The 57,671-nt window shown below is 65.6% G+C and carries 44 protein-coding genes and 1 pseudogene (2 of these 45 running past the window's edge); 21 read left to right on the top strand and 24 right to left on the bottom strand.

Going from position 1 to position 57,671, the window contains the following annotated elements; translation table 11 throughout:
* Nucleotides 1-743, top strand: partial view of an L-lactate permease gene (locus WC729_RS06500; protein ID WP_372850723.1) — the 3' portion only. Its footprint begins 949 nt before the window's first position; 743 of the gene's 1,692 nt are visible here — the last part of the coding sequence; its start codon lies off the left edge, out of view; it ends in the stop codon at nucleotides 741-743.
* Nucleotides 744-747: 4 nt separating this feature from the next.
* Here WC729_RS06500 and WC729_RS06495 read toward each other — a convergent pair whose 3' ends face one another.
* The 4 genes from WC729_RS06495 to WC729_RS06480 form a co-directional block, all read right to left on the bottom strand.
* Nucleotides 748-2,823 carry a putative bifunctional diguanylate cyclase/phosphodiesterase gene (locus WC729_RS06495; protein WP_372850721.1) on the bottom strand — a complete coding sequence of 692 codons (2,076 nt, stop codon included), beginning with the start codon at nucleotides 2,821-2,823 and terminating at the stop codon, nucleotides 748-750.
* A 140-nt stretch (nucleotides 2,824-2,963) separates the two neighbouring features.
* Nucleotides 2,964-5,048 carry a response regulator gene (locus WC729_RS06490; RefSeq protein WP_372850719.1) on the bottom strand — a complete coding sequence of 695 codons (2,085 nt, stop codon included), beginning with the start codon at nucleotides 5,046-5,048 and terminating at the stop codon, nucleotides 2,964-2,966.
* A gap of 4 nt (nucleotides 5,049-5,052) precedes the next feature.
* Complete coding sequence (locus tag WC729_RS06485; protein WP_372850717.1) at nucleotides 5,053-10,455, bottom strand: HAMP domain-containing protein; 5,403 nt, start codon at nucleotides 10,453-10,455, stop codon at nucleotides 5,053-5,055.
* A 284-nt stretch (nucleotides 10,456-10,739) separates the two neighbouring features.
* Nucleotides 10,740-11,501 carry a DUF899 family protein gene (locus WC729_RS06480; protein WP_372850715.1) on the bottom strand — a complete coding sequence of 254 codons (762 nt, stop codon included), beginning with the start codon at nucleotides 11,499-11,501 and terminating at the stop codon, nucleotides 10,740-10,742.
* Between the two features lie 71 nt (nucleotides 11,502-11,572).
* Between WC729_RS06480 and WC729_RS06475 the strand changes: the two genes are divergently transcribed.
* Entirely contained in the window at nucleotides 11,573-12,043 is a 471-nt protein-coding gene (locus WC729_RS06475) for a hypothetical protein (RefSeq protein WP_372850713.1), read from the top strand.
* Nucleotides 12,044-12,046: 3 nt separating this feature from the next.
* On the opposite strand, the gene WC729_RS06470 is transcribed toward WC729_RS06475, so the two are convergent.
* On the bottom strand, nucleotides 12,047-13,522 hold the full coding sequence (locus WC729_RS06470; RefSeq protein ID WP_372850711.1) for a transglutaminase family protein: 1,476 nt from the start codon (nucleotides 13,520-13,522) through the stop codon (nucleotides 12,047-12,049).
* Between the two features lie 34 nt (nucleotides 13,523-13,556).
* Between WC729_RS06470 and WC729_RS06465 the strand changes: the two genes are divergently transcribed.
* On the top strand, nucleotides 13,557-14,144 hold the full coding sequence (locus tag WC729_RS06465; RefSeq protein WP_372850709.1) for an SOS response-associated peptidase family protein: 588 nt from the start codon (nucleotides 13,557-13,559) through the stop codon (nucleotides 14,142-14,144).
* 115 nt (nucleotides 14,145-14,259) lie between these two features.
* Here WC729_RS06465 and WC729_RS06460 read toward each other — a convergent pair whose 3' ends face one another.
* Nucleotides 14,260-15,045 (bottom strand): helix-turn-helix domain-containing protein, encoded by a 786-nt coding sequence (locus WC729_RS06460; protein WP_372850707.1) that lies wholly within the window; start codon nucleotides 15,043-15,045, stop codon nucleotides 14,260-14,262.
* Nucleotides 15,046-15,167: 122 nt separating this feature from the next.
* Here WC729_RS06460 and WC729_RS06455 point away from each other — a divergent pair, with 122 nt between their 5' ends.
* Entirely contained in the window at nucleotides 15,168-15,560 is a 393-nt protein-coding gene (locus tag WC729_RS06455) for a hypothetical protein (RefSeq protein WP_372850705.1), read from the top strand.
* A gap of 89 nt (nucleotides 15,561-15,649) precedes the next feature.
* Nucleotides 15,650-16,084 carry a ribose-phosphate pyrophosphokinase gene (locus WC729_RS06450; RefSeq protein WP_372850703.1) on the top strand — a complete coding sequence of 145 codons (435 nt, stop codon included), beginning with the start codon at nucleotides 15,650-15,652 and terminating at the stop codon, nucleotides 16,082-16,084.
* On the opposite strand, the gene WC729_RS06445 is transcribed toward WC729_RS06450, so the two are convergent.
* Nucleotides 16,049-16,372, bottom strand: coding sequence for a hypothetical protein (locus WC729_RS06445; RefSeq protein WP_372850701.1), 324 nt, complete (start codon nucleotides 16,370-16,372; stop codon nucleotides 16,049-16,051). The genes WC729_RS06450 and WC729_RS06445 overlap by 36 nt on opposite strands.
* A 190-nt stretch (nucleotides 16,373-16,562) precedes the next feature.
* On the opposite strand from WC729_RS06445, the gene WC729_RS06440 reads away from it, so the two are divergent.
* Nucleotides 16,563-17,261, top strand: coding sequence for a hypothetical protein (locus WC729_RS06440; RefSeq protein ID WP_372850699.1), 699 nt, complete (start codon nucleotides 16,563-16,565; stop codon nucleotides 17,259-17,261).
* Nucleotides 17,262-17,321: 60 nt separating this feature from the next.
* Here WC729_RS06440 and WC729_RS06435 read toward each other — a convergent pair whose 3' ends face one another.
* Nucleotides 17,322-19,262, bottom strand: a complete 1,941-nt coding sequence (locus tag WC729_RS06435; protein ID WP_372850697.1) for a CocE/NonD family hydrolase — start codon at nucleotides 19,260-19,262, stop codon at nucleotides 17,322-17,324.
* A 390-nt stretch (nucleotides 19,263-19,652) separates the two neighbouring features.
* Here WC729_RS06435 and WC729_RS06430 point away from each other — a divergent pair, with 390 nt between their 5' ends.
* The 7 genes and pseudogenes from WC729_RS06430 (at nucleotide 19,653) to WC729_RS06400 (ending at nucleotide 26,358) form a co-directional block, all read left to right on the top strand.
* Complete coding sequence (locus WC729_RS06430) at nucleotides 19,653-21,671, top strand: acyltransferase family protein (protein WP_372850695.1); 2,019 nt, start codon at nucleotides 19,653-19,655, stop codon at nucleotides 21,669-21,671.
* A 115-nt stretch (nucleotides 21,672-21,786) separates the two neighbouring features.
* Nucleotides 21,787-22,932, top strand: coding sequence for a cytochrome P450 (locus WC729_RS06425; RefSeq protein WP_372850693.1), 1,146 nt, complete (start codon nucleotides 21,787-21,789; stop codon nucleotides 22,930-22,932).
* Nucleotides 22,929-23,162 (top strand): hypothetical protein, encoded by a 234-nt coding sequence (locus WC729_RS06420; RefSeq protein WP_372850691.1) that lies wholly within the window; start codon nucleotides 22,929-22,931, stop codon nucleotides 23,160-23,162. The genes WC729_RS06425 and WC729_RS06420 overlap by 4 nt, the downstream gene beginning before the upstream one ends.
* Complete coding sequence (locus WC729_RS06415; protein WP_372850689.1) at nucleotides 23,162-24,007, top strand: phytanoyl-CoA dioxygenase family protein; 846 nt, start codon at nucleotides 23,162-23,164, stop codon at nucleotides 24,005-24,007. Before WC729_RS06420 ends, WC729_RS06415 begins: the two co-directional genes overlap by 1 nt.
* Before the next feature lie 50 nt (nucleotides 24,008-24,057).
* Nucleotides 24,058-24,870 carry an ABC transporter permease gene (locus WC729_RS06410; protein WP_372850687.1) on the top strand — a complete coding sequence of 271 codons (813 nt, stop codon included), beginning with the start codon at nucleotides 24,058-24,060 and terminating at the stop codon, nucleotides 24,868-24,870.
* Between the two features lie 231 nt (nucleotides 24,871-25,101).
* A pseudogene (locus tag WC729_RS06405) lies at nucleotides 25,102-26,154 on the top strand (polysaccharide ABC transporter ATP-binding protein); the annotation flags it as partial.
* 30 nt (nucleotides 26,155-26,184) lie between these two features.
* On the top strand, nucleotides 26,185-26,358 hold the full coding sequence (locus tag WC729_RS06400; protein WP_372850685.1) for a Trm112 family protein: 174 nt from the start codon (nucleotides 26,185-26,187) through the stop codon (nucleotides 26,356-26,358).
* Here WC729_RS06400 and WC729_RS06395 read toward each other — a convergent pair.
* Nucleotides 26,355-27,080: a class I SAM-dependent methyltransferase gene (locus WC729_RS06395; RefSeq protein WP_372850683.1), complete on the bottom strand. Its 726-nt coding sequence runs from the start codon at nucleotides 27,078-27,080 to the stop codon at nucleotides 26,355-26,357. The two genes, WC729_RS06400 and WC729_RS06395, sit on opposite strands and share 4 nt — an antisense overlap.
* A 156-nt stretch (nucleotides 27,081-27,236) precedes the next feature.
* Here WC729_RS06395 and WC729_RS06390 point away from each other — a divergent pair, with 156 nt between their 5' ends.
* Both WC729_RS06390 and WC729_RS06385 read left to right on the top strand, forming a co-directional pair.
* Entirely contained in the window at nucleotides 27,237-28,259 is a 1,023-nt protein-coding gene (locus tag WC729_RS06390) for a hypothetical protein (RefSeq protein WP_372850681.1), read from the top strand.
* A complete protein-coding gene (locus WC729_RS06385) occupies nucleotides 28,256-29,158 on the top strand; it encodes a sulfotransferase (RefSeq protein ID WP_372850679.1) in 903 nt (300 codons plus the stop codon). The genes WC729_RS06390 and WC729_RS06385 overlap by 4 nt, the downstream gene beginning before the upstream one ends.
* Before the next feature lie 39 nt (nucleotides 29,159-29,197).
* Here the strand turns inward: WC729_RS06385 and WC729_RS06380 are convergent, their stop codons facing one another.
* Together WC729_RS06380 and WC729_RS06375 are read right to left on the bottom strand one after the other, a co-directional pair.
* Nucleotides 29,198-30,304 (bottom strand): cupin-like domain-containing protein, encoded by a 1,107-nt coding sequence (locus WC729_RS06380; protein ID WP_372850677.1) that lies wholly within the window; start codon nucleotides 30,302-30,304, stop codon nucleotides 29,198-29,200.
* Nucleotides 30,305-30,335: 31 nt separating this feature from the next.
* Nucleotides 30,336-31,556: a glycosyltransferase family 4 protein gene (locus WC729_RS06375; protein ID WP_372850675.1), complete on the bottom strand. Its 1,221-nt coding sequence runs from the start codon at nucleotides 31,554-31,556 to the stop codon at nucleotides 30,336-30,338.
* Between the two features lie 140 nt (nucleotides 31,557-31,696).
* On the opposite strand from WC729_RS06375, the gene WC729_RS06370 reads away from it, so the two are divergent.
* A complete protein-coding gene (locus WC729_RS06370) occupies nucleotides 31,697-32,692 on the top strand; it encodes a UbiA family prenyltransferase (RefSeq protein WP_372850673.1) in 996 nt (331 codons plus the stop codon).
* Nucleotides 32,693-32,942: 250 nt separating this feature from the next.
* Here WC729_RS06370 and WC729_RS06365 read toward each other — a convergent pair whose 3' ends face one another.
* From WC729_RS06365 to WC729_RS06350, 4 genes are all read right to left on the bottom strand, one after another.
* Entirely contained in the window at nucleotides 32,943-35,147 is a 2,205-nt protein-coding gene (locus WC729_RS06365; RefSeq protein ID WP_372850671.1) for a putative bifunctional diguanylate cyclase/phosphodiesterase, read from the bottom strand.
* Nucleotides 35,148-35,345: 198 nt separating this feature from the next.
* Nucleotides 35,346-36,491 carry an alkaline phosphatase gene (locus tag WC729_RS06360; protein ID WP_372850669.1) on the bottom strand — a complete coding sequence of 382 codons (1,146 nt, stop codon included), beginning with the start codon at nucleotides 36,489-36,491 and terminating at the stop codon, nucleotides 35,346-35,348.
* 50 nt (nucleotides 36,492-36,541) lie between these two features.
* Nucleotides 36,542-37,789, bottom strand: a complete 1,248-nt coding sequence (locus WC729_RS06355) for a sialidase family protein (protein WP_372850667.1) — start codon at nucleotides 37,787-37,789, stop codon at nucleotides 36,542-36,544.
* 112 nt (nucleotides 37,790-37,901) lie between these two features.
* A complete protein-coding gene (locus WC729_RS06350; protein WP_372850665.1) occupies nucleotides 37,902-40,586 on the bottom strand; it encodes a TonB-dependent receptor domain-containing protein in 2,685 nt (894 codons plus the stop codon).
* A gap of 18 nt (nucleotides 40,587-40,604) precedes the next feature.
* On the opposite strand from WC729_RS06350, the gene WC729_RS06345 reads away from it, so the two are divergent.
* Nucleotides 40,605-40,862, top strand: a complete 258-nt coding sequence (locus WC729_RS06345) for a hypothetical protein (protein WP_372850663.1) — start codon at nucleotides 40,605-40,607, stop codon at nucleotides 40,860-40,862.
* 150 nt (nucleotides 40,863-41,012) lie between these two features.
* On the opposite strand, the gene WC729_RS06340 is transcribed toward WC729_RS06345, so the two are convergent.
* Complete coding sequence (locus tag WC729_RS06340) at nucleotides 41,013-42,053, bottom strand: FecR domain-containing protein (RefSeq protein WP_372850661.1); 1,041 nt, start codon at nucleotides 42,051-42,053, stop codon at nucleotides 41,013-41,015.
* A complete protein-coding gene (locus WC729_RS06335) occupies nucleotides 42,031-42,624 on the bottom strand; it encodes an RNA polymerase sigma factor (RefSeq protein WP_372850659.1) in 594 nt (197 codons plus the stop codon). The genes WC729_RS06340 and WC729_RS06335 overlap by 23 nt, the downstream gene beginning before the upstream one ends.
* A 319-nt stretch (nucleotides 42,625-42,943) precedes the next feature.
* On the opposite strand from WC729_RS06335, the gene WC729_RS06330 reads away from it, so the two are divergent.
* Nucleotides 42,944-43,261 carry a hypothetical protein gene (locus WC729_RS06330; protein ID WP_372850657.1) on the top strand — a complete coding sequence of 106 codons (318 nt, stop codon included), beginning with the start codon at nucleotides 42,944-42,946 and terminating at the stop codon, nucleotides 43,259-43,261.
* 709 nt (nucleotides 43,262-43,970) lie between these two features.
* On the opposite strand, the gene WC729_RS06325 is transcribed toward WC729_RS06330, so the two are convergent.
* The 5 genes from WC729_RS06325 to WC729_RS06305 form a co-directional block, all read right to left on the bottom strand.
* Nucleotides 43,971-45,083 carry a metallohydrolase gene (locus WC729_RS06325; RefSeq protein WP_372850655.1) on the bottom strand — a complete coding sequence of 371 codons (1,113 nt, stop codon included), beginning with the start codon at nucleotides 45,081-45,083 and terminating at the stop codon, nucleotides 43,971-43,973.
* 337 nt (nucleotides 45,084-45,420) lie between these two features.
* On the bottom strand, nucleotides 45,421-46,947 hold the full coding sequence (gene treA / locus WC729_RS06320; protein WP_372850653.1) for an alpha,alpha-trehalase TreA: 1,527 nt from the start codon (nucleotides 46,945-46,947) through the stop codon (nucleotides 45,421-45,423).
* Nucleotides 46,944-48,173 carry a sugar MFS transporter gene (locus WC729_RS06315; RefSeq protein WP_372850651.1) on the bottom strand — a complete coding sequence of 410 codons (1,230 nt, stop codon included), beginning with the start codon at nucleotides 48,171-48,173 and terminating at the stop codon, nucleotides 46,944-46,946. Before WC729_RS06315 ends, treA begins: the two co-directional genes overlap by 4 nt.
* Nucleotides 48,170-49,201, bottom strand: coding sequence for an alpha/beta hydrolase (locus WC729_RS06310; protein WP_372850649.1), 1,032 nt, complete (start codon nucleotides 49,199-49,201; stop codon nucleotides 48,170-48,172). The genes WC729_RS06315 and WC729_RS06310 overlap by 4 nt, the downstream gene beginning before the upstream one ends.
* A 91-nt stretch (nucleotides 49,202-49,292) precedes the next feature.
* Nucleotides 49,293-50,330, bottom strand: a complete 1,038-nt coding sequence (locus WC729_RS06305; RefSeq protein WP_372850647.1) for a LacI family DNA-binding transcriptional regulator — start codon at nucleotides 50,328-50,330, stop codon at nucleotides 49,293-49,295.
* 144 nt (nucleotides 50,331-50,474) lie between these two features.
* Here WC729_RS06305 and WC729_RS06300 point away from each other — a divergent pair, with 144 nt between their 5' ends.
* The 3 genes from WC729_RS06300 (at nucleotide 50,475) to WC729_RS06290 (ending at nucleotide 55,950) form a co-directional block, all read left to right on the top strand.
* Entirely contained in the window at nucleotides 50,475-52,922 is a 2,448-nt protein-coding gene (locus WC729_RS06300) for a TonB-dependent receptor (RefSeq protein WP_372850645.1), read from the top strand.
* Between the two features lie 71 nt (nucleotides 52,923-52,993).
* A complete protein-coding gene (locus WC729_RS06295; protein WP_372850643.1) occupies nucleotides 52,994-54,409 on the top strand; it encodes a sulfatase in 1,416 nt (471 codons plus the stop codon).
* Nucleotides 54,406-55,950 (top strand): sulfatase, encoded by a 1,545-nt coding sequence (locus WC729_RS06290; RefSeq protein WP_372850641.1) that lies wholly within the window; start codon nucleotides 54,406-54,408, stop codon nucleotides 55,948-55,950. The genes WC729_RS06295 and WC729_RS06290 overlap by 4 nt, the downstream gene beginning before the upstream one ends.
* Before the next feature lie 400 nt (nucleotides 55,951-56,350).
* On the opposite strand, the gene WC729_RS06285 is transcribed toward WC729_RS06290, so the two are convergent.
* On the bottom strand, nucleotides 56,351-57,223 hold the full coding sequence (locus tag WC729_RS06285; protein ID WP_372850639.1) for an NAD(P)-dependent oxidoreductase: 873 nt from the start codon (nucleotides 57,221-57,223) through the stop codon (nucleotides 56,351-56,353).
* A gap of 47 nt (nucleotides 57,224-57,270) precedes the next feature.
* Nucleotides 57,271-57,671 carry the 3' end of an aldose epimerase family protein gene (locus tag WC729_RS06280; protein WP_372850637.1) on the bottom strand. 748 nt of this gene lie beyond the right edge of the window, so the window shows 401 of its 1,149 coding nt (coding positions 749-1,149); its start codon lies beyond the right edge, outside the window; the stop codon is at nucleotides 57,271-57,273.

Raw genomic sequence — 57,671 nt, 5'->3', positions numbered from 1 at the left:
CCTGGATGCCCTGGCTGATCCTGACGGTGATCGTGTTCCTGTGGGGTGTGCCCGCCGTGAAGGCGACACTCGACGGCATCTTCAAGCTCGCCATTCATGTGCCCGGCCTCGACATGGTCATCATGCGCGTGCCCCCGGTCGTGGCGACCGCCGCAGCCGAGCCGGCGATCTTCAACTTCAACCCGCTCTCGGCGACGGGGTCGGCGATCCTGCTCGCGGGCGTGCTCAGCGGCTTCCTGCTCGGGCTCAACCCGGCCGGCATCGCCAGGAGCTATGGCCGCGCCTTCGTCATGGTCATCCCCTCGCTGCTGACCATCGCCGCGATGCTCGCGCTCGGCAACGTCACCCGCTTCTCGGGGCTCGACGCGACCATGGGCCTGGCCTTCGCCGCGACGGGCGTGATGTATCCCTTCTTCGGCACGATGCTCGGCTGGCTCGGCGTCGCGGTGACCGGATCGGACACTGCCTCCAACGTGCTGTTCGGCGGCCTGCAGAAAGTGACCTCGGAACAGCTCAACCTGTCGCCGACCCTCATGGCCGCGGCGAACAGCGCGGGCGGCGTGATGGGCAAGATGATCGACGCGCAGAGCATCGTCGTTGCCTCCACCGCGACGCAGTGGTTCGGGCAGGAGGGACGGATCCTGCGCTATGTCTTCCTGCACAGCATCGTGCTCGCGTCGCTGGTCGGTGTCGTGGTGATGCTGATGGCCTATGTGCCGCCGTTCACCTTGCTCGTACGGTAAGGCCTCAGGCGGCGTTGCTCTTCCGATCGGGTTCGACCGCCGGCACGTCCAGCGGCCGGTCGGCGAAGGGCGATCGGCCCGTCACCGGCAATGGGTGCGGATAGCCGAGCAGGAAGCCCTGCGCTTCGTCGCAGCCCTCGCGCTGGAGCACCTGGAGCTGCTGCTCGGTCTCGATACCCTCGGCGAGCACCGGGATGGCCAGGCTCTTGCCCAACGCCAGCACGGCGCGGATGATCGCGGTCGCCTGGGGGCTATCCGCCAGCTCCGAGACGAACATCCGGTCGAGCTTGATCTTGTCGAACGGGAAGGCGCGCAGCGTCTCGAGCGAGGAATAGCCGGTGCCGAAATCGTCGAGCGCGACGCCGACGCCCAGAGCCTTGATCTGGCGCAGCACGTGCAGCGCGTGGACCCGGTCGGACATGATCGCCGTCTCGGTCAGCTCGACCTCGAGCCGGCGCGGCGGCAGGCCGGTCTCAAGCATGATCTGGTGGAACAGCCGCGGCAGGTCGGCATGGGCGAGCTGCACCGCCGACACGTTCACCGCGACCTTGGAGTCGTGCTCCCAGCTCACCGCGTCCGTGCAGGCCCGGCGCATGACCCATTCGCCGAGCGACAGGATCAGCCCGTTCTCCTCGGCGATCGGGATGAAGATCTCGGGCGAGATGTTGCCGCGCACCGGATGCTTCCAGCGCACCAGCGCTTCATAGCCGGTCACCGCATGCGTCGTGACCGAGGCCTGGACCTGATAATGGACCTCGAGCAGATTGCCGTCGATCGCGACGCGCAGATCATTGGCCAGCTCGCGCCGTTCGCGGATCGCTTCATCCAGCGCCGCGTCATAGAAGCACGGCGCCACCGCGCCCTCGCTCTTGGCACGGTACATGGCGAGATCGGCATTATTGGTCAGGACATGCGCGTTGGCGGCATCCTGCGGATAGACCGCGACGCCGATGCTCGCGCCGACCCGCGCCTCGAACGCGCCGAGCGAGACCGGCGTGTCGAGCGCAGCCCCGATCCGCGTGGTGAAGCCGACCAGCTGGGCACGGTCGCTGAAGCGGGTGATCGCGACGAACTCGTCGCCGCCCAGCCGCGCGACCATCTCGCCCCGGCTCATCGCACCGCGCAGCCGCTGCGCCAGCGCGACCAGCACATCGTCGCCGGCCTTGTGGCCATGGACGTCGTTGATTTCCTTGAAGCGATTGAGATCGATCGCAACCACGCCGAGCTGGCCGCCGCCGGCGCGCGCGATATCGAGCTGGCGCGCGAGCTGCTCCTGGAAGCTCACCCGGTTGGGCAGCCCGGTCAGGGCATCGTTCATCGCCATGTGGTGGAGACGCTCCATCGCGTCCGACCTTGTCCAGCGGTCGATCAGCGCGGCGAACACGCCGGTCGCGATCACGACCAGCCCGACCAGCGCGGTGGCCAGCCCCAGCGCCTGCATCTGGCCGGGGTCGAGCGGGGTTTCGCTAAGCCGGAGCGGGGTGATTTCCAGCGCTGTCATCGCCACGAAATGCAAGGTCGCGATCGCGGTGACGAGCAGGCCGGTGCCCGTCGCGACCCGGTAGCGGCCGAGTTTCCGGGAGCCGAGTGCGGCCAGCGCTGCGCCGGCGAAGATCACGGAGCACAGCACCGAGGCGGCGACATAGGACCAGCGCCAGGTGACCAGGCCGTCGACGCGATAGGCTGCCATGCCGGTGAAATGCATGGTGGAGATGGCAAGGCCGACCACGCCGCCGCCGAGGGCGGACCGGACCAGGTTCCGCCGCCACGCTGCCAGTGCGAAGCCGATGCCGGTGCCGGCGATGGCGACGATCAGCGAGACGATCGTCAGGACCGGATCGAGGCTGACCGGAACCTCCGCCTTATAGGCGAGCATCGCGACGAAATGGGTGCACCAGATCGTCGCGCCGGCGCCGACCGCGGTCAGGAACAGCCAGCCGAAGCGCTGGCCGCCGGTCGTCGCCTGCGCGCGGCCGAACATCTGGGCGATGGCGAAGGCGCCGGTGCAGCAGACGAATACGGCGAGCAGCACCAGCCATGGGTCATGGTCTCTCGCGATGCACAGGGCGACGTCGATCATCTGACGTGGTTCCGCATAAGGGCCCGGCGCACGCAGGCACCGCAAGATTGCCCTTTATGTATGCAAGCGCGTTAAAAAGCGGTGAAACCGTTTCGGAGATGTTTAAGTCGCGGTTTTCAGGGCCACGCTGTGCCCTGCGCTCAGGCACCATCCGTTATGGTTGCTTCCATCGCGCGCCGGATGGCGTCCTTCATCTGGGCGGGTGAGAAGGGCTTGTTGACGGCGATGACATGTTCGCCCGTCAGGTCGAGCGCGCTGTTGTCGGCATAGCCGGTGATGATGATCGCGGGCAGCGCCGGCCGGATCTGGCGCGCCCGGCGGATCACCTCGGTCCCGGAAACATGCGGCATGGCATAATCGCTGATGATCAGGTCGACCTTGTCGGGATCGCGGTCCAGCAGCTCGAGCACCGCCGGGCCGTCCGCGGCAGCGACCGGCGCGTGGCCCAGGTCCTCGAGCAGCGCCGCAGTGGTCGCCCGCACGCCCTCATGATCGTCGACCAGCAGGATGTTCAGGCTGGTGCCTTCCGCAAGTGCCTGGGCCGGTTCGGCCGGTACCGGCTTCGGCGCGCATGCCGCCGCGCGGGGCAGCCACAGCGCGACCCTGGTGCCCTCGCCCTCGCGGCTGTCGATCCGCACGGTGCCGCCCGACTGGTTGGCGAACCCATAGACCATGCTGAGACCGAGCCCGGTGCCCTTGCCGACATCCTTGGTGGTGAAGAACGGCTCCATGACGCGTTCGAGCATGTCGGGGGCAATGCCGCAGCCGGTATCGCCGACGGTCAGCACGACATAATCGCCCGGCGGCAGATCGAGATCGTCGCGCGCGCCGACTTGCGCATTGCGCGCCGAGATATGGATCGTGCCGCCTTCGGGCATGGCGTCGCGCGCGTTGATCGCGAGATTCATGATCGCCAGTTCGAGCTGGGCTTCGTCGGCATAGGGATGGGCGACGCCGGGTTCGATGTCCCAGGCGATCTCCACCAGCCCGCCGAGCGTGTGCGACAACAGGTTGCTGACCGAATCGGACAGGCAGGTCAGGTCGATCGCCGCCGGCTCCAGCTTCTGCTTGCGCGCAAAGGCGAGCAGGCGGGAGACCAGCTCGCTGCCCTGGCCCGCGGCATGCTGCGTCATTGCCAGGATCTTGCGGTGCTCCTCGGCCAGGGGCACGCGGCGCTCGATCATGCCCAGCCCGCCGATCACCGCGGCGAGCAGATTGTTGAAGTCGTGCGCGATGCCGCCGGTCAGCTTGCCGATCGCATCCATCTTGCGGACATGCAGCAGCTGCGTCTCCAGGTCCTTGCGGTCGGTCACGTCGAGCAGGGTGCCGGCATATTCCATCGGCTTGCCGTCCATGTCGCGCATCAGCACGGCCTGGTCGAGCACATGGCGATAGCGCCCATCGGCATGCTGCCAGCGATATTCCATCGCCAGCGGCGCGCCGTGCGCCCGGCCCCTGAGCGTCGCTTCGACGCGGTCCTTGTCGTCGGGATGGAGCCGGTCGTGCCACAGGGTCGGGGTGCGCCGTACCGCGTCCAGCGGGAACCCGGTCATCGCGGTGAAATCGCCGCTGATCAGCTTCGGCACGCGCGGGTAGACGCCTTCGGTCTCCAGATAGAGCAGGATCGGCAGCGACTGGATGATCGCGCCCTGGCGCTGTTCGGCGAGGCGCAGCTGGCGTTCCGCCTTCAATCGCTGGTCATTGGCCTTGATCGTCGCGTCGAGCAGCGCCTGCTCGGCCTGGGCCTTGCGCCGAATCTCGAGCGTCATCTGGAACAGGTCGACGAACACCGCCACCTTGGATCGCAGCACGATCGGTTCGACCGGCTTGAACACATAATCGACCGCGCCCATCGAATAGCCGCGGATCAGGTGCTCGGTCTCCTTGTTGACGGCGGAGAGGAAGATGATCGGGATGCGCTTGGTCTGCTCGCGGCCGCGCACCATCTGCGCGACCTCATAGCCGTCCATGCCGGGCATATAGACGTCGAGCAGGATCACCGCGAAATCGCCGCGCAGCAATTCGCGCAGTGCCTCCGGCCCCGATTTGGCGACGATCACATCGCCGACATCCTCGAGCACGGTGCGGATCGCGAGCAGGTTATGCTCGTCGTCGTCGACCACCAGGATGCGCGCGCGCGCTGCCGGCTCGGGCACGACCTTCAATAGTGGCGGCGCCTCGGCGACCGTCACGGGCTGTACCGCGAGGGGGAGTTTGCGCGGCATCCGGTCACTCGGCCGCCGTGGCGGTTCGGACGGTCGGGCGGCGCGTCGGCTTGGTCGGCGCCCGATCGCGCGAGCGGGCGACCCAGACGCGGAGCAAGGCCAGCAGCAGCTCGATATCGACTGGCTTGGCGATGTAATCGGAGGCGCCGGCGTCGAGGCATTTCTGGCGGTCGCCCTTCATCGCCTTGGCGGTCACCGCGATCAGCGGGATATCGGCAAGCTCGGGAAGAGCCCGAATGCGCTGCATCGTTTCGTACCCGTCCATCTCGGGCATCATGATGTCGATCAGCGCCAGATCGATGCCCGGCGTCTGTTCGAGAATCAGGATGCCGTCCTTGCCACCCTCGGCGTGCACGACCTCGACGTCGTAGCTCTCCAATACGCTCGTGAGCGAGTAGATGTTCCGGATATCGTCGTCGACGATCAGCATCTTCGATCCCGCCAGTTCCGGCACCTCGGGCAGGCCGGTTACGGCTTCCGCGCCATCGACGATGGTCACGGCCGGCGCCGCCGGCTGGCTGCGCGCGACACGGGCGAGATCGCGGAACACCGCCGACAGCGCCTCGGGCGCGGCCGGTTTCTCGGTCACGCCGAACGCGCCCATGTCCATCGCCATGGCCAGCTTGTCCGCGCCGGAGATGACATGGATCGGCAGGTGCATGGTCTTCGGGTCGTGCCGCAGCAGATCGAGCAGCACGAAGCCGTCGATATCCGACAGGCCGAGATCGAGCGTGATCGCATTGGGCTGGAGCTTCCGCGCCAGTGCCAGGGTGCCGGCACCGGTGGTCGAGACCACACCCTTCAGCCCGGTCTCGCGCGCGATGTCGAGCAGGATCGAGGCGAAGGTCGGATCGTCCTCGATGATCAGCACGAACGGTGAATCGCCGAGCGCATCGCGGTCGTCGGTCACGTCGAGCGGCGCGGGCAGGGCGTTGGGCACGATCGCGCCGCTATTGTCGTAGCGCGCCGTGGTCGTCGCGGCCTGGCCGGTGCCCGAATCCACTGCCTGGAGCGGCACGAACAGGGTGAAGGTCGATCCTTCGCCCGGGGTCGAGCGTACCTTGAGCTCGCCGCCGAGCAGGCGCGCGATCTCGCGGCTGATCGAGAGGCCGAGGCCAGTGCCGCCATATTTGCGGCTGGTCGTGCCGTCGGCCTGCTGGAACGCCTCGAAGATCAGCTTCTGCTTGTCCTGCGGGATGCCGATGCCGGTATCGGTCACCGCGATCTCGATCGCATGGTCGGCGTTGCGCAGCACCGGGTGGTTGCTGCTCCACCCCGCCCGGGCGCTGCCGACCGACAAGGTGACCGATCCTTGCGCGGTGAACTTGAACGCGTTGGACAGCAGGTTGAGCACGACCTGTTGCAGGCGCTTCTCGTCGGTGCGGATCGTGGCGGGCAGGTCGCTGTCGAACTCGACCTTGAACTCCAGGTTCTTGTCGGCGGCGAGCTGGCGGAAGGTCCGTTCCATATGCTGCTTCAGCGCGTGCATCGGCATGTCGCCGACCTCGATCGAGACGGTGCCGGATTCGATCTTCGACAGATCGAGGATGTCGTTGATCAGGTTGAGCAGGTCGGACCCGGCCGAGTTGATCGTGCGCGCGAACTCGGTCTGCTTCTCGTTGAGATTGCCCTGCGGATTGTCTGCCAGCAGCTTCGACAGGATCAGCAGCGAATTGAGCGGCGTGCGCAGCTCGTGCGACATGTTGGCGAGGAATTCGGACTTGTATTTGGAGGTGAGGGCAAGCTGCTCGGCCTTTTCCTCCACCGCACGCCGCGCCATTTCGATCTCGAGATTCTTCGCCTCGACCTGCTTCTTCTCATTCTCGAGCAGCTGCGCTTTCTCCTGCAGCTCCTCGTTGGTCGCGTGCAGCTCTTCCTGCTTGGTCGTCAGCTCGGTCTGGCGCGCCTGCAACTCCTGCGTCAGCAACTGCGACTGTTTCAGCAGCCCCTCGGTGCGCATCGTCGCGGCGATGGTGTTGAGCACGATGCCGACCGATTCCATCAGCTGGTCGAGGAAGGTCTGGTGCGTCTCGTTGAACTCGCTGAACGAGGCGAGCTCGATCACTGCCTTCACTTCGTCCTCGAACAATGCGGGCAGGATGTTGACGTTGGTCGGCGCGGCATGGCCGAGGCCGGAGCCGATCCGGATGAAGTCGGCCGGCATGTTCTGCAGCAGGATCGGGCGCTTGTCCGCCGCGGCCTGGCCGACCAGCCCTTCGCGGAGCCTGAACTCGGACTTCAGCGCACTGCGATTCTCCGCGCCATAGCTTGCGGCCAGTTCCAGCACCGTCTCGTCATTGTCGCGGTTGGTGACGTAGAACACGCCGTACTGCGCGTTCACCAGCGGCGCGAGCTCGGTCATGATCAGGTTGGAGACCGTGGTCAGATCGCGTTCGCCCTGCAGCATGCGCGAGAAGCGGGCGAGGTTGGTCTTCAGCCAATCCTGCTCCGCATTCTTCAGCGTCTGCTCCTTCAAATTGCGGATCATCTCGTTGATGTTGTCCTTCAGCGAGGCCATCTCGCCCGAGGCTTCCACCGCGATCGATCGCGTCAAATCGCCCTTGGTCACCGCGGTCGCCACGTCGGCGATCGATCGCACCTGGTTGGTCAGATTGGCGGCGAGCTGGTTCACGTTGTCGGTCAGGTCGCGCCACAGGCCCGCGGCGCCCGGCACGCGCGCCTGGCCGCCCAGCCGGCCCTCGATGCCGACTTCGCGCGCCATGTTGGTCACCTGGTCGCCGAAGGTGGAGAGCGTCTCGATCATGCCGTTGATCGTGTCGGCGAGCGCCGCGATCTCGCCCTTGGCGTCCACCGCCAGCTTGCGCTTGAGATTGCCCTGCGCCACCGCGGTCACCACGTCGGCGATACCGCGCACCTGGTTGGTCAGGTTGGTCGCCATCAGGTTGACGTTGTCGGTCAGGTCCTTCCACGTGCCGCCCACGCCCGGCACCTGTGCCTGGCCGCCGAGCTTGCCTTCGGTACCCACTTCGCGCGCCACGCGCGTCACTTCCGAGGCGAAACCGTTGAGCTGGTCCACCATGACGTTGATGGTGTTCTTCAGCTCGAGGATCTCGCCCTTCACGTCGACGGTGATCTTCTTCGACAGATCGCCCTTCGCCACGGCGGTGGTCACCTCGGCGATGTTGCGAACCTGGCCGGTTAGATTGTCGGCCATCAAATTAACGTTATCGGTGAGGTCCTTCCAGGTGCCGGCGACGCCGCGCACCTGCGCCTGCCCGCCGAGCTTGCCTTCGGTACCCACCTCGCGCGCCACGCGCGTCACTTCGGAGGCGAAGGAGTTGAGCTGGTCCACCATGGTGTTGATGGTGTCCTTCAGCTCGAAAATCTCGCCCTTCACATCGACGGTGATCTTCTTGGACAGATCGCCCAGCGCCACCGCGGTCGTCACCTCGGCAATGTTGCGCACCTGTCCCGTAAGGTTCGCGGCCAGCTCGTTCACATTGTCGGTCAGGTCCTTCCAGGTCCCGCCGACGCCTTCCACCTTGGCCTGACCGCCAAGCTTGCCTTCCGACCCCACTTCGCGCGCCACGCGCGTCACTTCCGAGGCGAAGGAATTGAGCTGATCGACCATCACGTTGATGGTGTCCTTCAGCTCGAGGATCTCGCCCTTCACGTCGACGGTGATCTTCTTGGAAAGGTCGCCGCGCGCCACGGCGGTGGTCACTTCGGCGATGTTGCGCACCTGGCCGGTGAGGTTGCCCGCCATCAGATTGACGTTGTCGGTCAGGTCCTTCCAGGTGCCGGCCACGCCTTCCACCTGCGCCTGCCCGCCGAGCTTGCCTTCCGATCCCACCTCGCGCGCCACGCGCGTCACTTCGGAGGCGAAGCCGTTAAGCTGATCGACCATCACGTTGATGGTGTCCTTCAGCTCGAGGATCTCACCCTTCACGTCGACGGTGATCTTCTTGGACAGATCGCCGCGCGCCACGGCGGTGGTCACTTCGGCGATGTTGCGGACCTGGCCGGTCAAATTCGCCGCCATCAAATTCACATTGTCGGTCAGATCGGCCCAGGTCCCCGCGACGCCCGGCACCTGCGCCTGGCCACCGAGCTTGCCCTCGGTGCCGACCTCGCGCGCCACGCGCGTCACTTCGGAGGCGAAGCCGTTGAGCTGGTCCACCATGGTGTTGATGGTGTTCTTCAGTTCGAGGATTTCGCCCTTCACGTCGACGGTGATCTTCTTCGACAAATCGCCCGACGCCACGGCGGTGGTCACCTCGGCGATGTTGCGCACCTGGCCGGTGAGGTTGTCGGCCATCAGGTTGACGTTGTCGGTCAGGTCCTTCCATGTGCCGCCCACGCCCGGCACCTGCGCCTGCCCACCCAGCTTGCCCTCGGTGCCGACTTCGCGCGCCACGCGCGTCACTTCGGAGGCGAAGCCGTTGAGCTGATCGACCATCACGTTGATGGTGTTCTTCAGCTCGAGGATCTCGCCTTTCACGTCGACGGTGATCTTCTTCGACAAATCGCCCGACGCCACCGCGGTGGTCACCTCGGCGATATTGCGCACCTGGCCGGTGAGATTGTCGGCCATCAGGTTGACGTTGTCAGTCAGATCCTTCCACGTACCGGCCACGCCTTCCACCCGCGCCTGCCCGCCCAGCTTGCCCTCGGTGCCGACCTCGCGCGCCACGCGCGTCACTTCGGAGGCGAAGCTGTTGAGCTGGTCCACCATGGTATTGATGGTGTTCTTCAGCTCCAGGATCTCGCCCTTCACCTCCACCGTGATCTTCTTGGAAAGGTCGCCCGATGCCACCGCGGTGGTCACCTCGGCGATGTTGCGCACCTGCCCCGTCAGGTTGGTCGCCATCGCGTTGACGTTGTCGGTCAGGTCCTTCCAGGTGCCGGCCACGCCGCGCACGGTGGCCTGTCCGCCCAGCTTGCCCTCGGTGCCCACTTCGCGCGCCACGCGCGTCACTTCGGAGGCGAAGGAAGCGAGCTGCTCGACCATGGTGTTCACCACCTTGCCGATGCGCAGGAATTCGCCGCGCAGCGGACGGCCATCGATCTCGACGGTCATGGATTGTGACAGATCGCCCTTCGCCACCGCGCCGATCACGCGCGCGACCTCGGCGGTCGGCTGGACCATGTCCTCGATCAGCTCATTGACCGACCGGATCGCGCTTTCCCACCCGCCGGTCGCGGCTTTCACGCGCCCGCGCTGCGTGATCTTGCCTTCCTTGCCGACGACGCGTGACAGGCGCTCGAATTCCTCGGTCATCTGCTGGTTCAGCCCGACAACCTCGTTGAACAAGGTGGCAAGCTCGGCATCGGGGCCGTGCAAATCCTCCGGCAGGCGCGTGGTGAAATCGCCGCGGCGGAGCGCACGCAGGGCGGACACGATCTGACGGCGGTCAAGCGACTCGCGAGGGGTCTCGATGTTCAAGCTCAGCTCCCTGACACTCTCCCCACCCCAAGGTTCTCGTTCGGCCCCCCGGCCTCGCGATGCGCAACATACCGCACCGTTTCTCAACAGCTACTGAATTTTTCGAGATGAGCGGAGCCTGAATCGGCGTATGTGAAAGCAAGCCATGCGCATCCGCCAGTAACCGGCCCGCCCCATTCTTGATCCAAGTTAGCGCATTGTGCCGGATCGCCCTGCCGGCAACGCGGCAGGTGGCGGAAATTGGTCGATCGGGGTCGGAAAGACCTTCGATCCTTGCGACAAAATCAGTCGTAGTCGACCTTGGGATACCATTTCGGGTCACGGCCGCCCGGCGTAAGGTCGAGCATGTTCCACAAGGGCGTCATATCGGGCGCGCCGCGCGGATCCTCGCCGGGATCCTTGGTCTCGTCGCCCATCTCCGCGCCCCAGAAATGACGGATGACGCCGTCGCGCTTCGTGAAGACGTTGATGCCGGAGCCGTCACCCCCGTCGAACCAGGTCAGATAGTCGCGGCCATAGGCTTCGCTCGTATCGGTATAGAGCGGCAGGTGCCGCCAGCCGCGCTCCTGCTTGAAGGCGAGCAGCCGTTCGATCGGCGCACGCGCGACCACCGCCACGGCGATGTTGCGCTGCAGATCGGGCGTGCTGGCGTTGAGCGGGCCAAGCAGGGCCGTGCACATCGGGCAGGGCCGTTCGCGCTCGGGCCCGAACATATAGCTGTAGACGACCAGGGTATCATGGTCGCCGAACAACGCGCTGAAACTGACCGGGCCGTTCTCGCCCTCGAACACATAGTCCCGCGGCACTTCGCCGCCCGGCGGCAGGTTGCGGCGATGCTCGGCGACCCGCTCGATCCGCCGGCGCAGCTCGATCTCCTCGGCAAGCAGCGCCGTGCGTGCCCGGCGATAGTCGGCGCTCTCATTGGGGTAGCGGCTGCGGCTCCGCGCCGCGAGCTCGTTCGCGGTCGGCAGGTCTTCGGTCACCGTCGCCATCGTCTCTCTCCCGAGTCCGTCGGCATAATGGCAGAGCTTCCCGCCGAGTTCCACGGCCGCGCGGCCCGGTGTCGACTTGCTGCGGTCGATCGAATAGGATGCGGGACGAATATCGGAGAGGTGCCATGGCCATTTTCCCGAAGATCCAGAGTCCCTGCCCCTACAAGAGCAATCTCGCCGCGATCATGGACGGCGACATGTGCCGCATGTGCAAGCGCCAGGTGTTCGACCTGACCGACATGCGCGACGAGGAGCGGGTGGCCTTCATGCAGGCCTGTGTCGGGGAAGTGTGCGTCTCCTATCGTCTGCCGATCCGTCCGGCGCTGGCTGCAGTGGCGTTCGCTGCCTCGGCGGTCGCCATGCCGATGGCCGTCGCGGCGCAGGACGACAGTTACGACATCGTCGTCGGCGGCGTGCGCGACCTGCACAATGTCAAATATGTCGAGGTCGCCGCCGACAAGGCAGTGCCCGAGTTGCCCGCCGTCTATGAGGACGCCCCCGCGGCGCGTCCGGCCCGCGCGGTGGCGCCGGCGCCGTCCAAAGCAAGCGCGGCGCGCGGCGCAAGGGAAATGCCCGCGCGGCGCAACGGCGGCTAGGCTCTATCGCGAGGCGGGCCGGGGCCTCACCTCGGTCATCGCGTCCCAGCGCAACAGGCTGGCCAGCTGGTTCGCCGCCATGACTGACCGCGCATCGCCATCACCCACCGTCAGCGCGATATGCGTCGCGTCGAAATCGCCGAGCGACAGGTCGAAGCTGCGCCACGCGCCATCGGCCCAGGCAAGGGTCCAGCTGTGCGGCAAAAAGGCATTGCTGGTGCCGTGGAAGCGTTGCCGCGCATAGACCAGCCCGTTCGCGACCCGCGTGGGAATGCCGGCCGCACGGCCCAGTGCGGCGAGCACCACCGCATCCTCGGTGCAATCTCCCGCGCCCCGCTTCAGCGCGTCGAGCGCCGAATAATGGCCCGAGACCTCGACGCGTTTGAGATGCTCGCGCGCCCGCTTCGCCAGCAGCTTCATCTTGCCCGCATCGGACAGCGGCAGCCGGGCGACCGGCGCCGCGATCGCGCGGATCATGGCGCTGTCGCTCTGCAGCCAGGGCGTCGGCTTGCGGGCATCGGCCAGGGCATCGGGCGTGTCGGGCAGGCCCGGGCCGCAGGTCTCGCAGATGTCGATCGTCGCGGTGCCGTTCGCTGGCGCCGCGCGCTGCTCCCCGGTCTCGGGCAGGCCGAAGGCAAGCCCGTCGATAAAGGAGAAACGGTACCGGATATGCCCGCGCCGCGCCGCGTCCGAGATGCGGAACGGCGAAGTGATGCTCAGCTCCAGTGGAACATTGGGCGCCGGGCGCTTCCGCAGCGCGGTGTCCCGGTCGGTCGCGCGCAGGGTGATGGAGCCGCCGAGCATGGCCTGGCTGATCGAGACGATGCGCCGGTCGCGGTCGAGCACCAGCCTGGCGACGCCGCGTAGCGCCTCGCCGTCATAGCGGCGGCGCGCCACCGCGATCCTGCCCTCGCTATCGGGTGCGGGGTCGAGCCGTTCGATCACCACGCGCTCGACCGCCATCGCGCCGATGTCGAAATTCCGGAAGTCGAGCGGTGCGCCCAGCGGATTCCAGCCGGGCAGGAGATCGTCGCCATCGTCGAAGCGCACCCCGGCGGGCAGGGCGACGCGGACGGTTCGCCGGTCGGACGGGGAGGTACGTACGATCTCCGCTGCATCCGTGGCGATACGCGCCTCGCTGCGCACCCAGGTCTCGCCATCGCGCGTTTCCTCGCTGATGGCGATCGTCCTGCCGGCGGCATCCTCCCGGACTTCGCTCCGGCGCGAGAGGTGCAACGGGCCATGATGCTGCTCGACCAGATCGATCTGCTGGACGTCGACGATACGGCGCCCGTCCGGCCCCGGCACATTCTCGTGCGACCTGTGGCCGATCGTCGCGCCGTCCCGCGCGACGATCACGTACCAGGCCGAATCGCCGGGTTCCGGCGCAGCGGCCGCCGTGCCGGTCAGGGAAGCGAGCGCGAGGCTCGCCCAAACTGCTGCTCGTCGCGAAATCCCCTGGCCCATCGCCCGAAGCATAGCCGGACGCCGGCAGCAGCGCTATGCAGCACCCATGTGCAACGACTATCGGCTCGAGATCGAAGGCGCGACGATCATCGACGGCTTTGCCGAGCTGGAGATCGACATCCGCTTCCCCGAAGGCCTGCCCAATATCGAGCCGCGCGCCGACATCAAGATCACCGATACGGCGCCCATCGTCCGTTCGGTGACGGGCACGCGCGCCGCGGGCGAGCTGGTGCAGCGCCGCTGGAGCTGGCCCGGGCCGAACCGCAAGCCGGTCTATAATTTCCGCTCCGACGGCCGCGAATTCACAAGCGGCCGCTGCCTCATCCTCGCCGACGGCTTCTATGAATTCACCACGCCCGAGGACCCGAAGAAGAAGCGCAAGGACAAATGGCTGTTCACGATGAAGGACCAGCCCTGGTTCTGCATCGCCGGCCTGTGGCGCACCAGCGACGTAGGCGAGGCCTTCACCATGCTGACGATGGAGCCCGGCCCCGACATCGCGCCCTATCACGACCGCCAGATCGCCATCCTCGATCGCTCGCGCTGGGTGGACTGGCTCGACCCGTCTGTGCCGGCGAAGGACGTGCTGCATGCGCTGCCGGCGGGCAGCCTGACGGTGGAGCAGGTGGGGTAGGGATTTTCCCGCATTCGTCATGCCGGACTCGTTTCGGCATCCACCGTCCCGCACGCTCTCTGGCCGCTTGGTTTGCGGAACCGTGGACCCCGGAACAAGTCCGGGGTGACGGATGTCAGGACGCCATCATTTCCCGCACCGCCTCGGCGGTGGCCTCATCGGCCGGAAAAAACGTCTCCAGGGTCAGCTCCGCCAAGGTTACATCCTGCGCCGTGCCGAACACGGTGGTGGTACTGAGAAAGCTCAGCATCAGGTCGCCCGCGAGCAGTTTCAGCGGCACCGCGATCCCGCCCAGATCCTCCGGTCGTGCATCGGAGGCGGGCGGGGCAGGATAGGCTTCCAGCTCGGTGACCAGCGCATCCAGCTCCCTGTCGCCCGCCGCCTGCGCCTGCCGCTTCAACCGCGCGATCAGATGGTGCCGCCACTCGGCCAGATTGACGATGCGCGGGGCGAGCCCCAGCGGATGCAGCGCCAGCCGCATCACATTCGGCTTCTCCAGCAAGGCGGCGTCGACCCCCGCCAGTAATGGCGCGACGCCGCGGTTCGCCGCGATCAGGTTCCAGTGCCGGTCGACCGCCAGCGCGGGCCAGGGCTCGTGCCCCGCCAGGATCAGGTCGATCGCCCGGCGCGCCCCGGCCATGGCGGGGTCGTCGAGCGACCGCTCGCCGAACAGCGGCGCGAAGCCGGCGGCGGCGAGCATCAAATTGCGCTCGCGCATCGGCATGTCGAGCTGCTCGGACAGGCGCAGCACCATCTCCCGGCTCGGCCGCGCGCGGCCGGTTTCGAGGAAGCTCAGATGGCGCGAGGAGATCTCCGCCTCCAGCGCGAGATCGAGCTGGCTCATCCGCCGGATGCGGCGCCATTCGCGCAGATGATCCCCGATATTCCGCGCAGGCGTCATGTCCTTCCTCCATCTGCGCCGGACCATGGCCCGGCGCTCATCGCGCCACCATTACCTCACAGGTAATCGACGCGCCTACCTCCTTCGCCGAAAAGCGCTGCACCAACATGAAGGAGGTAACCATGACCGACACGACCAAAACCATCCGCACGATCCTGGGCCTGGACGCGCTCACCTGCCTTGTCGCGGGCGCGGCGATGAGCCTCGGCGCCGGCCTGCTCGCCGGCCCGACCGGGCTCCACCCGACCTTGCTGCTGGTGGCCGGAGTCAGCCTGTTCCCGGTCGCCGCTTTGTTCGGCTGGATGGCGAAGACTGCGCTGCTGAGCGGCCCGCTGGTGATGCTCGCGGTCATCGGCAATATCGGCTGGGTCGCGGCCAGCATCGCCGTCGTGCTGATGACGGAGCCGACCTTGTTCGGCACGGCATTCATCATCGCCCAGGCGCTGGTGGTGGCAGTGCTTGCCTGGCTCGAATTCAGCCACCGCCCGCGCGCGGCCTATGCAGCCGCTGCCTGAACCTGCCGGGCGGCTCGCCACGAGCCGCCCGTTCGGGCGATCAAGACGAGGCTCGCGAAACCCGTCGCCACGCGCCATGATCCGCAGCGATGAGCAAGCACCGCACCGCCATGGACGGCCCCGCGCACCCGCCCACGCCCGCCGACAACGCGATCGGCGACGTGGCTCGGGTCCGCGCCATCCTGATCGCTTCGGCCAGAGCGGGCGAGCCGATCAGCTATTCGCACCTGCTCGCCGAACTCGGCCACCGCTTCACCCGGCCGAAGATGCGCGCCGTGTGCAAGACGCTCGACGCGGTCGACAGCGCGGGCGCCGAGGCGGAGGAGCCGGGGCTGGCGGTGCTGGTCGTGCGCGAATCCGACGGGCTGCCCGGCCAGGGCTGGTGGGTTGGCGGGATCGCGATGCGGCATGGTTATGACGGGCCGTGGACCGGGGCCGAGGCGCTCGCCTTTGTGCGCGGACTGCAGGAGGAGGTATTCGCCTGGTGGTCAGCGGATAGGCGACCGAAAGCGTCGGACAGCTAAGACACCGCCGAACCCGATCAAAGCCGATGGGAGACCGACGAAGAAGATCAACTCCTCGAGATGGAAAGAGAAGCTGCCTGCCTCGCCTTTGTGCATATCGATGCAATAACTGACGATCATCGCCACCACCGGCACCAGGATGGGTGTGATCAGCCCGCCGAGCAGCACCAGGGGCAGTGCTTTCCAGTTCCAGCGCATGGTGGAGAACGCCGCTATCGCAAGGGTGACGAACACGATGCCGATGATCAGGGCGTTTGGAAGAAAGCTGTCCGGATAGACCTTGATCATTCCGACATCCTACCTTCAGATCGAATTCCTGCAATTGGTCCGTTACGCAACAACGACATCGGACGTCGAGCTGAAGACGGTGAACCGCTAAAACAGACACCCTGCGCCGTTGACATTGATCGCGCTGCTTCCACCATCCACCACCATCGCCAGGCGACCGGCAGCTTCCGGGCGACGCATGGGAGTGCAGATGGTAGAGTCGAAGCAGCACCGCGTCGCGGCCGCCGCCGTCGCGATCGGCTATATCGCGATCCAGTCCTTCCAGTGGTTCGTGTTCGGCCAGCTGCCGCCGGCGAGTGGTCCAGTACAGGAGTTGCTGCAAGGTACAGCGCCGCTCAACGTCGCGCGCGCGATCCTGATGCTGCTCTCCTTTTTCGGGCTGATCTATCTCTTCCTGGTCTGCTGCGCGGCGACCTTCCGTCGCAGGCCGGCTCTTTCGATCCTGGCCTTTCTGGGCTTTTTCACCTTCTGCCTGTTCGAGATCCAGCTGCGCGCCGTCGAGCTGTTCTACATCTACCTTCAGCTGCCCGCGCAATATCAGGCCGCGACCGACGCCGCGACCCAGGCATGGCTGCTGAGGATTCCGGGCGTCTTCGCCGCCGTGCAAAGCGCCGTCTATTTCCCGCTCGGCCTGTCCTGGCTGCTGGGCAGCCTGCTGCTCTGCTTCGCGCTGGGTGGCGGTCGATACGACTGGCTGGCCCGCTTCGCCTTCGGGCTGAACGCGGCCCGCCTCGCCCTGCGCATGTTTGATGTCAACGTCCTCGGTCCGCGCTTCGACGCGCTCTATTCGGACCTGTATCTGCCGCTGGTGTTCGTCACGTTCGTTCCGCTTGCTGCCTGGCTGCTGCTGCCGGCTGATCAGGCTGCAGCGTCACGCCCTTCGGCATAGGCGCACGGCACCAGCGAGCAGCGCCCGGGGATCGTCGAATCTCCGGGCGCCCCTTGCACCTCACTCCGCCCCGGAAACCACCGGCAGCAGCACCGCGCTGGCAGTCGCCCCGCCACGCTCGATCGAGACGGTCGCCTTCTTGTAATCGCCCGGCTTGGCCAGGAAGATGTTCGGCACGAAGGTCTGCGGGTTGCGATCGTAAAGCGGGAACAGCGAGGACTGGACCTGCACCATGATGCGATGCCCCGGCAGGAATTCATGGTTCACGGCAGGCAGCCTGAACTTGTATTCCTGCACCTTGCCGGCGGGAATCGCAGTCGGGTTCGAGAAGCTGTCGCGATAGCGCCCGCGGAAGATGTCGAGGCTGATCGCCAGCTGATATCCGCCCATCTTGGTATTGCTGGCGACTTCGTCGGGATAGACGTCGATCAGCTTGACGACGAAATCGCCGTCCGTGCCCGTCGTCTTCGCGAAGATATCGGCCATCGGCACGCCCGATACTTTCACCGTCTTGGTCAGCACTGGTGAGGTGTAGCTCATCACATCGGGCCGCCCGTCGACCGAGCGCTGATCCTGCACCAGCCAGTCGCCCCAGCGCCCGTCGTCGAAATTCACCGGGCGCGGCAGATGCGGCACCGGGTTGGCGGGATCGGCGAGATAGGAATCGCCCCCACCCGCTGGCTTGTCGAAGCCGAGGCCCTTGTCGCCCTGGAGATAAATCGGCGTCAGCGGTGTGGCGCAGCCTTTCTCGCAGGCAAGCGGCCAGCTGCTGAAGCGGTCCCAATGGTTTGCGGCGGTGTTGTAGATCGCCGCCGCCGGCAGCGTCACCGCCGGGCCGTCCTTCAGATACTGGTTGAAGAAGGGCAGGACCATGTCCTCGCGATACTGCGCTGCGGTGTCGCCGTTCCAGTTGAACGGGCCCAGGCTGCGGCCCTCGCGGTTGATCTGGCTGTGCCGCCACGGGCCCATCACGAGGTAGTTGTTCGATGCATGCCCCGCCTTGACCAGCGTTTCATAGCTGTGGATCGCGCCCCACATATCCTCCTGGTCCCACAAGCCCTGTTCCCAGAGCGTCGGCACGTTGGAAGGGCTGGCGGCGAGCAGCTTGTCGAGCGCCTGGCCCGACCAGAATTCGTCATAGGCCGGATGCTGCACCATGCGGTTCCAGTACGGCAGCTGGTCGTACCCCGATTTCTTCGCCCAGTCTCCGGCCGAGATCTTCCGGAAATTCTCGTAATCGTCATAGCCGCCCGATGGCGGCGCCTTGCCCGCGCCCTTGTAGCCGGTCTGCCCACCGAGCCAGCCGATATTGGTCAGGCGGAAGGCACCGTAATGGAACCAGTCGTCGCCCATCCAGCCATCGATCATCGGGCTTTGCGGCGCAGCGACCTTCAGCGCCGGGTGCGGGGCGAGCAGCGCCATCACGACGGTGAAGCCCTCATAAGAGGAGCCGATCATGCCGACCTTGCCGTTCGATTCGGGCAGGTTCGCCTTGTTCACCAGCCAGTCGATCGTATCATAGGCGTCGGTGACGTGATCGACCTTGGTCCGGTTGAGTGGGCCGATCACTGGCCGGGTGACGACATAATCGCCCTCCGAGCCATATTTGCCGCGGATGTCCTGATAGACGCGGATATAGCCGGCCTTGACGAACATCTCGTCGCTGAGCGGCAGGGTCGACAGTTCGCTCGCGCTATCCATGCGATTGGCACGACCCTTGGCGTTATAGGGCGTGCGGGTCAGCACGATCGGCGCGTTCGTCAGCCCCTTGGCATAGACGATGACGGTGTAGAGCTTCGTCCCGTCGCGCATCGGGACCATCACTTCGCGCTTCACATAATCCTGGTCGGCGGTGGGCGGCGTGAACTTGGCGGGGATGTCGCCGCCCGGCGCCGATGCGTCCTTGGCTGGCGTGTTGCCCGGACTTGATTGCGGCGTCGACTGAGCGACCGCCATGGAGGAAAGGAGCGTCGTGGCGAGAAGCGCGAACCCGAACCGCATGAGCAATGTCCCTTGTTATTTTATGTCCCGGATGCGTGGAATGGCCAAGGCTGCTCTACTGTGTCAACCCGGTGCGACGGCGGCCGTCAGGTCCAGGCAGGAAAAAGGGGGCAGCTCGAATTTTTGAGGGCGCGCGCGTGCGGCGCTTCACTGATCTGCTGGCAAAATGTCAGGGGCCGTCCTTTGTCTCAAAAGATAAGTCACTGATATATAATAGTAATATCGGGTGGCCCGACTGGAAATGTCAGCGACCCTACTGACATTTCCGACAAACCTGTCGCTCGACCCCGGCCACGGCGTCGATTCAATCTTCTTCTCGCCGCCGCTATTCGGCACCAGGTTCCAGAGGCGGATTGCGCACCGCACGCGCCGGTGCGAGACGTGCCCGGGATGGGGGACGACCGACTCTTGAAAGCGGATGAGGCGGGGCTCGGCTACGTCCCGGCGATCGACGGGCTCAGGGCGGTCGCGATCGCTGCCGTGGTGGCGTACCATCTGGGGCCGGGGCGGTTGCCGGGCGGTTTCGCCGGGGTCGACCTGTTCTTCGTGATTTCCGGTTTCGTCGTGACTGCCTCGCTGATGCGGCGCCCGGCCGAATCGTTCGGAGCCTTGGCCGGGGGCTTCTTCGCCCGCCGGGTCGCCAGGATCGTTCCGGCGCTCGTTGCAATGCTGCTGGTCACCGCGCTCGCATCGGTGCTGCTCATCCCCCTGGCGGCCGAGAAGACATTGGTGCGGGGGACAGCCGTTGCTGCTGCCGCCGGCGCCGCTAACGTCTTCCTCGCAATCTGGGACGACCCCTATGCGGTGCGCAACGCCGGGCTTAACCCGCTGTTGCACACCTGGACGCTCGGCGTCGAAGAGCAATTCTACCTGGTCTTCCCGTTCCTCTTCCATCTCCGGCGTGGCCGCCCGGGCCGGACAGTCGCGGCGGTGGCGGTGGCATCGGCCCTGTCGATCCTCATCTGCGTGCTGCTGCCGCGAGGATCCGCCACCCTGAACTTCTACATGATGCCGACCCGCTTCTGGGAGCTGGGAGCGGGCGCGCTGCTGTGCCTGACGTTCGACCGGTGGAAGGGGCTGAAGGTCCCGGGATGGGCGGCGACGGCTGGCGCGGTGCTTTGCGGTGCAGTTCTGCTGTTGTGTTTCTATCGCCCGACAGGCGCGTTTCCCATGCCTGGCGCACTGCCGGTCGTCGCCGCGTCGCTTGGCCTGATCGCGCTTATATGCCTCCATCCGGCGGGCCTTGCGGCCAGGATGCTGTCGATCCCGCCGGCGCTCTATATCGGCCGGATATCGTTCGCGCTGTATCTCTGGCACTGGCCGGTGATCGTGCTGCTCGACTGGACGATCGGGCTTCAGGGATGGGCGAACGCCCTTGCCGCGCTGGCGCTGTCATTTGCCTTTGCAATGGCGTCCTATCACCTGATCGAGCAGCCGTTTCGCCGCGCCGCAAAAGCCTCGCCGCTCGGACGCTGGCGTATCGTCGCCATCGGTGTAGCCGCGCTGGCCCTGTGTGCCGTCGTCACGACGCTGTTGTTCCGCGCCGAGCCCGCGCTCACGCTGAGCCGGCACGATCAGCCGGTCGATATCCTCGGCGTCAGTTCGGCGCCTTGTGCTCCCGTGTCGGCGGTGGTCCGGGTCGCCGGTGGCTGGATCTTCTCCTGGGCGCCGCGCTGTGCCGCGTCGCGCGGATCGGGAAAGCTCGTCGTCATCGGCGATTCCCACGCGAACCGCTGGAGGGCCGTCATACCCCGCTATGTGGCTGAGACCAGGGTAGCGGCAAGCGTGGTGACTCACGGCAATTGTGACTTCCCGGCGCTGTCGGCCCCGATGGCGCTCAAGCCCGGCTGCAGGGCGTTTTACGCAGCTGCTATCGGCTATGCGTTGCGGACGCTGAAGCCAGGCGATGTCCTGTTCCTGTCGTCACTGCGCTATCCGGCGGCCGCAACGGACGAGAAGAGCTTTGCCGCGAATATCGCATCGCCGCCGCCTGGCACGGAAGCCGAATATGTCGCTCTGACACGTCGCCTGGCAGCCACCGGCGCGCGTGTGATCATCGAGGCGCCTGAGCCGATTTTCAGCAGTCCGGCGTTCCGCTGCATGGATTGGTTCAACCGGTACCACCCGGTCTGCCGCGCCGGCCTGACGGTGGATCGCCACTGGCTGGAGACGATGCGGGGCCCGATGCTCGCGCGCATGCGGCGGCTGGCGGAGGCGGTTCCTGGCGTCGAGATCTGGGATCCGCTGGCGATCCTGTGCCCGGGTGCCGAGTGTAGCGCTCTACGGGATGGAAGGCCGATCTATACCGATAACGATCATCTGAACGGTCGCGGCCATGTGCTGCTCTACCCTGGTCTGCGCGCGGTCTTGCGTCTGGGTGGGCCGATGCAAAAAGGGGATCGGCAATGACCGGCCGCCACCTTATGGATCGGGCTGGCGGGCCGGACGAGGAAGCGGGATCGATGTGTGCGACGAAGCGTGAGTGTCGCGATCGCGCCCGCCGTTTCGACCTCGGGGGCCTGGGATGAGGCGCTACGTCGCCGCCGTTGCGCGCCGCGTACGGCCGCTGTTGCGCCGCCGGCCGCCGGCCGCGCCGCCCCTGTCGGCGGCGACGATCGACCTGCGCGCACCGGAGATCGTCGGCGATCCTTTCCCTCACTACGAGGCCCTGCGGCGGGAGGGCTCGGTGCTGTTCCTCCCCAGGCACGATTACTGGATCGTGCTCGGCCACGAGGCGGCCCGCGCCGCCTTTTCCCGGCCCGAGCATTTCTCCAACGCGCCCTATCGCGATATCGACGCAGTGCTGCTCGCCGCCGACCCGCCGGAGCAGACGGCCATGCGGCGCACCGTCGCAAAGCTCTTCTCCCCCGCGGTGACGGCGCGGCTCGAGGAGACGGCGTCGCGGCTGGCCGATGCGCTGGTGCGGCCCGAGCTGGACGTGGTCTCCGACTATGGCATCCCGGTCAGCCGCGGCGTCACCGCCGACCTGCTCGGGCTCGACGCGGCGGGCGTGGAGGAAATCGTCGCTGCCGAAATCCGCTCCATGGGCACGGCCGACCCGCTCGCCGATTTCATTACGAGCCTTGATGCGATGGCGCACCGCTCCTCGATGTTCGACGCGCTGATCGATGCCCAGGTCCCGGAGGAGTCGGCGCGGAGCCTCGTCCGGCTGATGTGGCTGGCCGGCACGACGACCACCCAGCGCGTCATCTCTCGCGCGATCCTGCGCATGATCGAGGACGAGCGGGACCAGCAGGCATTGCGGGCCGATCCCGCCCTGGTCCGGCCGTTCGTCGAGGAAGTGCTGCGGCTCCACCCGCCCGAACATATGGTGCCGCGTGTGGCGCGAGCCGATGTCGAGTTGGACGGGGTGATGATTCCGGCAGGGGCGGAAATCAGGCTATGCGTGAGCGCGGCCAATCGCGATCCCGCCCAGTTCGACCAGGCCGACCGGCTTCGGCTCGATCGCGGCAATAGCCGGCATTTCGCGTTCGGCTCGGGCGCCCATGCCTGTATCGGCGCGCAGATCGGCCGCGCGACGGTCAATATCGCGGTGGCGACTCTGCTCAGGCGGTCCTCCGCTCTGCGCTCGATCCGCCCGCTCGACGAGATCCGCTATTTCGCAACGGAGACGGCATTGTCGCCGGAGAGCCTTCAGGTGGGATTGTGACGGACAAGAGCATGCGTGCCCAGGTGCTGGGTCTGGCCGGCGCCCATGTCGTGGCGCGCGCGGTGCAGGTCGTCGCCGATTTCGGTTTCACCGACATGCTGGAACAGGAGCCCAGGACCGCGGCGGCGCTGGCGCGGGCGGGCTGTCGTATCGAGCGGATCGTGCGTACCGCGCTCGATATTGCCACTATTGAGGCAGTACCGGCACGACGCGGGTCGCGGAGGGACTGATGACGCAACGCATTTTTGCCGATCTCGACCGGCAGCGCGATTTCGATCGGGACGGCTATACCGTCGTTCGCCTGTTCTCGCCGGAGAAGGCGGCCGCCCTTGCCGCGGAACTGCCGGCGATCAGGCCGGCGCTCGACTTCACGCCCAATACGTCGACGCTCGATCACGCCTATCATGTCAGCCTGCTCGATCCCGACATCGCCTATCGTCAGACGGCCTGGGCCTTGGTGCAGGACGCGCTGGGCGAACCGCTCGACCATGTCCTGACGGGCTATCGTTTGCTGACCGGCGGCCTGCTGGTGAAGCCCGCGGGTGCCGCGCCGCTGTCGATGCACCGCGACTGGACGATGCTGCCTGACGGTGATCAGGTCGCGCTCAACGTCTGGTGCCCGCTGATCGATGTCGATGAGGGCAATGGCGCGCTCGCCCTGCTGCCCGGCAGCCATCGGCTCGTCCCCAATATCGAGGCGGCGCATGTCCGGCCGTTCTTCGCCGATTATGGCGATCTGCTCACCGAATTGTCGGTCTCGTTGCCGCTGAGCGCGGGCGAGGCAGTGATCTTCGACTACAAGACCATCCACGGATCGCGCGCCAATCGCACGTCCCGGCCGCGCCCGGCGATCTCTTCCGCCTGCATCCCGACAGCGGCGCGCGCGGTGACTTATGCGCTGGACCGTGCCGGGGGCGGCACGCGGTTCGAGCTGTTCGCGATGGACGGCGCGGGGATGGAGGCAGTGGCCGATCGCCTGGCCGGCAGTGCAGGCGCGGCGGAAAGCCTTGGCTTCGTGCCGAACCGCAACCAGGCAGTGTCGCGGGCGCAGTTCCAGCGGCTGATCGGCCGATAGGGCGGCTATCGTTGCACGCCCCGTTGCGCCATAGCCCGGTCATGGAAGACATGGTCTACACTGCGAGCCCCGAGCTGCGCCGGCCGCGCCAGTTCGCGGCCAAGGCGATGGCCGACCTGCGTGCTTCGGGCATGATCGCGTGGCGATTGTTCCGCAGCAATCTCCGGGTGCGACACCGCCGGACCTTTCTCGGCTATCTCTGGCTGCTGCTGCCGGCGATCGGCACGGCGCTGATCTGCAGCTATATCCAGTCGCGGCGGATCATCAGCATTCCGCCGACCGAGCTGCCCTATCCCCTGTTCGTGCTGTCCGGCATGATCCTGTGGCAATGCTTCATCGACGCGATCAACGCGCCGCTGCAGCATCTGGCCGCGGCGCGGCAGCTCATCACGCGGAGCCGCGTGCCGCACGAGGCGATCATCCTTGCCGGCGTGATGGAGGTGACGGTCAATGCGGCGGTCCGTGTCGCGATCCTCATGCTGGTCATCGTCTATTGGGTCCCGCTCGCCCCGACGATGCTGCTGATCCCGATCGGCGTCGCGGCGCTGGTGCTGCTCGGCTTCGCCATCGGGCTGGCGCTGGCCCCGCTCGGGCTGCTGTACGACGATGTCGGACGAGTGGTCATGCTGGCGACGACCTTCTGGTTCTTCCTGACCCCGGTGGTCTATCCCCTGCCCGCCCGGGGGCTGCTGTACCTCAACCCGGTCGCGCCGCTGCTCATCGCCAGCCGCGCCTGGCTGCTTGGCCGCTGGCACATGTCGGCCGGCTTCTTCATCGTCGTCGCCAGTGCCCTGGCCGGGCTGGCCATCGCCTGGTTCTGGTACCGGCTGGCGCGGCCGCACGTCGTCAGCCGGCTGGGCTGAGCCATGGAGGTCGCAGCCCTTCCCGCCGATCACGCCACCGGTTCGCACCAGGGCGGAACCGCCCTGTCGGTGTCGAACCTGTCCAAGAAATATTGCGGCGATCTCAAAAAGGCCCTGTTCTACGGCCTGCGCGACATCGCCGGCGAGCTTTCGGGACGGCAGACGACAGCCCATCGCCTGCGGCCCGGCGAGTTCTGGGCGCTGGATGATCTCTCGTTCGAGGTGAAGCGCGGCGAAGCGCTGGCCGTGATCGGCCGCAATGGCGCGGGCAAGAGCACCTTGCTGCGCGTGATCTACGGCCTGTTGAAGCCGGATATCGGGCAGGTGCGCATCGCCGGCCGGTCGGAGGCGATCATCGAGCTGGGCACGGGCTTCAACCCCTTGCTCACCGGCCGCGAAAATGTCGAGGTCGGTGCCGCGTTGCATGGCCTGGATCCGGACGCGACCGCGCGCCTGCTCGAGGTGGTGATCGATTTCGCTGAGCTCGCCGAATTCATCGATGCGCCGCTGATGTCCTACAGTTCGGGCATGAAGGCGCGCCTCGCTTATTCGCTCGCGGCGCATCTCGGGCCGGATCTGTTGCTGGTGGACGAAGCGCTGGCGGTCGGCGACCTTGCCTTCCAGCACAAATGCATCCGCCATATGCGGCAGTTCGTTTCGGGCGGCGGGTCGCTGCTGCTGGTGTCGCACAATATGCGGCAGGTTCAGACGGTGTGCGACCGCGCGATCCTGATCGAGCGAGGCCATGTCGTCCATGAAGGCGATGTGGCGCACGTGATCAGCAGGATGCTGGAGCAACGGCCGCTCGCCGATTCGAACCAGCTTGGCGACTTCGCCGCTGACGGGCCGGTGCGCATGGGTGGGGTCAGTGTCCGATCGGGCGATGGCGGCGATATCCGCACGGGCCAGCCGCTCGAGGTAACGGTCCATTACGAGGCGGACATCCCGAGCGAGGTGATCTATGCGCTCAGCATCTGGACCGAGGATCGCTGGACCTGCATCGGCGGGGCGGCCGATCCGGTGGCCCGCCGCCTCGACGCGGGCCGCGGCGCGCTGCGCTGTACCCTGCCGAACCTGGCGCTCCTCGCCGGGCGCTACGTCGTCCGCGCCAGCCTTCTGGACGCTGACACCATGTATCCGCTGGCGATCGAGAATGCGTCCAACCGGGAATGCCATATCGATGTGCGGACTGATCCGGATCCGATTCTGACCATACAGACCTGGGTGAACCAGCTGGTGCGGCTGGACGCCGAATGGGAGGGGCCCCATGGCGTGCAACGCTAAGCGGGCGATCGGCCCGAAGGAGTTTTTCGAATGCAGCCTGATTTCAATGAAGCGTTGCTCGCCAAGCTCGTCTGTCCGGCGACGCGCACCCCGCTTCGCTACGATGCGGCCGCGGGCGAATTGATCTCGGACGAGGCTGGCCTCGCCTATCCGATCCGCGACGGCATCCCCGTCCTGCTGATCGAGGCGGCGCGCAAGATCTAGGGTTTGGTCGCGAAGGCGAGCGCGTAAAAGGCGAGCGACGCCTCGATCTCGTCGACCCGGGATTCGTGGCCTGGAAAGACCCCGCGCATCGCCGCGCAATACGGCCTCCAGCAGGAGCCGGCGGTATCGCGCACCGAGCCGAGCGCGAAGCCCGCAGCGGTGATCAGCGCCCCGTATTGCTCGAGCGAGTCGACATGGTTGGCGGCCGGGATCAGCCAGCTGCCGGTCGGGCCGGTATCGTGGAACAGCATGTCGGCCACCGCGAGTGTGCCGCCCGGACGCAGCACGCGGTACGCTTCCGCGAAGAAGTCGGCGCGGGTGTCGAAGCATTGCGCGGATTCGGCCGCGATCACCGCATCCACCGATCCGGAAGCAATCGGGAGATGGACGGCATCCATCACGGCCACCGTCACCCCGCGCTGTTTCGCCTGGGCGAGCTGCCAGTGCGATATATTGGCGCCGAGCACGAGCGCGTCGGGAAAGCGATCCGTCAGCCGGCGCGTCCCGCCGCCGACGCCGCAGCCGATGTCGAGGATGAAGGATGCGTCGTCGGGGACCGTGGAGGCAAGCTCGTCGACGAGGCGATTACAGGCAGCCACCAGGTCGGATGTGCCGGCTTCCCAATAGCCGATGTTGAAATAGCCGCTCTCGCGATACAGCGCGCGCATGCGCGGCGCCTTGAGGAGAGCGTCATAGCGTGTGCCGAAAGTTTCCGCGTCCATGATGGGGCGCTAGCCGCTCAGGCGTTGGCGGTCCAGCCGTCGACAGGCAAAGGGCGAGTGGCTAAGCAGCCGATGATGGCGACGGCGCGCAGAGGTGCGGCCCCGCGCGGGGGAATGACGATCGTGGCAAGCGTCCGGAACGGGTCGGACCCTGTGATGTCGAAGGCGCAAGCGGCGCTGGACAAGGCCCTGGCCTTTCTCGACGGCGCGCAACTGCCAAGCGGCGAATTCCGCGTGGTGACCTCGCTCCGCCGGGACATGGCGGGCGATTGCGAGCCCGACCCGTCGATCTTCCCGACCGCCCTGGTCGCCCATTGCCTGTCCTTCACGCCCGAAGCCGAAGCGATGCGGCAGCGCGCGCTGGCGTTCCTGCTCACCCAGCGCGATCGCCACGGCCTGTGGCGGCACTGGACGAAGGACCATCCTTTCTTCCGCCAGCTGCCGCCCGACATGGACGACACCTGCTGCGTGTCGGCGGCGCTCGCCGCGGGCGGATCGGCGGAGATCGCGGATCCGGCGCTGCTGCTGGCGAACCGCGATGCAGAGGGCATGTTCCTGACCTGGATCATGCCGCGCGCCCGCTGGACCGGGCTCACGCATATGCGGGTGACGCTGCCCCAGCTTCGCCACCTGGTGACGCTTTGGTTCTTCTTCAAGAAAACCTCGGCGGCACCGGGCGATGTCGATGCGGGCGTGAACGCCAATTGCCTGCATTATCTCGGCGATTTCCCGGGCCAGGAGCGCGTGGTCGCGCGGCTGGTCGAGATCCTCCGCCAGGGCGGCGAGGCCGATGCCGACAAATGGTATGAGAACCGGTTCGTGCTCTGGTATTTCTTCGCCCGCGCACTCGGAGGCCGCTCGGCGGAAGCGCGAGAGTTGTTGCTCGCCAGGCTTGATGCTGCGGCGCCCGGGAGCGCACTCGAACTGGCGCTGTCCATCGCAGCGCGGCTTTATTGCGGGGCAACACCACCGGGGAGCCTGATCGAGACGTTGCTTGCCGCTCAGTCGGCGGACGGAAGCTGGCCGCGCGCGCCGGTCTATTTCGGGGGGCGGGAACGGCGCCGTGACGGCAGCCTCGCGCCCGCACACCCGGACACGCCGCATTGGGGATCGGAAGAGATGACCACCGGTTTCTGCATCGAGGCGCTCAAGCGGTCGCTGCCGGCGGCGGCGGCATGACCCGTCACCTGATCCATATCGGCTATCCCAAGACCGGCTCGACCTTCCTCCAGCACTGGTTCGCCGCGCATCCCCAGATCGCCTATGTCCATGGCGGCATCGCCGGGTTCCGCAACCTCTATGCGATGGTCGCCGAAGCGGCGGCCGGGGAGACCGACTATCTGTGGCGGGTGACCAGCCACGAGGCGCTCGCCTCGCCCTTTCCCGACGCCGGGAAGCGCAACATCGACCTCACCTGGCCGGGTGAAGGAACCCCGGCCGAACGCCAGGCACGGGCCTGCGCGTTGCTGGCCGATCTGTTTCCCGACGCGCATGTGCTGATCGTCACGCGCGGATTCCGCTCGATGATCCTGTCTTCCTATTCGCAATATGTCCGGGTGGGCGGCACCGACGACCTGGAGACGCAAATCTGGCAGGGCGGGGAGAATCCCTGGCGCTATGACGAGGCGATCGCGATGTACCGCGCCCGGTTCGGCGACCGGGTGATCGTGCTGCCCTATGAGTTGCTGGCGCGCGATCCGGTCGCGTTCCGCGGCGAGATGGCGCGCCGGCTCGGCGTCGCACCGTTCGATTTCGAGGACGCCGTGGTCAATCGCGCCCTCTCGCCCATCGAGCTGCGCTGGTATCCGCGGATGGCGCGGCTGGCCCGGCGCCTGCCGTTTCGTCGACGGATGGCGCGCCTGTATCTCGGTCTCGTCTTCGACAACCGGCTGGCCCCGCTGATCGCGCTGCTCGATCGTCTGTCGCCGGCCAAACCGGTCGACGGAACGATCGTTACCGACGCTGTGCTCGAAGCAGCGCGTGGCCTTTCCGACGGGCTGGCGGCCGACCCGATCTTTACGCCTTTCGCTCGCGACTATCTGTTCGAGCATCGACTGAAGCCGGATCCTAACGACTGAAGCGCACCTGGCCTGGATGCGCTGGGTTCGTCGACTGACTCAATGGCGCCGCACGCCAAGGCGGCCAAGCAGTCGTGCGGCCAGTCCCTCGCGCCGTTCCTCGCGGGGAAGCGCGGGCTGTTCGAGCGAGCGGGTGATGACGTCGGCATAGCCGCGGAGGATCTCGGCGCTTACCTCTCCCTGTATGCCGCGTTGTTCGGGCGGCAGGTGCATGCCTGGTGGCCCGCCCTTCGCAAAGGCAAAGTGATCGAACAACGCCCGCCAGGCGTCCCGCTGCGGCTCGGGGAGGTGCTTGATCGCCAGCATTGCGTGAAACAGCGCCGGTATTGCCGGTAGATGATGGGCGGCCGGCGCGCGCCACCAATAATTGATCATCATGTTCACGCGCTCGATGGAGCGGACGTGATGAAACCACAGGGCCGGAAGGTAAAGGGCGTCACCAGGGCCGAGATCCGCGATGAGCGCCGTCACCATCGCGTCGGCGAAGCGCGGATACCGCGCAAGGTCCGGCTGGTCGAAGTCAACGACGCTGACGGCGGAATTGGCAGTCGTCCGATACGGGCTCAGATACAGGTTGGCGACCTGATCGGGCGGAAACAGGGTGAACCGTCGCCGTCCAGCAACGACACAGGCAATATTGTCCATCGAGTCGTGATGCGCAGGGACTATCGCCGCGTTGCCAAGCCACAGTCGGGCCGCCACCGACTCCGATACTAGCGGCATAGGATTGGCTGCGGTGAAGCCCGGCATCGATTGTTCCGCCATCCCGCCCTGGGCTGCGAGATAGTCACCATCGTCCTGCGCCGCCGCCAACAATAGCCTGTCCAGCACCGCGCTGACGGTCATCTCCGCGGTGCTGAAATCGAAGGTCTTCAGGTCATGGTCGTAGATGAACCGGCCAGGCCCGGTTCGCGGCTTCACCTTCAAAGTGATCGGACTGCCGCGGTCAAGGCGTTTGAGATATGTCGCCAGCGGGCCGATGCCCTCTCTCGCCACAGTCGTAACCGGCCAGTCAGCGACCAGGCCCCGCAAGATGACAGGCGTCGCCGCCGCCACGATCTCCTCGTGAAAACGCGCGGCGTCGAGATCGGCGATATCGCGTGACGGGACCTCCTGAGTGATGCCGTTGCTCCCTGTGCCGGACATGGGCGTTGCCTGACCTGGTTGGACTATGCCGTCATTCGGCCGCCTTGGCGAATGCCGCGACAGGCTGCGCGGCTTCCGCCGGCACGGTGCCGCCACCGACCAGGCGCAGGACGATATCGGCAAAGGCGCTGGCCGGGCAGGGCGGTACCTGGGTGCGGATGCTCGCTGCGGCGGCAGCGCCGATCGCTGGCCAGTCGGCCCGTGCGGCCCAGGCGCGCTCCATTGCTTCGTCGATCGCTGCCTCGGTCGGCGCGGCGGCGATGAAGCCGGTCTCGCCGTCGGTGCAGACCTCGGCGCTGCCCGCGACATCGGTCGTGATCGTCACGCGCCCTGCCATCATCGTCTCGACCACCACCAGCGGCAGGCCCTCAGCGCGGGTCGGCAGGATCAGCGCGTGATGCTGGGCCCAGATGCCGCCCGGCACGTTGCGGACGAAGCCGGGGAAGGTAACATTGTCCAGCCCGTGAAACGCGGCCATCTCCTTCAACCCCTCGGCGCGGTCGCCCGCGCCGAAGAAGGAGACGTGAACGTCGCGTTCGCGCCATTTGGGCAGCGCCATCACGCGGAGCAGCATGTCCTGCCCCTTCTCCATCGGGAAGAAGCGGCCGACACAGGCAAGCTTCAGCCCATCGCCGACCTTGGGCCAGGGGAGGGGGGCGTCCCAGGCGGTGAGGAACGGATTGCGCACCACCTCGGCATTGGGGATCGCCATGCCCATCTGCTCTTCGGTGAGCCGGTGATTGTGGCGCGAGACGAAATAGGCGCCCTGCGCTTCGGCATACATCGCCTTGCACCGCGCGCGCATCCAGTCCGACGGCCAGTACAGCTCGGTCGCCTTCTGGCAGATCAGCGCATAGGGAATGCCCAGCCGCCGCAGCACGCCGGCATAGAGGAAGCCGTCCCAATTGCCGCCCTGCGACAGGATCACCAGGTCGGGGCGGGAGAAACGCAGCGCGACGTCGAGGCGCACCAGTTGCCAGCTCAGCCCGGCGGCGCGGCTGATCAGCGAGAAGACACCGTAGAGTTTCTTGGGCAGCAGCGGGAACTTGGCGAGATCGTGCAGCTTGCACTTCGCATCGTGCAGCCGCTTGATCGCCGGCTCGCCCTTGGGCAGGTTCGGCTTGGCGACCGAGATGCGGTGGCCCCGCTGCGCCAGTTCGGCTGCTGCTGCGCCCCATAGTTCCTCGCTGCCGCCCCAATGCGTTTCATTGCAGCTGACGAAGGCAATATGGCGCGGATCGGCACTCTTCAAATCGCGTCCCCTTGTTGCGGGTGTCGCTACCACGCCGCCCCTTTGCTCCGTCAATGGAAAATCTCACTATTTTCCAAACAAGGCGGTTATGCGGGGGCGATTTATCGGCGATGATCGCCCGAACCAGGGGGATGAATCAGGTGCGGATCGGGGAAATCATCCGGGCGACCGAGTGGTGGGAATATAAGCTGCTTCCGATCCTCGGCGTGTTCTACGCGACCCTGGCCTATCGCCACGCGTCGATTGCCGCCGCCTGGCCGATGGCGCTCGAGTTGCTGATCGCGATCGCCCCGGGCGCTGTCTATGTCAGCGTGATCAACGATCTCACGGACCGCGACGAGGACAGGCGGGCGGGCAAACCGAACCGGACCGAGGGGCGGTCGGCCGTGGTGATCGGCCTGCTGATCGCCGTGCCGGTGCTGATCGGCATCGCCATGGCGTGGCGCTGGCGTGGCGATCCGCTGCTGCTCGCGGCCTATGGCGGGGCCTGGTGCGCCTTCAGCGCCTATTCGCTGCCGCCGCTGCGCTTGAAGACGCGCGGGCTGCTCGGCGTGATGGCCGATGCGAGCGGGGCGCATCTCTTCCCGGCGCTCGTCGCGGCGTTGCTCGCCTTTCGCGCGGGGAACGCCGCGCCGGACCACGTCTGGGTCGGGCTGATTGCGCTATGGGCCGGCGCGTTCGGGGTGCGCGGCATCCTGTGGCACCAGTTGAGCGACGAGGAGGCCGACCGGATCGCCCATGTTCGCACTTTCGTTCAGCGGCATGGCGGGCGGTGGGCGCGGGCGATCGGATCATGCGTGACCTTCCCGCTGGAATATGCGGCGCTGCTTGCCATGCTCTGGCTGCTCGACGATCGCGTCCCGTTCATCGCGCTGGTGCTTTACGCCTTCCTGGTGATCTTCAAGCTCGAGCGGTTCCAGATGCACGCAGCGATCGTCCAGCCGCGCCCACGCCAGCTGATCCTGCTCAACGGCTATTATGAGGTGTTCCTGCCCGTCTCGCTGCTGGTCGCCTCGGCGTTGGGGCATCCGGCCGACTGGATCGTGCTGGCGGTACACTGCATCCTGTTTCCCGGCCGGCTGAGCCAGGTGGTCAGCGACGCCTGGAAGCTGCTGCCGCGCCGCATCCGTCAATAAGTACCCGGGCTTCCCAACCCCGTTTCGTCACGCCGGACGTGTTCGGCCTAACCCCTTCTAGCAAGTTGGCGACATACTCGGAGCGACATGCCCTGCCTCGTTGCGCGCCCGCGAAGGCGGGAGCCCAGACTGGGTTCCTGCCTTCGCGGGGCCGCCCGCAGGTTTTCGATGCCGATCACCTGAGCGGCCATGGCAATGACCTGCTCTATGCCGGCCTGCGCGACGCGCTGCTGGGCGGCGGCGCGAAGCCTCAGCCGGTATTGGCGAGCGGTGCTGCGGTCGCGACCGAAAAGGCGGCGCCGAAAGTGCCGATGAACTCGGCCGCGGGGACTGCCTTGCCGTAATGATAGCCCTGGCCGGCGTCGCACGCCCAGGCACGCAGCATCGCTTCCTGCTCGGGCGTCTCGATGCCCTCGGCGATGACGTCCAGGCCAAGGCTGTGGCCGATCGCGACCACGCCCTTCACGATCGCCTCGCTGTGCGGATCGACGCCGAGATCCTCGACGAAGCTGCGGTCGAGCTTGAGGCGCGACAGCGGGAAATCCTTCAGCGTGCTGAGCGAGGCAAAGCCAGTGCCGAAATCGTCGAACGCGATGCTGACCCCGCGCGCGTGCAGCTCGCGCAGCGGCTGCAGGTCGTCATCGTCATGGCGCAGCGCGATCGTCTCGGTGATTTCGATCTCGAGATCGGTGAACGCCAGCTGGTGCCGTGCGAGCGTCCCCTCGATCACATCGACCAGCGTCCCCGCGCGAAGCTGCGCGGCGAACAGATTCACCCCGATCCGGATCGGCGGGAGCCCGGCGCGGCGCCAGCCGGCGAGCGCGCGGCAGGCCTCGTCGAGCACCCAGCACCCGGCTTCGAACGCCAGGGCATGGGTTTCCAGCACGGGCAGAAACGCCATCGGATACAGCAGGCCGCGCGTCGGGTGGCGCCAGCGCAGCAGCGCCTCGGCACCGATCAGCCTGCCGGTGGCAAGGCTGATCTGCGGCTGGAAATGCAGTTCGAGCTGCCGGTCGGTAAAGGCGTAACGCAGCTCGTCCTGGAAGGCGCGAGTGGCCGCGAGCTGAGTCTCCATGCCGGTGTCGAACAGGCGATAGCGCCGGCCGCCCTCGCTCTTGGCGCGGAACAGGGCGAGATCGGCGCGCACCACCAGCTCATCGGCATCCTGCGCATGGAACGGCGCCAGCGCGACGCCGATGCTGCCCGACAGATGAAGCTGATGCCCGCAGACCGAGAAGGGGCGGCCGATCAGGTCGAGCAGGGCATCGGCGCGCGCGGCGATCTCCAGCGGATCCCGCTCGCTCGGCAGCAGCACGGCGAATTCGTCGCCGACCAGCCGGGCCAGCACGTCGTCCGGCCCGAGCGACGCGGCCAGCCGGAGCGCCAGCGCCTGCAGCAACGTGTCGCCCGTCGCATGGCCGAGCCCGTCATTGACGTCCTTGAAGCCGTCCAGGTCGAACACCATCACCGTAGCGGTGCCGGCGCTGTCGATCTGCGCCTCGATCCGCTCCTTGAAGCTGTTGCGATTGAGCAGGCCGGTCAGATCGTCATGATTGGCGAGGTGGTGCAGCCGCTCCTCGCGCGCCCGGCGTTCCGAAATGTCCTGGAGCTGCGCGCCGAAACCGGGGCCGGGCGGCCCGTTCCACACCGACAGCGACAGCTCGGCGGGGAATTCCGATCCGTCGCGGCGGACGGCGAGGACTTCGACCGGCCGACCGGTCATCTGCGACGCCGCGCCGCCCGCGATCCGCCGCAACCCGTCGCGGTGCGCGGCGCGGAAGCGTTCCGGCACGATCAACTCGACGCACTGACCCTCGACCTCGTGCGCCGCATAGCCGAACATCGTCCGCGCGCCGTGATTCCAGTAGGTGATGCGGCCTTCGCCGTCGGTCGCGATCAGCGCCTGGTGGGCGACATCGGCAAAGGCGACCAGGGTATCCGCCGTGCGGCTGGCGTGGCGCCGTTCGAACAGATCGACGACCATCGCCGCCATCTGCACCAGCAGGGATTGCTGCGCGGCGGAGAAATCATGCTTCGGGACCACGTCGAGCAGGCTGAAGCTGCCCAGCGCGACCCCGTCCCGGGTGATCAACGGCGCGCCGACATAGCAGCGGATGCCGGCGCCGACGACCAGGTCGGTGTCGGCGAAACGCGGATCGAGCGACGCATCGGGGACGATCATCGGATCGGTTCCCCGGATGACCTCCGCGCAGAACGAGCCTTCGCGCTGGAGCGCGGCGATCTCGACGCCGAATCTGGCCCTCAGCCACACCTCGCTCCGGCCGACCAGGGTGATCGCGCAGATCGGTACGCCGAACAATTCCGCGCCCAGGCGCACGATCCGATCGAGATCCGGCTCGCCCGGCGTGCCGTCCAGGCCGTACCGCCTCAGGCATTCGAGGCGCTGTCGTTCGGCGGCGTCGCAGCCGCCGTCTGGATCGTCTTCGTTCGGCAATGGCGCGCCCTCTTCTTGTATGCACCATTGCCGAGCGTCGGTTACCCAAAGCTGAATATCCGGTCCGGTAGAACCACTTGCGGCTGCTTCATTTTGGGCGGATGCCCCGAAAAGGCCGGGCTAACGGCCCGTTTCACAGGCCGGCATTGGCCTCGACCATCTTCGCCATCCGTGACGGCGCTTGCCGCATCCTGTGCGTCAGTCGGCCTTCCATCCAAAAGCCGCCATCATGACCTTGAAGAGCCATGTGTTGGGGAAGAACCCTTTCACGCCCTCCGCCCCGGGGCCCATCGCGGCCGCGACAACCTCTTCTCCTGCGTGCGCTCCCTTCGAATCCGCCGCAATCACCGGCCTGTCGCCCTGTGGCGCCGATAGCTGATCGGCCAGAGGCCGGTCGCGTGTGCCCGACAATAATTTGAGGTCATAGGAATGATCGGCGACGAACAGGATCAGCGTGTCCTTGCCGGCAGTGGCGCTGATCTTGCGGATCATGTCATCCATTTCGACAGCATGCCGGAGCCCGTCCTGGAGCTTGTTGGTGTGCATGTCCCACTCGACCATCAGGAAATAGCCTTTCCTGTTGCGCTTCAGGCTGGAGATGGCCGCCTCCACCGCGGGGATGGGGGCATAGTCCTGATCCCGGATGATCGCCGCCCGGCGGGTTTCCGGTGTCAGCACCGACGGATCGTCGCCGAAGAGATAGCCGGCGCCTGCAAAAGCCTGGGCGGCGGTCTTTCCGGACGTCGCGAATGCCGCTTCGGCCGCTGCGCGGTCCTTGCCGATCAGGATATCGACACCGTTCCCATAGCGCGGGGCCAGCATCTGCCGGAAGATTTCGTCCTTCTCGGAACGCTTCCCGACATGCGCGTAACACGCCGCAGGCGTGGCATCCCAGATCGGCATGTTGGTGATGACCCCCGTGGAGAGTCCGCGTTGCTCGGCATATTCCAGGATCGTCTTGACGGGGTTTACGGTCTTTCCGTCGGCGGAGGGAATGACCGAGTTCATGCCGCTGTTCGTTTTGTAGCCGCTGACGATCGCCGTCATGCCGGCCGCGGAATCGGTGACCCAGTGATTGAGCGCGGATGTGTCCGACAGCCCGATATTTGGCATCGACTGGATGAACAAAGATTGCGGGCGGTCGTGCGCATAGATGCCGGCGGCGCTCAACGTCGGCAGGCCGCCCGCGTCGCCGAGGAACAGGATCACGTTGCGCGCCGGTCGCGCCTCGACCGGCCCGGTTGCGCACAACAGCGCCATCCCCAGCGCAGGGGCCAGGGCTGATCGCCTGCCTTTCGCGACGCCGCCGAAGAGTTGAAGGAAAAATCCAGCTGATCGTGACATGACCTTGCTTCCCTTGGATAGTTGACGTTCGCGGCCCTGGTAGCCGCCGATCATGGGATGAAGGGCGTGCTCAGCACCGTGCCGGCCGCCTCCGAAAGCGAGGTGCTGATCTCGGTCTCGGTACCCAGGCCGAAATAGAAGCGCCCCTGATACACCGCGAAGGATCTCGCGAAGGTGGGCGCCGTGAAACTCAGCACCGCCGTTCCTTTCTTGAGGTCGCGATCGAAGCGCGTGACGGAGATGCGGGATTGGCCCTGCCCCTCGTCACTTGCGGAAAGGCAGTAAAGGCGCCCATCCCTGACGAGGATGTCCCAGGGCCGCTCGCCTGACGGCAAAGGAAGCTGGTGGGCTTTCTGGGGCGACGCCGCCGCGAAAAGCCCGATCGGGAGCCATTGGTGATCGTTGTGCTGCCAGCCGCCGATATAGACGGTCTCCTTGCCGAACCTGGCCCAGCGCTGGACCAGCCCGGTCTGGTCGCCCTTGGCCGAGCTTCCCGGAAAGAGCGTGGACAGGTGGCCGAACGCGAGAGGCTGAAAGCCGTTCCTGGCGGGGTCGAAGCGGAACAGCGTCGCCGTCTGAGGGTGCGCATCGTCCAGGGCATGGCCCAGCGGCGCGGTGGTGCTGGCGTACAGCGAGTCCCCGATCTCGAACAGAGTCCAGAACCGTCCGACCACCCGGGCCGATTGGTCGAGGACGCGCGTGTTTCTGCCGGCCGGGATTTCCGATCCGGCCAGTGCAGGATTGGGAAGCAGCGCGGCCGCTTTCCACGTCGCCGCATCGTCGTCCGATATCCAGGCGGAAATGGGCTGGTTATAGGCGCCGCCGACCGCGATCAGGCGCCCGGCATAGTGCCGGATGTCGTAGACATGGATGCCATGGGGAATGGTGCGCAGCTTGGCCCAGGTGCCGCCGACACGGCGATAGAGGTTGCCGTACGACCAGTCGTCGCGACTGTCGTGCCCCGGCACGAACAGCACCTTGCCCGCCTGATAGTAACGGGCGATCTGTTCCTCGTTGACGGTATATTCCTCGGCGAACTTCTTGCCGTCATAGGAGACGACCGGAACGGGGCCAGCATTGGACGACGGGCCGAAATTCGAGCTGTTCCCCGTGCCGAAATACAGCCGGTTCTCGAAAACCTGCATCGTCCAGATGTTTCGGGCATAAGGAGCATCGGGCCAGCGCTGCTTGAACGGCGTCGCCACAACCTCCGGTTTTACCTGCTGCTGCGCGGTCGCTGCGTGGAGCGGCACGATCGAGGACAGCGCGGCGGCAAGTAGAAAGTCTCTGCGTTTCATGGGGTATCTCCGATCCGTCCAGGACGGATGAGGGGGTGTTCGGCGGAGCATGATCGAGGGCGGGCGCCATTCATTCGATGGCGCGGGAATGGTGCCCGCCCTCGCCTGCCGCCTAGAGCTTGAAACGAATGCCTGCCCGGAAGGCGCGGCCCGTATCCGAATAGGTGCGGTTATAGCCGAACTGCGCCGAGCTGAATCCCGGCCCGTCGGCCGACGCGATCGGTGCGCGATTGGCGATATTGGTGACGACGACGAACCCGTCGACATTCTTGGTGATACCGTACCCAACGGACGCGTCGATATAGAAGGCGCCGTCGGTGTGGTTGTTGTTGATGGTATTGTTCCCGCCCGGGCAGTTCGTGCTGCATTCGACATAGGTGACGTCGCGAACGCCGGCGCTCAGCCCGCGGCCGGTCAGAGACACGTCGAGCGGCCCATTTTTGTAGGCTACATCAAGCAGATATCTGAATTTTGGAGCGCCACCCTCCCCGAGACTGGAATTGAAGATGCCGGTTATGCCGCTTTCGCTTCCGTTCTTCAGATTGAGCGTGCCGAGCGCTCTGAGCATGACTTGTCCCGATCCGAGAGACGAGGAGAGGTCGGACAGATGAAGGCGGTAGCTCGCCTCGAAATCGATGCCCCTCGCCCAGAAAAGATCCAGGTTAACGGGCCGGACATAGACATATTTGATCCTGCCATCGTCGCCTCGAACGATATTGTCGCAAAGATCCTGGTCGCCCTTGAAACATTGGTCGACCGTCGAGCTGCCGGATGCCGTCGTGATGGCATCGCGAATTCTCACGTCCCAATAGTCCGCGGACAGGGACAGGCCGGGGATGAAACGAGGCGTGAGAACGGCGCCAAAGGTGATCGTATCGGCCTTTTCCGGTCGGATCGTCGGGTTTCCCGTCGTGATCTGTTGCACCGTATAGGTCTGACCGCCGAGGAATGGGTCGGACGCGACCGCCGAACCGGTGGAACCCGCGGCGAAAAGCTCGGACAGGTTCCCCGCACGAATATCCCGCGACCGCGTGAGCCGAAGCTTCAGATCGTCGATCGGCTCGAACGTCACGCCGGTCTTCCAGGTGGTGACGAACCCGGACGAGCTATAATCCGTACCGCGGATGGCACCATTGAAGTCGAGCGACTTGAAGATCCCGCCCTCGATGAGCGGAACGACGACTTCCATGAACCCTTCGGTCACGTTCACCGATCCTGCGATCGGTTTGTAGTTCGCGTTGCCGAAGCCATCCACCAGCCCGATCGGGTTCGCGGTGCCGAAGGCCTTGTCGCGGCGGTATTCGACGCCGGTGGCGATCGATACCGGGCCGGCCCAGGTCGAGAAGGGCTCGCCGCGCAAGGTACCCGCGACGCCATCCTGATGGATTGTCTGGCGCACCCAGTCGGTTCCCATGAAATAGGCGGCGGCCGCACTGCTGTTCACGCCGGTGCCCATCGCATTATAGGGCACACATCCGTTATTGGGGTTCGTCAGCGTCGAGTTGCAGACGATCGTGCCGTTGGGCCCGCGGACGGCGTCCAGCGCCTTCGCCAGCTTTGCGCTTTCCGGCACCAGGACGTCCTGGCCGATCTTGCTGATGCTGCGATACCCCGAAACCTCCCAGGTGAATCCTTTCCCGAACAGGTCGAACGATCCATTGGCACCGACAAGATATTGATAAAGCGAATGATCGCTTTCGTACGTCCGCTTGCCGAGATCGGCGTTCGAGGACCCGATGGTAAGCGTCTTGAGCCCAAGTAGATTCATGCGGTCGACGATGCTGGCGGGCAGGAAGGCATTGCCGATGCCGATGGTGCTGCCCGTGATGGTTGGCGGCGCAGCCGAGGTGACATGCGAGCGCGTGAAGATGAACTGGCTGAACAGCTGAATATTGTCAGTCAGATCGAAACTGGCGCGAGCGAAGGCGCTCTGGCGGGAATTGGCATTGAGAAAGGATTGGGTATTGGCCGACCAGTCGGTGTACTTCCAGTCTCCGCCGACAAAGGTATCCGACGTCAGCAGCGATCCGTAATTGAGCTGCCCCGGCGTGCCGTTCTGGCCAAAATATACGCCGCGAAGCGGACCGGATGTCACGACGCCGCCCGGCGTTATCGAGGCATAGCCGACATGGTCCAGCGAGAGATATTTGGGCTGGCCATTGGTCGCCGTCCAGTTCGGATTGGCGAACGTCCGGTACCCCGTATACCAGGAGCGGGGCAGGCCATCGATGCCATCGATGTAGGAATGTTCGACGCTGAGAAGAACATGCCCGCGACCATCCGCGAACCTGGCGCCCGCGCCAAGCGACAGGGTGTAATTCGCCCGGTCGCCATAGGTCGTGGCGCCCCCCTGGATCTTGCCTTTGACGCCGGTGAATTCCTTGTCGAGCACGAAGTTCACAACACCTGCGTCGGCGTCCGATCCCCATGCGGCCGAGGCACCGCCGGTGACGATGTCGACGCGCTTGATGAACGCATTGGGAATGACGTTGATGTCGACGATCGAACCGTTGACGGTCGCGGCGGGCAGGCGCCGGCCATCGAGCAGGACCAGGGTGCGGCTGGACCCGAGGTTCCGGAGGTTCAGCGAATTGACGCCGGTATAGCCTGAACTGGTGGTTCCGGTGTTCTGCGCCGGGGAATTGCCCGCGGCGACAGCTGGCAGCAAGGTGAGGACGTCGGCGATGTTCTCGGGCGCTTTCCGGACGATCTCCTCCTCGCTCAGCACCGTCGTGGGCGTGGGAGCGTCATAGCCGTTGCGCACGATGCGCGTTCCGGTGACCTGAATGTCGGACACCGTTTCTTCCGTCTCCGCATGCTGCTCGGATACGCCGCCGAGGATGGCGACACCCCCGTCGAGGGACCGGACGGCCAGGCCCGTTTCGGCAAGAAGCCGGTCAAGCGCGTCGCGCGTATCGAGTTTCCCCTGAACGGCGTTGGTCGTGCGCCCGTCGGTGTCGCGACCCGCGACGATGACCCGGATCCCGGCCTGCCGGGCAAACTCGCGGACACCGCTCGATGCGGGCTGTGCGGGGATACTGAAACTGCGGGTTTGCGCCTCTGCGGGAAATGATATCGCCAGGGCGACTGCTGTCGCCGAAGACGCCAGCCGAAAGAAGGAAGAATTCATTGGGATTGTCCCTCAGGTTGATGTTCTCAAACCTATTGACGGGGAAAATCCTGATTTCGGTCATCTTGGATAAATTAATCTTTTTGTGCGTTTTTATTTCTTTTTTATTTCAATTCGTCCTTTCTCATGCGCGACCTTTCCGCCTGACAGGGCGGCGGCGGCTTGCGCGAACTGCTCGACGTCATTTGCCCTGAACAGGCCGACGATCCTGATGTCGCCGATCGCCGGATCGGTGATGACGATCTTGGTGCTGTTGACTCGATTGAACCGGACTATGGCCGACTTGATCGGCACATTGTCGAGCGAGATTTGCGCCAGTTCGGGCGGCGGCAGCGATGGCGGGGCCATCTCTCTGGAGGCGGGCGGTTCTATCGGCCCCAGGTCCAGCGTCACGGCGTCGCCCGCATGAAGCAGAACCGCCTGATCGCGCTCGTCGCGCGACCAGACCAGCACGCTTCCCTCCGTTACCTTCACGGTTCCGCCGGTCGGGCCGACCCGGGTAACGGAATAGACGGTTCCGGTCGCCTGGGCATAGACATCGCCGGACCGCACCACGAAGGGCCGCGACTTGTCCTTCGCGACCTTGAACAGGGCCTCGCCGCTTAACAAGGTGACCTTGCGGAAATTGGGGGAGAGCGCGACTTCCAGCGTCGCGTCGTGGCGGAGGGTCGCGACCGAACCATCCCTGAGCAGCACCACCTTCTCGGCAGCGGCAATCCCGGCCGGTCTGAACGGCGCCAGGGCAGGCACGCCGACCATCACCAGCGCCGCCACGGACGCGGCCAGCGCAGCGGCGCCCGCGGCGGCTCTTCCGCCCCACCGGGAAAAGCCTCTCCGCAGGGGGTCCGGCGCGACTTCGTCATGGCTGGCCGCGACATCGTTATCGTTGTCGGAAATGGACACTGAACGGCCAGGCGTTGAGGGTACCGGCGCCGAATGCGCGTCGACCACCGCCTGCTCCATCACGTGCAGCGCTGCACGAACCCGCGCAAAGGCCCCGCGATGGCGCGGGTCTGCCGCCAGCCACGCATCCAGTTCGGCGCGGCTTTCAGGCGACATGTCGCTATAGGCGGCCTCCACCGCCCAATGGGCGGCCTGGTCGTCGATGCTGTTAGAGGGATCGGGGAGTGCCAACCGCTTCCGCTTTCTGCTCGATAGTCTCTTGCTCGTCGCCGCTCATGCGCATGTCCTGAGCCACCAGCAGTTTCAGGACTTTTTGCACCCCGCGCACAAGATGATTCCGGATGACATCCTCGCTCACGCCCAGGCGCTGGGCAGCTTCCCTTTGCGACACGCCTTCGATTCGCCGCAGTTCGATTGCCTGGCGGCAGATATCGGGCAGTTCGGAGAGCAGCCCGTTCACTCGTTTGAGTTCCTGATCCGCCACCATCGCCCGATCCGCCAAAGGTTCACTATCCATGACGTTCGACCATTCGTTTTCGGTCATGGACGTGAAATTAATGATGCGGGAACGGCGCATGATGTCCGTTGCCACCATTTGGGCGGTCCGATGAAAATAGGCGGCAGGATTGAGGATATGGTCGACGGAGGTCAGGTTCGCGATGCGGCAATAGGCTTCCTGGATCACGTCATTTGGATCGACGACGTTCCGCCAGCGACGCGAAAGCCAGGTGCGCACAGCGCTTTCGTGCGGGAGGATTTCTCTCCCGATCCACGCCGAAATGATGTCGTGCTCATCACCCATTCGATGCCAGCCGTCGTGATCCGTTGAATTGCTGCCGGCCGAATCGGCAAGAGTGCAGATGGGCCTCCAAAGGCGCTTCCTGTGAAATATTGATGACGCTCAACCCACGCCGGGGTTGAGAGGTCGCTCAAGGGTGCGCGGCTGCCCGCAACCTCCCGCATTCCGGTGACAGTCCACTTGACTGGCACCAGCGAGCGTCGGCCTGGTCGATAAAGTGGATTGTCACCGGGGCTCAGGTCGACCGCTTCCGGAGCGCGCGATCGGCGATCGGAACGGCCTGCTCTGGTGGAAAGAAGCCGCATACCTGCTACGTTGCGTCATGGTTCATACGAATAGTCTGGCTGGCATCGTCGACATCGACGGCCTGAAATATGAGTGGCAGCTCCAGCGGGAGCCGCAATTCACGGCGGACGGCTGGAAGGGCATGACAGTCTCATTGCGACAGATGGATACCCAGCGCGAGGCGCACCTGGAATTCCCCACGCCCAAACGCCTGTTGAAAGGGTTACCCAAGGGTCGTTCCCAAATAAACGACGCGATTGCCGCCCGGGGCGTTCGCGCAGCATTATCGGCGGGGTGGGAGCCGGCATCCCGCGGCAAGCCGATGGTTTTCATGGTAGACGCAAACGGCGACTGATCGTCGACTCCCGGCCGCTACTTCGCGGCGGTGAGGACCCAGTTGTGGACGTTCAGAGCGAGCTGCCCGCTTCCTAGCTTCAGACGTTCGTTCATCCGATCTGATCGCCCGTCTGCGACGCCGAACACCGGCGCCGAACGGCGAGAAATGGGACTTAGCAGCCATTCCCTCGCGACGGGTCGAACGACGGGTCCTGCCAGAAGTAGACAATCAGCGTTTGCCTGACAGATATCTCCGACTGACAGAAAATGGGCCGGTTGTTGACTGACAGCTCTTGGGGAGAGCAGGCGGAGCGTCACCCCTCCTCGTTGCGGACGCGCTTGAACATCAAGTCGACCTTGTCGCGATAGGGGGCGGCGGGCAGCGAACGGAACGCCTTTAGCGGGCCATCCAGCTTGTCCATCAGCAGCTTGAGATTATCGGCATGCCCGATCGACTCGCGGGCAAGCTCAAATGCCGGCCGAGTCTGGCGGTAGAGATCGACGATCTAAAGCGGCCTACCGAAGGATTGTCGTTGGGCATTGGGCAATCGACTTACTCGCTTAAATTCGGGCATCCGCTCCTGGCCGATCCAGCCGGGTGAGGACAGCCGCGAGATCCTGGATCAGCATTGGGCCTGATCCGCGGAGCGCCATGAATAGCCGATTATGGGGTGCTTATCCGTTCCTCAGCGCCGAGCAGAGCGAAACACTAGGACCAGCGGACGAATCTACTTCGATCGGTATGGCCCAAACCGCATCGTGACGTAGCGGTCGCTGTCGGTGTCGTTGAGGACATAGACCTCATATTGCTCGCCGCCGGGAGCAATCCGGATCACGACATGGCCGCCGTAGCTCTTGTAGATGCTGTCCATGACAGGGCCGATCACGATGCGACTCTCCGCACTCATCCCGGTGGAGAAAACATCCCGATCGCCGGCATAAAGGCCTTTCGACGCCATCCTGGTGACCACTTCTTCGCCAGGCTGCGGCGACAGCCAGTTTTCCTGCACGATGACGCGCGGAGCCAGGTTCCGAAGGATATTCTCGTTCGTCGAATCCCTGTTCCCGTGGTGATCGAGCAACATCACGTCGACCGGTCCCACCACCGCAGAAACGGGTGTCTCGATATCGCGCCACCAGGGCTGCGTGTAATTCGGGACACCGGGGATATCGCCGCCCGAATAATAGGTGAAGCGGCCATAGGAAAATCTCAGCACGTTGCTGAACGGGTTCTCGTCGAAATGGCAATCCGAGACCGCACCCTTCGGGATATAGTGTTGTGTCTCGTCGCGTGCGCCTGTCCATATCACGCCGTTCGACGCGATGTTGCGAATGTGGAAGGTCGGAAACGCCGACGCCTGGGCAAGCTTGATCTGGTCCAGCGCGCCCGGCTTGAGACCCGCTACCGTCTGACCATGGCCCATCCGATAAGCCGTGAAGCCGAGATAGTTCGCCAGCGAGAGCTGATCGGAGTCCTGCACGCCATCCGCGCCCTTGCTACACTGCCGTAGATCGACGGGATAATCATAGGCCGGCGCGGCTCGATCGAGGAGCGTGCCGATCGGGATGAGATCGGCGACCTCGGTAATGCCGGCAAGTCGATAGGCGCCGGTCTTCGACACCGGCTTGTCGGCCGTGATCGTACCCAGATGATCGGTGTGGAAATGCGTGATGAGCGCATAATCGAGCTTCACCGCCTGCCCGGTGGGCGCGAACTGTCGAATATAGTCCGCGATCCAATAGGCAGCGGAATGTTCCCCGTTCGGGCGAGGCGGGAACGCTTTCAGCGGGCGTACGCGCTCGACGAACGCGGGATCGGCTTCGCCTGCGTCGATCAGCAATGTCGTTCCGTCCGGGAAGACGAAGTAAGTGGCATTACCTCGCCCTGTGCTGATGTGGTGGATGTCGAAATACCCTTTCGACCATGCCGGAAGCGTGCCTGCCGCCGTACCGACCGGCGTGGATTTGCTGGACTGAGCGACAACCGGCCACGGTGTCAGGCATAGGAGGACTGCCGGCGCCAGCGCAGCGGACACACCGCGTTTCAAACCTGATCGCCGCAGGTACGTTGCAGTCCGAGCGAGCGATTTAGGCAAAACGGCGACCGGCTTCCTCATCTATCATCCTCCCATCATCGTTTTTTGCAAGCCGGGCGGCACGGCTGCGCCGCCGGGGCGATCAGCGGCCGTACGGCGCACGATCACCGCGCAGGCGCTCGCCAGCATCCGATCGCGCAAGCAATTCCAGCGTCACACCGTTGGTCCATCCGAACCCGATCTCGGTGCCGTACTCGCCGCCGCCCCCGGCAGTACCGCGTTCGACATCGTATTTTTCGAGCAACTGACCGGTCTCGCGGTAATAGGCGTCGATCAGGCGCAGCCATCGCTCTGCGATGGTGTCGGCAAGCGAATCCAGGCCATAGCCGCGCAGGCCAGTGATCGCGACCCATTGCAGCGGAGCCCAGCCGTTCGGAGCATCCCATTGCTGGTCGGTGCGTGAACACGTAGTCACCAATCCGCCAGCCCGCAGCAGTTGCCGGAGCGCATCGGCAATCGGGTTCGCCCGCGTGGCGGGTGCGATACCGGTGAAGAGCGCGAACCCCAGGGCTGCGGTCAACATGTCGTTACAGGCGCCAAGGTCTAGATCATAGTCAGCATAGAAGCCGGCCTGGTCGTTCCAGAGGTGCCGATCGAATGCAGCGGCGCGGCTGGCCGCACGCCGTGCGAACGCTCCCGCGGTCGGGGCATCGCCCAGCGCTTCGGCCTCTGCCGCAATGGCGCATTCAAGGCCGTAGATCAGCGCGTTGAGATCCGCCGGCAGCAAGCGCGTCGTGCGGATCGTCGCGAGCGTCGCACGGTCGCCGAGCCAGCGCGCGCTGAAGTCCCAGCCGCTCTCGGCCGCGGCGCGCAAGTCGCGCCAGAGCTCTCCGGCGTCGCGATCGGGTGCCGCACGCGCCAGTTCGACATCTTCGCGCCATGACTCGTCGCGCGGCGTGGCGCGATCGTCCCAATAGCGATTGAGCAGCGCGCCATCGGCGAGCCGCACGACACGGCGATGCGCGCCAGGTTCCCCCAACGTTTCTTCGCCCGCCATCCAGAATTCATGCTCGATCCGCATCCAGTCCAGGCGCTGCCGGCGACCCGCCTCGCTCCGGTCCTGCGACAAGGCCGCCATCAGGTAGAAGACCGGTGGGTGCGAACGGCTGAGATAATAGCTGCGGGTGCCATTGGGGATGTGGCCATAGCGGGTCAGCAGGTCGCCGAAGATAGCGATCATATCCTCGACGAGATCCTGGCGCCCCGATCGGGCGAGGCCGAGCATCGTGAAATAGCTGTCCCAATAATATAGCTCGCGGAATCGCCCGCCCGGCACGACATGGCGACGCGGCAGCGCGAGCAGCGAGCCGCCCTCGTCCGGCCGGTCCGCCTCGCGAGTCAGGCTCGGCCACAAGGCCGTGATATGCTCGGCGAGGGGCAGGCCATCGGGAGGAGGTACGCTCGCATCGGCTTCCGGCAGGATGAAGTTCGCCAGGACGAACGCCTCGAGTGCCGCGTCGTCATGCTGGGTTCGCGCCCAGTCCGCCAGGATTGCCTCGGCCGGGCGACGCGGGACGGCGTCGGCGAAGGTCTTGGAGTCGGGGAACAGCCCCCGCTCCTGCACGGCTGCGAACAAGGCTCCCCAGATATCGGAAGGCGACGGCGTCACGCAGCGACTCCGCTATCCTGTCGGCGGCGGATGATGGGCAGGATCAGCGCGATCAGCCCCAGCGGCACCAGGGTGAAATAGAAGGCGAGCGTGCCCGGCAGATGCTGGAACAACATGCCGGTAATGAACGAACCGATCGTCCCGCCAAGCGCGGAGAAGATCACGATCAGCCCCATCATCGCGGCATGCCGGTGCCGTGGGAGCGCGCTCAGCGCGACCGAACACAACGTCGGGTAGATCGGTGCCAGGAACAGCCCCAGCAGCGGAAAGAGATAGGCAGCGAGTGGCGCGTGGAACCAGTCGATCACGCCATTCGGATGCCCGCCATGGGCGAGCGGCAACGACAGCAGCACGAGCGCCGCGACGCAGGCGAGGCAGCCCAGCAGCGCAGGCAACCAGGCGACACGCCGCAACACCACGCCCGAGGCCAGCCTGCCCACCGCCGAGGCGCCGACGAAGATGCTCGCCAGCTGCACGCTCATTGCCGGCGGCAAGTGCAGCACTTCGTTGTTGAAGGTCGGCAGCCAGGTGCCGACGCTCTGTTCGATGAGCACGTAGAAGAACAGCCCGGCAAGGACCGCCACGCTGGCGGGTAGGACAGCCAGGCGCGCCATTTCACCCCAATGCGCGCTTTCGGCCCCGTCGGGCGCGGCGGCGGCGCTCTCGTCGATCGGCGTTGCGCTCCACACCAGTGCCATCAACGCGAACGCCGCGCTCAGCACCCAATAAATGCGCAGCCAGCCGGTGCCGCTGTCGTCGAGCCCGATGAACCAGCCGAACAGCCATACGCCAGCGAGGATGCCCACCATGAACACGCCCTCGACGATGCCCGTGATGCTGGCATGGTCGCTGGCGTCGCGTGCAAGCAGGCCAATCGTCGCATAGGTCGCGACCTTGGCGATCGCGAAGCTGAACCCGATCACGACGAACAGCACCTGCATCATGACGAAGCTACCCGCGAACGACACCAGGAAGCATGTCAACGCCATCAGCACCATCATGGCGGTCAGCGCGCGGCGAAAGCCGAACAGCGGCACGCGAGTCGCAACCAGGAACGACGCCGCGACTACCGTCAGATCCTTGCACGCCTCCAGCGTGGAGCCCATCGGCTTGGTCGCGTCGAAGTGCCGGATCGATTGCAGGATGACGACACCGACACTGTTCATCATCACGCCGAGCAGCGCGTAGGTGAGAGCGAGCGCGACGATGACGCGGATGCGGTTCATTTCAGGCTTCCCTGCGCGAGATGGTGATCGAAGAAGCCGGCGATCAGGCGGAACGCTTCTATGGATTCGGGCATGTCAGGCCACATGAAGAAAGCGTGCGGCAGGCCATCGAAGAGATAAAGCTCGGAGGGCACGCCGGCGGCCGCAAGACGACGATGCGCCAGGGTCAGCGTGCTCGCGGCGAAGTCGCGGCCGCCGGCCAGCAGCAGGGTCGGCGGCATGGCGCGGGTCTCTGCGTCGGACAGCAGCGGATAGGCGCGCACGTCGCTTGCCAGGACGCCGGCAAGATAGGGGCTGACCGGCGACGTCGTCACCGGCGCGTTGCCGGCAAGTGGCCCTGAAAGAGCAAGGCTGTCGCCCGTATAAGGTGCCCCGGTGCTGCAGAAGGTGCCGATCGCACCCGGGAGGGGCAGCTTCGCGAGATGAAGCGAGGCGGTGGTCTGCGCGACCAGCGCACCACCCGCCGAGCAGCCGTAAAGGCCGATGGCCTTCGGTCGATAGGTCTCGAGAAGCGCGCGATAGACCGACATCATGTCCTCCGACGCGGCCGGATAAAGATGCTCGGGCGCGAGGCGGTAATCCACCGTTACCACGCGCACCCGCATCGTCGCCGCGATCGGGATCGCTTCGACCAACGCGCCGCTGCCCGCGCCCCACAGGAATGCGCCGCCATGCGCGTTGATGAGGACACGGTTGCGATTGGCCGGGCTGACGCCTTCGGCCGGCTCAACCACGTCGACCGCGACCCCGCCGATCGTCTCGTGGCGTATGATCGTCCTGAAGCGCCGCCGCATCTCGGCAAGGCGGTCGTCGTTGAACCGCTGGTAGAAAGCGCGCTGCTTCGGGATTTTTCCGGCAATGTCGGCCGGTGCGGTCGCCGAGTCCATGCGCTTGAGGATGGCCAGCGCCTCCGGGCTCAGCTGGCTCGACGGCGGCATAGTGAAAGCCGGCACCACCTGCGCCTCGACGGTCGATGGTGCCACGGCCGCCGCAACGGCGAGCAACACTCCCAGCCGGGCACTTTTCATCGACAACCTCCCCAGCGTGCGGGAGCGGATGCTCCTCGCGTCTTTCTTCACGCCTAGGTTGCCATGAAATGCATTTCAAGAAAATAGGTGCTCAGGTCTCGCGGATCACCATCTCGGTCGGGAGGAGGGTCGATCGCGCGCGCGCTCCGTCGAGCTGCTGCATCAGTTTCTCGACGAGCAGGGCGCCTGCCACATCGGTCTTCTGGTTGATCGTCGTGAGTGCCGGCGTGAAATGCGCGGCCGGGGGTATGTCATTGTAACCAACGAGAGAAAAATCGCGCGGCGCGGTCAGGCCATGCTCGCGAAAGGCGCCAAGGGCCGCCATGGCCGCGGTGTCCGAGAAGGCGAAGACCGCGTCAGGTCGCGCGCCGCCGACGAGATAGGAGGAGACCGTCTGCGCGGTCGCGGTGAACGCCATCGAGACGATGGGAAGGAAATCGACCGTCACGCCCTCGGCTGCCTCCGCCTCCAGGCAAAGCCCCTCATAGCGCAGGCGTAATTCTTCATGGCGGATATCGCCGAGAAACAGCCAGCGCTTGCGGGCTCGCTCGCGGAAATATTTGCCCGCCAGCCGACCGCCGCGAATATTGTCGCTCCCGACCGCGCAATAGCCCGAGTCCTTTCGCACAGCGCCCCATACGACCATCGGCACGCCGCGCTGCGCCATGGTCCGCAGCATGGCGTCGCGCGTTCCCTGACCGAGGATGATGAAGCCGTCGGCGCCGCGGGCGCGGAAAAAATCCTCAAAGGCGCGCGCGTCATCGAGGCCGGGCGGCGACAGCAGCAATTCCTGGTCGCGGATCGACAGTGCCTCGGAGACGCCCGCAAGTAGCTCGAAAATAAAGGGATCGCCGATCGCGCCGTGCCGGTGAGAGGCGAAATCGAGCATCACCGCGACGGTCCCGGTGCGCGCGTTGCGCAGCTTCTGCGCGTTGCGATTGACGACATAACCCTGCGCGCGCGCGACCTCGAGAACGCGCGCGCGCGTCTCTTCCGTGACAAGCGGACTGTCGTTGAGGACGCGCGACACGGTCGGCATCGACACATTGGCGAGCCGCGCAATGTCCTGCATCGTCGGGCGTGCGGCACGCGCACCACGCCCCGGCGCTTTCGGCAGATCATCGCTCATAGGTTGGGACCGTAGGCGAGCGCGGGACGGTGTGGCAAGCCTGCAACATCTCGCTTCACTGGGCTCTTGAAATGCATTTCATAACGATTTAGCAAGCAACCCTGCCAAGGCAATCATGCCGGTTTATCCGTAAGGGGAGGATTCATGATCCGCACCGCTCTTTATCTGCTCAGCGCCGCACCGCTGGCGCTTTCCGCTCAAATCGCTCACGCCCAGTCGGCCCCCGCAGCCCCCGCAGCCCCCGCCGACTCGGCAGCGCAGGTAGCGGATGAACCGGAACAACAGGACATCGTCGTCGTCGGTACGGCCGGTGCCGGCACGCGGCGCCAGGACGCCGCCTTTGCCGTCACCACGCTCAGCAACGCCGCGATCACACGCGCCGCGCCGACGAGCACGGCAGACCTGCTGCGCACCGTCCCGGGTGTGATGACCGAGAGCTCGGGTGGCCAGAATGGCGCGAACATCTTCGTCCGCGGCTATCCGGCGGGTGGCGATGCGCAGTTCGTGACGTTCCAGGTGGCGGGCGTGCCGATCTTCCCGCCTGCGACGCTGTCGTTCCTCGAAAACTCGCAGCTCATCCGACTCGACGAGACGGTCGAGCGCGTGGAGGCCGTGCGCGGCGGCACCGGATCGCTCTTCTCGGCGGGCCAGCCGGGCCTGACCGTCAACGTCGTGCCGCGCATCGGCGGCGATACGCTGAAGGGGTTCGCGAAGTTCTCCATCACCGATTACGGCGACAAGCGTGGCGACGCCTGGGTCTCCGGGCCGCTCGGCGGCAACACCAGCTTCATGGTGGGCGGCTATTATGCCCAGGGCCACGGCATCCGCAATCCAGGCTTCGATGCGGAAAAAGGCGGTCAGATCACCGCCAATATCCATCATGATTTCGATGGGCGCGGCTCGGTCGAGATCTATGGTCGTTATCTCAACGATCATGGCCAGTGGCTGCTGACGATCCCGGTCATGCAGAACGGCAGCGAGATCGGCCAGTATCCGGGCTTCACCGGCAACAGCAACAGCCTGATCGGCCCGGATACGAAGGTCGTCACGAACGTGGCAGGCCGCCGCATCGATCTGTCGCAGGGCCGCGGCGCCAAGGTTTTCAACACCGGCATCAATTTCGAATATGAGCTTGCGGACGGACTGCGCGTGCGGGAGCGTACCGCCTATCTTGGCGGCAACGCCGACACCAACGGCCTCGTCCCCGTGGCAGCGCCGACGACGGCAGCGGCAATGGCCGCGACGTTGGGCGGCGCCGGCTCGACTGTCGGCTCGCTCACCTACGCCAATGGCGGCGGCGCGGTCTCGACCGGTGCCAGCACGCCAGTGATGCAGGCCGGCGTGTGGAACGTTCGGAAAAAGATATCGTCGTTCGTTACCGACTCGGCGCTCGAATGGAAGAGCGGGGGCAACACGCTGACCGGCGGCTTCTACTTTGCCAACTACACGACACGCGATAACTGGGCGCTCGGCAACAACGTCCTGCTGACGGCCACGCCCAATGCGCGCCTGCTCAGCCTGACACTCGCCGATGGTCGGGTCGCGTCGAGCGCGACCGGCCTCAGCGGCGGCCAGGGCTTCCTCGTGGACGGCAGCTACACCGGCAATGACTACGCCTTCTACGCGGTGGACGAGTTTCAGATCACGCCGGAACTCCGCATCGATGGCGGCATCCGCTGGCAGCGTCACACGGTGAACGGCCAGGTCCGTACGCCGGGCGGCACCGTCAATGTCGATGGCAACGCGAACACGCTGTACGACAATGCCTCGAACGTGCTGGCGGTGGCGCCGCAGCTCATCGACTATAGCGACGCCCAATGGTCCTGGACGGCGGGCGCCAATTACGATTTGTCGCGCAATCTCGGCGTGTTCGCGCGCTACAGCCGCGGGCACAGCTTCCCGCAATTCGACAATCTTCGCGGGCTGTCGGCGGCACAGATCGCCAATCACACCGCCACGGCTGTCACGGCCAAGGTCGACACCTATGAAGGCGGCATCAAGTTCTCCAGCCAGATGCTCAACCTGTACCTGACGGTGTTCCACAACAAGTTCGATGGCCTGGCCACCACGGGGATCGTCAACAACGTGCCGACCAGTGCGATCGGCGGCGCCAAGGCCACCGGCGTCGAGCTCGAAGGCATCGTGCGTCCGGTACAATGGTTCAGCGTTTCCGCGTCCGGCACCTATCTGGATGGCACCTATCAGAACTTTTTCTCCAACAACGGTCTCAACGACGACACCGGCAACATGGTGCAGCGTCAGCCGCGCTGGGCCTGGCGCGTGACGCCGGCGATCGACGTGAACGTCGCCGGGCTGAAGCCGTCGCTGTATGCGACGGTGCAGTATACCGGCGACCGCTTCTCGGATCCCGACAACAAGCAGTTGCTGCCGCATTATTATCAGCTCGATGCCGGTGTGTCGGTCGAGGTGATGAACCGGGTGACGCTGCAGGTGAGCGCCAACAACCTCACCAACGAGTTCGGCCTGACCGAGGGTAACCCGCGCGTCATCGGTTCGCAGGGCTCCGGCGTTGTACTGGCGCGTCCGATCCTCGGCCGTTCGTTCCGCTTCAGCGCGGCCGTGAAGTTCTGATCTGGTCGACCCGCTTCCGGCCCGGCCGGAAGCGGGTCGCCTGTCGCTTTCTCCCCAAGACGGAGACGCCGGTGGATCGTCGTAATGTCCTGAAGGCGATTGCAGGCGCCGCCGCGATGTCCGCGGCACCGCTGCGTGCGACGATTGCCGCGCCTCCCAGGCGCAACGTGTTGCTGCTGATCTCCGACGACCAGGGCCTCGATGCCGGCTGCTTCGGCGTCGATATCAAGACACCGCGCATCGACCGGCTGGCGCGCGAAGGGACGCGCTTTTCGCAGGGCTATGCCACGGTATCGTCGTGCAGCCCGAGCCGGGCGTCGATCTATACCGGCCTCTATACCCATCAGAACGGCATGTACGGGCTGGAGCACGATGTGCATCACCAGTCGCTGCTGCCGGGGATCGAGACGCTGCCGGCAATGCTGCGCCGCGCAGGCTATGCCACCGCCCTGGTCGGCAAGAAGCATGTCGGCCCGGATGTCGCCTTCCCCTATGAGGCGGAACTGGTTCCGGAACGCGGCGGTATCCGCGACGTGCACGAATTGTCGGTCGCCGCGGCCAGCTTCATCCGCTCGAACGATGACCGGCCGTTCTTCGTGACCATCGGCTACAGCGATCCGCATCGTGCCGCGGTGGACTACGGCAACGACCGTGTCTGGCCGGATGTGAAGCCGGTGCGATACGATCCGGGCCGCGTTCCGATCCCGTCACACCTCCCGGACCTGCCGGCGGTCCGGCAGGATCTGGCGGCCTATTACGAGTCGGTCAGCCGTCTCGACAGCGGCATCGGCATGCTGCTCGACGATCTCGCCGCGATGGGCCGCGCTGACGATACGCTGGTGATCTTCCTGAGCGACAATGGTCGCCCTTTCCCTGGTGCCAAGACCAACCTCTACGACCCGGGCCTCCACCTGCCGCTGATCGTTCGCGCGCCGGGTATGGGCGCTTCGGTCAACGATGCGATGGTGAGCTGGGTCGATATCGCGCCGACCATCCTCGCCTGGGCCGGTGCGGAAGGACCTGACTACGAGCTCTCCGGCCAGTCGTTGCTGCCGTTGCTTGGTAAGTCGGGCGATGCGGCGCGCGACGCGGTGTTCGCCAGCCATGATTTTCACGAGATCAATCAATATTATCCCATGCGCGCGATCCGCACGCGCGATCACAGCTATATCCTCAATCTCGCGCACCCGCTCGACTACCCGATTGCGGGCGATGTTGCGGGATCGCCGAGCTGGCGGGCGATCGTTGCCGATCCGTCGATCAGGCTGGGCAGGCGGACCCAGGCTTCGTATCTGAAGCGGCCGGCTGAGGAGCTGTACGACCTGAGGCGGGATCCGAACGAGCTGACGAACGTCGCGAACGATCCCGGGTACGCCTCGGTGCGGGCACAACTGGCGGAGCGCCTGCGCGCGCGCCGTGCGGCAACCAGGGACCCCTGGCTCGCCGGCCAGACGGACCCGTACAGCCATGTCGGCAAGTCCGAATGAGCGATGCGCCGGATCGTCGCGGCGTCCTGCTCGCGGGCAGCCTCGGGGCGTTCGGTCTCTATAGCTGGGCCGCGGGTGCGGAGGCGGCCGCGCCGCGACCGCTCGCGGCGCTCAAGCGAAAAGCGGGCGTAAAGCCGAGGAACATCCTGTTCGTCCTCACCGACGATCACCGCTACGACGCGCTGGGCTTCATGAAGACGCAGTCGTTCGGTGACACGCCGACGCTCGACCGGCTGGCGCGCGAGGGTGTTCATTTCCGCAACGCCTTCGTTACCACCGCCCTCTGCTCGCCGAGCCGTGCCTCGATCCTCACCGGGCTGTATGCGCATCAGCATCGCGTCGTGGACAACAACCATCCGATCCCGCCCGGCCTCGTCTTTTACCCGCAATATCTTCAGCGCGCGGGCTACGAGACCGCCTTCATCGGAAAATGGCACATGGGGGTGGAAACCGATCGGCCGCAGCCGGGGTTCGATCACTGGGTCAGCTTCAAGGGTCAGGGAAGCTATTTGCCCGAGGAGAACGGCCTCAACGTCAACGGCCGCAACGTGCCGCAAAAGGGGTACATCACCGACGAATTGACCGACTATGCGCTGGACTGGATCGGGAAGCGCGACGGCAAGCGGCCATGGATGATGCATCTTGCGCACAAGGCGGTTCACTCGGAATTCATTCCGGCGGAGCGCCACAAAGGCCGCTATGAAAAGGAAGTCTTCCGTTACCCCGCAACCATGAAGCCGGATGTGCCCGGTCGGCCGATGTGGGTGGAGAACCAGCGCAACAGCTGGCACGGCGTCGACTATCCCTATCACGGCAAACTCGACGTGAGCGATTATTACAAGCGGTACATGGAAACGCTTCTTGCGGTCGACGAAGGCCTCGCCAGGGTGATGGACCTGCTCGCTCGACGCGGCGAGCTCGACGATACGCTCATCGTCTACATGGGCGACAATGGTTTCATGTTCGGCGAGCATGGCCTGATCGACAAGCGCGCCGCCTACGAGGAATCAATGCGCGTTCCCCTGCTCGCACGCTGCCCGTCGCTGTTCGAGCCTGGCACGGTCGAGCAGGTCGTCGCCAACATCGACATCGCGCCGACCATGCTCGCCTGCGCGGGACTGGAAGCGCCGGCCGGCATGGCGGGATCGAGCATGCTGCCACTCGTCGCGGGCAAACCGGTGCCCTGGCGCAAGGATTTGCTCTACGAATATTATTGGGAGCGCAATTTCCCCCAGACGCCGACTGTCCACGCGCTGCGTGAGGATCGGTACAAATATGTTCATTTCCACGGCATCTGGGATCTGGACGAGCTTTACGACCTGGCCGCCGATCCGCACGAGAGCGATAATCTGTTGGCGCGTCCCGGCCATGAGGCACTTGCCGAACGGATGAGCACCAAGCTCTTCGAGTTGCTCGAAACGACCGGCGGCATGCAGATCCCGCTCAGCGCCGATGCCGGCGAGCGCAACGAGTTGCGCGACCCGGCAGGACCGCCAGGAGCGCCTTTCCCGCCACGCTTCTTTCGTTCGCCCTCACGCTGAACGGCAACGTCGAGATCGACCAGTATCTTGCAGCCGGGTCTATACAGGTCCGTAAAAGACGCTCTCTTGCTTGGGTTGGGAGAGAAGCGGTGCAGCAGCCTCGGTAAACAACGCCCAACTCGATTAACGAATGACGGGAATCCGTCGAGCGGCGTCCGAAAGCGGCCATGCCGCTTTCCTCCATTCGAGCCGAACGCCGCTACGTGAACGAATGTCGGCTATCGGGTTCAGCTTACGGGCCGCTGGGTGGCCGGGGCGCAAAGCACTCATCCCCGCCTCGCGCGCTGCAGCGTGGAAGCGATGCTGGATGCGCTGGCTCATATGATGTCCGCTTTGCCTGCCGGTCGTTCGTCCGCAGCCCGATCGTTGCAAGCAAAGGAGGTTGTTCCGCAACCCGGTCTCACAACCCCGCATTGGCCTCGACCGTCTTCGCCATCGACGCCCAGTCGAGCTCGGGCCGCTCGCGCGCCATCGTCGCGATCAGCCGGTCGCGGCCGAGCGACAGGATCGGCATCGGCACGCCCGCCGCGACGGCGGCCTCGGCGACGAGGTTCATGTCCTTGAAGCCCAGCGGCAGGGTGAAGCCGGCGGGCTCATAGCTCTCCTCGACCAGCACCTTGCCGTACACTTCATAGACCAGCGCGCCGAAGATCGTGCCGGTCAGCGTCTCGAGCAGCGTCCCCTTGTCGACGCCGTAGCGGCCGGCCAGCGTCATCGCCTCGGACAGCGATTCGATCACCGTCATGATCAGGAAATTGCCGCTGAGCTTGACGATGTTCGCCTTGTGCGGCGTCTCGCCCAGGTTGAAGCTGCGCTGGCCGACCGCGTCGAACAAAGGCTGGCAGGTCGCGACCGCATCGGCCGGGCCCGCGGCGACGACGAACAGCTTCCGCGCGGCGGCGGCGAGCGGGCGGCCGAAAACGGGGGCTGAAATATAGCTCTGGCCGGCCTTGGCATGCGCCTCGGCCAGCCGGTCGGCGATTGCGACGCTGATCGTGCTCATCGAGACATGGATGGTCGGTGCGCCGGAGGAGAGGATGCCGCCTTCGCCGAATACGACGGCGTCGAGCGCCTTGTCGTCGGCGAGCATGCTCATCACCACCGGGTTGCGTGCTGCTTCGGCGGGCGTCGCGGCCAGTGTCGCACCCGCCGCCACCAGTGGCGCGGCCTTGTCGGCGCTGCGGTTCCACACGGTGACCTTGTGACCCGCCTTGATCAGATTGGCGGCGATCTCGCTGCCCATCAGGCCCAGCCCGATGAATCCGACGTCCATGAAATACCTTTCGTTCTTGCGTGAAAAAAACCGCTCCCGTGCGGCGCTCAATATTTGCCGGCGGGCGCCGCCGACAGCTTCAGGACAATGAGGTTGCGATACTCCCCGCCCGGATCGAGCCGCGCTGAAGGGAAGTCGGGATGGTTGACCGCATCGGGAAAATTCTCCGCCTCGAGCGCGACGCCGTCGCCCTGGCGATAGGCACGACCCGCCTTGCCGATCTGCGCGCCGTTCAGCCCGTTGCCGCTATAGACCTGCAGCCCCGGCTGGTTGGTCGACAGCTCGAGCGTGCGCCCCGATGCCGGGTCGCTGAGCCGCGCCGCGAGCCGCACCGCGCCATGCCCGTCGCGCAGCACGAAATTATGGTCGTAACCGCGGCCGATCAGGATCTGCGGATCGCGCACGTCGCGCACCCGCGCATCGACCGACCGGGGCGTGCGGAAATCGA

Origin of the sequence: Sphingomonas sp. (assembly GCF_041661825.1) — a bacterium.
In the GTDB taxonomy this organism is placed as follows: Bacteria; Pseudomonadota; Alphaproteobacteria; order Sphingomonadales; family Sphingomonadaceae; genus Sphingomonas.
This window is presented reverse-complemented; position numbering and strand designations above follow the sequence as displayed.

Coding starts and splice junctions, on each gene's coding strand:
- WC729_RS06360 (WP_372850669.1), bottom strand. CDS start 36,491: ATGTCACGATCAGCTGGATTTTTCCTTCAACTCTTCGGCGGCGTCGCG.
- WC729_RS06380 (WP_372850677.1), bottom strand. CDS start 30,304: ATGTCCGGCACAGGGAGCAACGGCATCACTCAGGAGGTCCCGTCACGC.
- WC729_RS06475 (WP_372850713.1), top strand. CDS start 11,573: ATGGCCATTTTCCCGAAGATCCAGAGTCCCTGCCCCTACAAGAGCAAT.
- WC729_RS06290 (WP_372850641.1), top strand. CDS start 54,406: ATGAGCGATGCGCCGGATCGTCGCGGCGTCCTGCTCGCGGGCAGCCTC.
- WC729_RS06425 (WP_372850693.1), top strand. CDS start 21,787: ATGAGGCGCTACGTCGCCGCCGTTGCGCGCCGCGTACGGCCGCTGTTG.
- WC729_RS06430 (WP_372850695.1), top strand. CDS start 19,653: ATGGGGGACGACCGACTCTTGAAAGCGGATGAGGCGGGGCTCGGCTAC.
- WC729_RS06400 (WP_372850685.1), top strand. CDS start 26,185: ATGCAGCCTGATTTCAATGAAGCGTTGCTCGCCAAGCTCGTCTGTCCG.
- WC729_RS06415 (WP_372850689.1), top strand. CDS start 23,162: ATGACGCAACGCATTTTTGCCGATCTCGACCGGCAGCGCGATTTCGAT.
- WC729_RS06465 (WP_372850709.1), top strand. CDS start 13,557: ATGTGCAACGACTATCGGCTCGAGATCGAAGGCGCGACGATCATCGAC.
- WC729_RS06300 (WP_372850645.1), top strand. CDS start 50,475: ATGATCCGCACCGCTCTTTATCTGCTCAGCGCCGCACCGCTGGCGCTT.
- WC729_RS06330 (WP_372850657.1), top strand. CDS start 42,944: ATGGTTCATACGAATAGTCTGGCTGGCATCGTCGACATCGACGGCCTG.
- WC729_RS06440 (WP_372850699.1), top strand. CDS start 16,563: ATGGTAGAGTCGAAGCAGCACCGCGTCGCGGCCGCCGCCGTCGCGATC.
- WC729_RS06470 (WP_372850711.1), bottom strand. CDS start 13,522: ATGCTTCGGGCGATGGGCCAGGGGATTTCGCGACGAGCAGCAGTTTGG.
- WC729_RS06435 (WP_372850697.1), bottom strand. CDS start 19,262: ATGCGGTTCGGGTTCGCGCTTCTCGCCACGACGCTCCTTTCCTCCATG.
- WC729_RS06450 (WP_372850703.1), top strand. CDS start 15,650: ATGAGCAAGCACCGCACCGCCATGGACGGCCCCGCGCACCCGCCCACG.
- WC729_RS06285 (WP_372850639.1), bottom strand. CDS start 57,223: ATGGACGTCGGATTCATCGGGCTGGGCCTGATGGGCAGCGAGATCGCC.
- WC729_RS06390 (WP_372850681.1), top strand. CDS start 27,237: ATGTCGAAGGCGCAAGCGGCGCTGGACAAGGCCCTGGCCTTTCTCGAC.
- WC729_RS06355 (WP_372850667.1), bottom strand. CDS start 37,789: ATGAAACGCAGAGACTTTCTACTTGCCGCCGCGCTGTCCTCGATCGTG.
- WC729_RS06495 (WP_372850721.1), bottom strand. CDS start 2,823: ATGATCGACGTCGCCCTGTGCATCGCGAGAGACCATGACCCATGGCTG.
- WC729_RS06310 (WP_372850649.1), bottom strand. CDS start 49,201: ATGAAAAGTGCCCGGCTGGGAGTGTTGCTCGCCGTTGCGGCGGCCGTG.
- WC729_RS06335 (WP_372850659.1), bottom strand. CDS start 42,624: ATGGGTGATGAGCACGACATCATTTCGGCGTGGATCGGGAGAGAAATC.
- WC729_RS06395 (WP_372850683.1), bottom strand. CDS start 27,080: ATGGACGCGGAAACTTTCGGCACACGCTATGACGCTCTCCTCAAGGCG.
- WC729_RS06305 (WP_372850647.1), bottom strand. CDS start 50,330: ATGAGCGATGATCTGCCGAAAGCGCCGGGGCGTGGTGCGCGTGCCGCA.
- WC729_RS06345 (WP_372850663.1), top strand. CDS start 40,605: ATGCTGCTCGGATACGCCGCCGAGGATGGCGACACCCCCGTCGAGGGA.
- WC729_RS06410 (WP_372850687.1), top strand. CDS start 24,058: ATGGTCTACACTGCGAGCCCCGAGCTGCGCCGGCCGCGCCAGTTCGCG.
- WC729_RS06460 (WP_372850707.1), bottom strand. CDS start 15,045: ATGACGCCTGCGCGGAATATCGGGGATCATCTGCGCGAATGGCGCCGC.
- WC729_RS06455 (WP_372850705.1), top strand. CDS start 15,168: ATGACCGACACGACCAAAACCATCCGCACGATCCTGGGCCTGGACGCG.
- WC729_RS06385 (WP_372850679.1), top strand. CDS start 28,256: ATGACCCGTCACCTGATCCATATCGGCTATCCCAAGACCGGCTCGACC.
- WC729_RS06490 (WP_372850719.1), bottom strand. CDS start 5,048: ATGCCGCGCAAACTCCCCCTCGCGGTACAGCCCGTGACGGTCGCCGAG.
- WC729_RS06445 (WP_372850701.1), bottom strand. CDS start 16,372: ATGATCAAGGTCTATCCGGACAGCTTTCTTCCAAACGCCCTGATCATC.
- WC729_RS06315 (WP_372850651.1), bottom strand. CDS start 48,173: ATGAACCGCATCCGCGTCATCGTCGCGCTCGCTCTCACCTACGCGCTG.